The 57,671-nt window shown below is 49.4% G+C and carries 49 protein-coding genes and 3 pseudogenes (2 of these 52 cut by a window edge); 30 read left to right on the forward strand and 22 right to left on the reverse strand.

The features are described from left to right. From NNL38_RS23170 to NNL38_RS23185, 4 genes are all read left to right on the forward strand, one after another. Nucleotides 1–278, forward strand: partial view of a VOC family protein gene (locus tag NNL38_RS23170; protein WP_255391233.1) — the 3' portion only. It extends 91 nt beyond the left edge of the window; 278 of the gene's 369 nt are visible here — the last part of the coding sequence; the start codon falls outside the window, past its left edge; it ends in the stop codon at nt 276–278. Between the two features lie 66 nt (nt 279–344). Next, the gene (locus NNL38_RS23175) at nt 345–1,358 is read left to right on the forward strand and encodes a S66 family peptidase (protein ID WP_255391234.1); all 1,014 of its coding nucleotides are present in this window, start codon (nt 345–347) and stop codon (nt 1,356–1,358) included. Between the two features lie 70 nt (nt 1,359–1,428). Continuing rightward, nucleotides 1,429–1,644 carry a DUF6500 family protein gene (locus tag NNL38_RS23180; protein ID WP_255391235.1) on the forward strand — a complete coding sequence of 72 codons (216 nt, stop codon included), beginning with the start codon at nt 1,429–1,431 and terminating at the stop codon, nt 1,642–1,644. A 56-nt stretch (nt 1,645–1,700) separates the two neighbouring features. Continuing rightward, nucleotides 1,701–2,480: a phosphotransferase enzyme family protein gene (locus NNL38_RS23185; RefSeq protein ID WP_255391236.1), complete on the forward strand. Its 780-nt coding sequence runs from the start codon at nt 1,701–1,703 to the stop codon at nt 2,478–2,480. Between the two features lie 66 nt (nt 2,481–2,546). Here the strand turns inward: NNL38_RS23185 and NNL38_RS23190 are convergent, their stop codons facing one another. Together NNL38_RS23190 and NNL38_RS23195 are read right to left on the reverse strand one after the other, a co-directional pair. Continuing rightward, nucleotides 2,547–3,992: a methyl-accepting chemotaxis protein gene (locus tag NNL38_RS23190; RefSeq protein ID WP_255391237.1), complete on the reverse strand. Its 1,446-nt coding sequence runs from the start codon at nt 3,990–3,992 to the stop codon at nt 2,547–2,549. 237 nt (nt 3,993–4,229) lie between these two features. Then, nucleotides 4,230–4,547: pseudogene (locus NNL38_RS23195) on the reverse strand (IS110 family transposase); the annotation flags it as partial. Nucleotides 4,548–4,643: 96 nt separating this feature from the next. Here NNL38_RS23195 and NNL38_RS23200 point away from each other — a divergent pair. After that, nucleotides 4,644–5,300, forward strand: a complete 657-nt coding sequence (locus tag NNL38_RS23200) for a hypothetical protein (RefSeq protein WP_255391239.1) — start codon at nt 4,644–4,646, stop codon at nt 5,298–5,300. Between the two features lie 483 nt (nt 5,301–5,783). Here NNL38_RS23200 and NNL38_RS23210 read toward each other — a convergent pair. Then, nucleotides 5,784–5,897: pseudogene (locus NNL38_RS23210) on the reverse strand (IS110 family transposase); the annotation flags it as partial. Between the two features lie 222 nt (nt 5,898–6,119). Between NNL38_RS23210 and NNL38_RS23215 the strand changes: the two are divergent. Both NNL38_RS23215 and NNL38_RS23220 read left to right on the forward strand, forming a co-directional pair. After that, nucleotides 6,120–7,001 carry a helix-turn-helix domain-containing protein gene (locus NNL38_RS23215; RefSeq protein ID WP_255391241.1) on the forward strand — a complete coding sequence of 294 codons (882 nt, stop codon included), beginning with the start codon at nt 6,120–6,122 and terminating at the stop codon, nt 6,999–7,001. Between the two features lie 92 nt (nt 7,002–7,093). Next, nucleotides 7,094–7,384, forward strand: a complete 291-nt coding sequence (locus tag NNL38_RS23220) for a putative quinol monooxygenase (RefSeq protein WP_255391242.1) — start codon at nt 7,094–7,096, stop codon at nt 7,382–7,384. A gap of 34 nt (nt 7,385–7,418) precedes the next feature. Here the strand turns inward: NNL38_RS23220 and NNL38_RS23225 are convergent, their stop codons facing one another. The 3 genes from NNL38_RS23225 to NNL38_RS23235 form a co-directional block, all read right to left on the reverse strand. Then, entirely contained in the window at nt 7,419–8,627 is a 1,209-nt protein-coding gene (locus tag NNL38_RS23225) for an IS256 family transposase (RefSeq protein WP_255391243.1), read from the reverse strand. An 882-nt stretch (nt 8,628–9,509) separates the two neighbouring features. Then, nucleotides 9,510–10,340: a DUF4435 domain-containing protein gene (locus NNL38_RS23230; RefSeq protein ID WP_255391244.1), complete on the reverse strand. Its 831-nt coding sequence runs from the start codon at nt 10,338–10,340 to the stop codon at nt 9,510–9,512. A 7-nt stretch (nt 10,341–10,347) separates the two neighbouring features. After that, nucleotides 10,348–11,586, reverse strand: a complete 1,239-nt coding sequence (locus NNL38_RS23235) for an AAA family ATPase (protein ID WP_255391245.1) — start codon at nt 11,584–11,586, stop codon at nt 10,348–10,350. Between the two features lie 150 nt (nt 11,587–11,736). Between NNL38_RS23235 and NNL38_RS23240 the strand changes: the two genes are divergently transcribed. Next, nucleotides 11,737–12,887, forward strand: a protein-coding gene (locus tag NNL38_RS23240; RefSeq protein WP_255391246.1) for an IS3 family transposase whose coding sequence is annotated in 2 segments (ribosomal slippage) — nt 11,737–11,974 and nt 11,974–12,887 — 1,152 coding nt in all. Because the reading frame shifts where the segments join, the coding sequence is not laid out codon by codon here. Beyond that, nucleotides 12,877–13,290: a DUF4345 domain-containing protein gene (locus NNL38_RS23245; protein ID WP_255391247.1), complete on the forward strand. Its 414-nt coding sequence runs from the start codon at nt 12,877–12,879 to the stop codon at nt 13,288–13,290. The genes NNL38_RS23240 and NNL38_RS23245 overlap by 11 nt, the downstream gene beginning before the upstream one ends. Nucleotides 13,291–13,739: 449 nt before the next feature. On the opposite strand, the pseudogene NNL38_RS23250 reads toward NNL38_RS23245, so the two are convergent. After that, nucleotides 13,740–14,511 (reverse strand): annotated as a pseudogene (locus tag NNL38_RS23250) (IS110 family transposase). A gap of 740 nt (nt 14,512–15,251) precedes the next feature. Between NNL38_RS23250 and NNL38_RS23255 the strand changes: the two are divergent. Next, nucleotides 15,252–15,728: a DM13 domain-containing protein gene (locus NNL38_RS23255; RefSeq protein ID WP_255391249.1), complete on the forward strand. Its 477-nt coding sequence runs from the start codon at nt 15,252–15,254 to the stop codon at nt 15,726–15,728. Between the two features lie 159 nt (nt 15,729–15,887). On the opposite strand, the gene NNL38_RS23260 is transcribed toward NNL38_RS23255, so the two are convergent. From NNL38_RS23260 to NNL38_RS23280, 5 genes are all read right to left on the reverse strand, one after another. Further along, a complete protein-coding gene (locus NNL38_RS23260; protein ID WP_255391250.1) occupies nt 15,888–17,429 on the reverse strand; it encodes a hypothetical protein in 1,542 nt (513 codons plus the stop codon). A gap of 152 nt (nt 17,430–17,581) precedes the next feature. Further along, entirely contained in the window at nt 17,582–17,875 is a 294-nt protein-coding gene (locus NNL38_RS23265) for a hypothetical protein (protein ID WP_255391251.1), read from the reverse strand. A 397-nt stretch (nt 17,876–18,272) separates the two neighbouring features. Further along, the gene (gcvP, locus tag NNL38_RS23270; protein WP_255391252.1) at nt 18,273–21,152 is read right to left on the reverse strand and encodes an aminomethyl-transferring glycine dehydrogenase; all 2,880 of its coding nucleotides are present in this window, start codon (nt 21,150–21,152) and stop codon (nt 18,273–18,275) included. A gap of 120 nt (nt 21,153–21,272) precedes the next feature. Next, nucleotides 21,273–21,650: a glycine cleavage system protein GcvH gene (gcvH, locus tag NNL38_RS23275; protein ID WP_255391253.1), complete on the reverse strand. Its 378-nt coding sequence runs from the start codon at nt 21,648–21,650 to the stop codon at nt 21,273–21,275. 124 nt (nt 21,651–21,774) lie between these two features. Further along, nucleotides 21,775–23,070: a serine hydroxymethyltransferase gene (locus tag NNL38_RS23280; RefSeq protein ID WP_255391254.1), complete on the reverse strand. Its 1,296-nt coding sequence runs from the start codon at nt 23,068–23,070 to the stop codon at nt 21,775–21,777. A 569-nt stretch (nt 23,071–23,639) separates the two neighbouring features. Between NNL38_RS23280 and NNL38_RS23285 the strand changes: the two genes are divergently transcribed. The 4 genes from NNL38_RS23285 to NNL38_RS23300 all read left to right on the forward strand — a co-directional run bounded on the left by NNL38_RS23285 (nt 23,640) and on the right by NNL38_RS23300 (nt 27,854). Next, nucleotides 23,640–24,275: a helix-turn-helix domain-containing protein gene (locus NNL38_RS23285; protein WP_255391256.1), complete on the forward strand. Its 636-nt coding sequence runs from the start codon at nt 23,640–23,642 to the stop codon at nt 24,273–24,275. Between the two features lie 166 nt (nt 24,276–24,441). Then, complete coding sequence (gene gcvT, locus NNL38_RS23290; protein ID WP_255391257.1) at nt 24,442–25,560, forward strand: glycine cleavage system aminomethyltransferase GcvT; 1,119 nt, start codon at nt 24,442–24,444, stop codon at nt 25,558–25,560. 615 nt (nt 25,561–26,175) lie between these two features. Next, nucleotides 26,176–27,468, forward strand: a complete 1,293-nt coding sequence (ltrA, locus tag NNL38_RS23295; protein ID WP_369414613.1) for a group II intron reverse transcriptase/maturase — start codon at nt 26,176–26,178, stop codon at nt 27,466–27,468. Nucleotides 27,469–27,578: 110 nt separating this feature from the next. Continuing rightward, nucleotides 27,579–27,854: a hypothetical protein gene (locus tag NNL38_RS23300; RefSeq protein ID WP_439651405.1), complete on the forward strand. Its 276-nt coding sequence runs from the start codon at nt 27,579–27,581 to the stop codon at nt 27,852–27,854. Between the two features lie 382 nt (nt 27,855–28,236). Here the strand turns inward: NNL38_RS23300 and pdsS are convergent, their stop codons facing one another. Together pdsS and pdsR are read right to left on the reverse strand one after the other, a co-directional pair. Continuing rightward, complete coding sequence (gene pdsS, locus NNL38_RS23305) at nt 28,237–30,468, reverse strand: proteobacterial dedicated sortase system histidine kinase (RefSeq protein ID WP_255391258.1); 2,232 nt, start codon at nt 30,466–30,468, stop codon at nt 28,237–28,239. Further along, entirely contained in the window at nt 30,456–31,142 is a 687-nt protein-coding gene (gene pdsR, locus NNL38_RS23310; protein WP_255391260.1) for a proteobacterial dedicated sortase system response regulator, read from the reverse strand. Before pdsR ends, pdsS begins: the two co-directional genes overlap by 13 nt. A gap of 248 nt (nt 31,143–31,390) precedes the next feature. On the opposite strand from pdsR, the gene pdsO reads away from it, so the two are divergent. Together pdsO and NNL38_RS23320 are read left to right on the forward strand one after the other, a co-directional pair. Further along, nucleotides 31,391–32,173: a sortase-associated OmpA-like protein PdsO gene (gene pdsO / locus NNL38_RS23315; protein ID WP_255391261.1), complete on the forward strand. Its 783-nt coding sequence runs from the start codon at nt 31,391–31,393 to the stop codon at nt 32,171–32,173. 24 nt (nt 32,174–32,197) lie between these two features. Beyond that, nucleotides 32,198–32,407: a hypothetical protein gene (locus NNL38_RS23320; protein ID WP_255391262.1), complete on the forward strand. Its 210-nt coding sequence runs from the start codon at nt 32,198–32,200 to the stop codon at nt 32,405–32,407. 185 nt (nt 32,408–32,592) lie between these two features. Here NNL38_RS23320 and NNL38_RS23325 read toward each other — a convergent pair whose 3' ends face one another. Beyond that, complete coding sequence (locus tag NNL38_RS23325) at nt 32,593–33,543, reverse strand: chemotaxis protein CheV (protein WP_255391263.1); 951 nt, start codon at nt 33,541–33,543, stop codon at nt 32,593–32,595. 584 nt (nt 33,544–34,127) lie between these two features. On the opposite strand from NNL38_RS23325, the gene NNL38_RS23330 reads away from it, so the two are divergent. After that, complete coding sequence (locus NNL38_RS23330; protein ID WP_255392321.1) at nt 34,128–34,514, forward strand: NADH:ubiquinone oxidoreductase; 387 nt, start codon at nt 34,128–34,130, stop codon at nt 34,512–34,514. A gap of 652 nt (nt 34,515–35,166) precedes the next feature. Further along, entirely contained in the window at nt 35,167–36,459 is a 1,293-nt protein-coding gene (gene ltrA / locus NNL38_RS23335) for a group II intron reverse transcriptase/maturase (protein WP_369414611.1), read from the forward strand. Nucleotides 36,460–36,557: 98 nt separating this feature from the next. Here ltrA (NNL38_RS23335) and nagA read toward each other — a convergent pair whose 3' ends face one another. Next, entirely contained in the window at nt 36,558–37,682 is a 1,125-nt protein-coding gene (gene nagA, locus NNL38_RS23340; RefSeq protein WP_255391264.1) for an N-acetylglucosamine-6-phosphate deacetylase, read from the reverse strand. A 1,001-nt stretch (nt 37,683–38,683) separates the two neighbouring features. Between nagA and ltrA (NNL38_RS23345) the strand changes: the two genes are divergently transcribed. Then, entirely contained in the window at nt 38,684–39,976 is a 1,293-nt protein-coding gene (gene ltrA, locus NNL38_RS23345; protein ID WP_369414622.1) for a group II intron reverse transcriptase/maturase, read from the forward strand. 41 nt (nt 39,977–40,017) lie between these two features. On the opposite strand, the gene NNL38_RS23350 is transcribed toward ltrA (NNL38_RS23345), so the two are convergent. After that, entirely contained in the window at nt 40,018–40,557 is a 540-nt protein-coding gene (locus NNL38_RS23350) for a hydrolase (RefSeq protein WP_255391265.1), read from the reverse strand. Between the two features lie 108 nt (nt 40,558–40,665). Continuing rightward, nucleotides 40,666–42,210 carry a glutamate synthase-related protein gene (locus NNL38_RS23355; RefSeq protein WP_255391266.1) on the reverse strand — a complete coding sequence of 515 codons (1,545 nt, stop codon included), beginning with the start codon at nt 42,208–42,210 and terminating at the stop codon, nt 40,666–40,668. A gap of 162 nt (nt 42,211–42,372) precedes the next feature. Here NNL38_RS23355 and NNL38_RS23360 point away from each other — a divergent pair, with 162 nt between their 5' ends. Both NNL38_RS23360 and ppiC read left to right on the forward strand, forming a co-directional pair. Then, on the forward strand, nt 42,373–43,059 hold the full coding sequence (locus NNL38_RS23360) for a VC0807 family protein (protein ID WP_255391267.1): 687 nt from the start codon (nt 42,373–42,375) through the stop codon (nt 43,057–43,059). A gap of 136 nt (nt 43,060–43,195) precedes the next feature. Then, the gene (ppiC, locus tag NNL38_RS23365; protein WP_007465584.1) at nt 43,196–43,477 is read left to right on the forward strand and encodes a peptidylprolyl isomerase PpiC; all 282 of its coding nucleotides are present in this window, start codon (nt 43,196–43,198) and stop codon (nt 43,475–43,477) included. A 538-nt stretch (nt 43,478–44,015) separates the two neighbouring features. On the opposite strand, the gene NNL38_RS23370 is transcribed toward ppiC, so the two are convergent. After that, the gene (locus tag NNL38_RS23370; RefSeq protein ID WP_255391268.1) at nt 44,016–44,405 is read right to left on the reverse strand and encodes a VOC family protein; all 390 of its coding nucleotides are present in this window, start codon (nt 44,403–44,405) and stop codon (nt 44,016–44,018) included. A 187-nt stretch (nt 44,406–44,592) separates the two neighbouring features. Continuing rightward, complete coding sequence (locus NNL38_RS23375; protein ID WP_255391269.1) at nt 44,593–45,405, reverse strand: helix-turn-helix domain-containing protein; 813 nt, start codon at nt 45,403–45,405, stop codon at nt 44,593–44,595. A 348-nt stretch (nt 45,406–45,753) separates the two neighbouring features. Here NNL38_RS23375 and NNL38_RS23380 point away from each other — a divergent pair, with 348 nt between their 5' ends. From NNL38_RS23380 to NNL38_RS23400, 5 genes are all read left to right on the forward strand, one after another. Then, a complete protein-coding gene (locus tag NNL38_RS23380) occupies nt 45,754–46,701 on the forward strand; it encodes an HlyD family secretion protein (RefSeq protein ID WP_255391270.1) in 948 nt (315 codons plus the stop codon). Further along, entirely contained in the window at nt 46,698–47,624 is a 927-nt protein-coding gene (locus NNL38_RS23385) for an ABC transporter ATP-binding protein (RefSeq protein ID WP_255391271.1), read from the forward strand. The genes NNL38_RS23380 and NNL38_RS23385 overlap by 4 nt, the downstream gene beginning before the upstream one ends. Further along, on the forward strand, nt 47,621–48,715 hold the full coding sequence (locus NNL38_RS23390) for an ABC transporter permease (RefSeq protein ID WP_255391272.1): 1,095 nt from the start codon (nt 47,621–47,623) through the stop codon (nt 48,713–48,715). Before NNL38_RS23385 ends, NNL38_RS23390 begins: the two co-directional genes overlap by 4 nt. 295 nt (nt 48,716–49,010) lie before the next feature. Beyond that, nucleotides 49,011–50,705 (forward strand): HTH-type transcriptional regulator SgrR, encoded by a 1,695-nt coding sequence (gene sgrR, locus NNL38_RS23395; protein ID WP_255391273.1) that lies wholly within the window; start codon nt 49,011–49,013, stop codon nt 50,703–50,705. Nucleotides 50,706–50,845: 140 nt separating this feature from the next. Further along, nucleotides 50,846–50,974, forward strand: a complete 129-nt coding sequence (locus NNL38_RS23400) for a hypothetical protein (protein WP_255391274.1) — start codon at nt 50,846–50,848, stop codon at nt 50,972–50,974. Between the two features lie 66 nt (nt 50,975–51,040). Here the strand turns inward: NNL38_RS23400 and NNL38_RS23405 are convergent, their stop codons facing one another. Then, nucleotides 51,041–52,234: a D-alanyl-D-alanine carboxypeptidase family protein gene (locus NNL38_RS23405; RefSeq protein WP_255391275.1), complete on the reverse strand. Its 1,194-nt coding sequence runs from the start codon at nt 52,232–52,234 to the stop codon at nt 51,041–51,043. A 292-nt stretch (nt 52,235–52,526) separates the two neighbouring features. On the opposite strand from NNL38_RS23405, the gene nhaD reads away from it, so the two are divergent. The 4 genes from nhaD (at nt 52,527) to NNL38_RS23425 (ending at nt 56,980) form a co-directional block, all read left to right on the forward strand. Then, entirely contained in the window at nt 52,527–53,957 is a 1,431-nt protein-coding gene (gene nhaD / locus NNL38_RS23410) for a sodium:proton antiporter NhaD (protein ID WP_255391276.1), read from the forward strand. A gap of 210 nt (nt 53,958–54,167) precedes the next feature. Then, nucleotides 54,168–54,470: a hypothetical protein gene (locus NNL38_RS23415; RefSeq protein WP_255391277.1), complete on the forward strand. Its 303-nt coding sequence runs from the start codon at nt 54,168–54,170 to the stop codon at nt 54,468–54,470. Between the two features lie 229 nt (nt 54,471–54,699). Continuing rightward, nucleotides 54,700–56,649, forward strand: coding sequence for a HAMP domain-containing methyl-accepting chemotaxis protein (locus NNL38_RS23420; protein ID WP_255391278.1), 1,950 nt, complete (start codon nt 54,700–54,702; stop codon nt 56,647–56,649). 88 nt (nt 56,650–56,737) lie between these two features. Next, the gene (locus tag NNL38_RS23425) at nt 56,738–56,980 is read left to right on the forward strand and encodes a hypothetical protein (RefSeq protein WP_255391280.1); all 243 of its coding nucleotides are present in this window, start codon (nt 56,738–56,740) and stop codon (nt 56,978–56,980) included. 77 nt (nt 56,981–57,057) lie between these two features. Here the strand turns inward: NNL38_RS23425 and NNL38_RS23430 are convergent, their stop codons facing one another. Next, nucleotides 57,058–57,671 carry the 3' portion of a methyl-accepting chemotaxis protein gene (locus NNL38_RS23430; RefSeq protein WP_255391281.1) on the reverse strand. The gene runs 1,264 nt beyond the window's last position, so 614 of the gene's 1,878 nt are visible here — the last part of the coding sequence; the start codon falls outside the window, past its right edge; its stop codon occupies nt 57,058–57,060.

Here is a 57,671-nt window from a genome sequence, read left to right on the forward strand (position 1 = left end):
TGACATTCGCCAACGGGCGCAAAGCGATGAAGTTCGGGGATCAAAAAATCAACTTGCAGCTGTTAGGGCAAGAGAGAAGAAATAAAGCCGGGGTTGGTTCCGGTGATTTATGCCTGATTTCATCGTGGCCGCTCGAAGATGTGGTTGCGCACCTGTCGAAAGAGCACGTTGATATTGTGGAAGGGCCTGTGACCAAATCTGGCGCCCTAGGAGCGATTCAATCTGTTTATTTCAACGATCCCGACCAGAACTTAATTGAAGTCAGTGTGTATGAATAATCGAGAAAATAACAATGCAGTACGAAGTTTACAGCCTCAAAGACAGAGCTGAATGAAGGGAGCTAAATGTCAGTTATTTTACCTAAGCCGTTAAAACCGGGAGATAAGATAGGATTCTTTTCTCCGTCATCCCCTGCAACAGTGTTTGCGCCGACCCGATTCAATCGGGCGGAAATGTTTCTGCGCAGCAAAGGCTTTGAACTACAGCCCGGTTTATTGACCGGACAACATGATCACTACCGTTCAGGCTCTATTCAACAGCGGGCGGAAGAATTCAATGCCCTGATCCGAAACCCCGAGGTTCGGTGTGTGATGTCCACCATCGGCGGCAGTAACAGTAACGCGCTTCTGCCGTATATTGATTATGACGCCTTGATTCGGGATCCCAAGATCATTATCGGCTATTCAGATGTCACCGCGCTGTTGCTGGGGATATATGCCAAGATCGGGTTGATCACGTTTTACGGCCCTGCGCTGGTTGCCTCTTTTGGGGAGTTGCCCCCTTTAGTTGAGGAGACTTACCAGTCTTTTGAAGCGATGTTGTGCCAACACAGCCCACTTCCTTTTCAATATTTGATGCCGCAGCGATGGACAGATACGAAGATTGACTGGGAAACACAGACTGAGCCGAAACCCACCCAGGACAATGCCTGGCGATACCGGGGGAGCGGCATTGTTACAGGTTGTTTAATCGGGGGGAATCTTAATACCATGGCAGGTATCTGGGGGAGCCCGTATATGCCGGAGATAATCGACGGTGATATTTTATTACTGGAAGATTCACTGAAAGGGATCGAAACCGTCGAGCGCGCATTTTGCCATTTAAAAGCATGTGGCGTTTTCGACAGAGTCTCGGCGGTCGTGCTGGGCAAGCATGAACTGTTTGACGATAAAGGCACGGGGCGAACCCCTTTGGATGTCCTGATTGAAGTGCTGAATGGCCAGGCACTGCCAATATTGTATGGCTTTGATAGTTGTCATACCCACCCGATGCTCGTCACTCCGCTTGGCGTCGAGGCTGAAATCGATTTTGATGCCGAGCGCATTTGTTTGAAGGGGCCGTGGTTGGAACCGGCATAAACGAGAGATATTCTCGGTACAACAATGAACTGAACCCGAAACAGAATACAGAAATAAGTAAAGGAAGCTGATGCGCCAGTCGTTACGAGAGAAAGTCATTCAAGTTTGTAGTAAGAAAATCAGCCAGAAAGGCGAGAGTGTCGGCGTGTCGTTTTATGCGTTTTTTGCCAACAAAAACGATGATCCTGAGCTGCTGATGGAAGCGGCGACGTGGTGGATCCAAACCCACCAGTTGGACCACTTCGAAAAAGCGACAAAAATTATGGCGATGGTCGAGTCAGGTTAATAGGGCTGCAGCTTGTTAGGGGGCTGACGCTAGGAAATGGAAGGAAAAGCTGATTCATGGAAAAACAGATTGGGAGCCCGGAAAGAGCAATTTATCACGACAAAGATCGGGTCATCCGGCCATTGAATCCGTGGTCTGAAACTATTCACCGACTGTTGGATCATTTACATACTCATGGTGTGGCGGGTTGTCCCAGATTCATTGGCGTTGACGGTGAACAGGAGGTGTTGAGCTATATCGACGGTGAGACGTACAACTATCCGCTTTCGGGGGCCATTGCCAGCCACCATGCGTTAACTTCTGCGGCCAGTTTGCTGCGGCAGCTACATGACGCCTCTGCCAGCTTTTTATCATCGAACTCAGAACATCAACATCAATGGATGCTGCCTGCCCAAGCGCCGCAGGAAGTGATCTGCCACGGCGACTTCGCGCCCTATAATGTTGCCCTGAAGGGGGAAGTGGTGAGCGGGGTGTTTGATTTCGATACGGCGCATCCCGGCCCTCGAGTTTGGGATTTGGCGTATGCCGTTTATTGTTGGGCACCGTTCAAAACCGACCCGATGGATGCGCTTGGCACCCTGTCAGCACAAATTGAGCGGGCCAAGGCATTTTGTGATGCCTACGGGGCGAGTGCTGCGCAGTGTCAGATGTTGGTTGAGATGATGATCAAGCGGTTAGCGGCCTTGGTGGCGTTCATGCAGGCTGAAGCGGACGCCGGCAATGAACAGTTCAAAGCAGATATCGCCCAGGGGCATCATTTGAGTTACCTGGCTGACATCGACTATCTCAAACAGCATCAGCAGATTATTACGTTGGGGTTATTGACGGGAAAATAAGGTCTTGAAAAGAGATAATTGCCCTTTGCCGCGCAAAATGCTTCGCAGCAAAGGGCTGTTTTCAGATTAGTTTGAAGTACGGTATTTCTTCAGCACTTCATTGAGGGATTGTGATGCCTGTGTGAGCAGCTGGATATTCCCTGCCGATTCTTGCGACGCGTTCAGTAGCTGGCTGGATTGATCCCGAATATCATTCAGTTCCGATGCAATTTCATTAACCACCGCTGTCTGCTCTTCAGCTGCCGTAGCAATCTGGGCGCTCATGTCCATCAGAGATTTTGCAGAATCAGCAATCTCGCTGATATCAGCACCAATTTCACCAATGACCTGGCTGCTTTGTTCCGCTTGCTCCAGGGTTTGATTGGTTTTCAGCGAGATCCCCTGAGTTTCGGATTGAAGCTGGTCAATCATGCCCTGAATTTCAATCGTGGCTTTTTGCGTCCGGCTGGCCAGCGTTCGGACTTCATCAGCGACCACGGCAAATCCGCGTCCTTGTTCGCCGGCCCGGGCGGCTTCGATGGCCGCGTTGAGTGCCAACAGGTTGGTTTGTTCTGAGATGGCATTGATGGTGGTGATCACATCATTAATGGCAGTAGCCTTTTCATTCAGGCTCACAACATTGTCTGCCGCACCGCGGGTATGCTCCGACAGAGTGGACATCATCGCAATGGCTTCTTGAACGCGCTCGTTGCTTTGCATGATCCGGGTAGTGTCCCGATCGGATTGATCAGAGGCTTGTACACCGTAGTTGGAAATTTCTGTGGCGGTTGCCGACATCTCTTCCATTGCGGTTGCAACTGAATCGACGGAAGCGTACTGCTTGTTCACGCTGGCTTCAGACACTTTGGCGTCCTGTGAAAAAGCGGTGGCCGTTTCATACAGCGTCGCCGAGCTGGATTTCACCGTCTTGACCATGTCACTGATGGTATCCATGGTGCGGTCCAGCTCGTGACCGATCACCCCGAATTCGTCCCGGCCAATGTGAAAACCCAGCCGTGAGGTTAAATCGCCGTCAGCAAGCCGACGGGTGGTTTGATGGATCACCCAAAGAGCGCCCATCAAATGCGTTGAGACCCAGTAAAATATGAGTGCCAGCGGCAACAAAGGCAGAAAAGAGAATGCAAACTGGGTCAGAGTGTCGCGCTTGGCTGTTTCGTCAACTGGTGGGACGTTCAGAACGGCGTATTGACCATGGATGGTGCTGGCAGCGGCGACTTGTTGACTTGAGGAAGCTGGGGAGGAAGAAAGAAGTTGAATGCCTTGTGACTGAAGGACTTGTTGGATATGGGCTTCATCAGCTTTCATTGCCAACAGTGTAGCAACAGCAGTATCGACCTGTGCTTGTGCCGTTATCTGGTTAGAGGTGTTGAGGTTCTCCAGCGTTGAGAAGTAGTGTTTTCCTGAAAAGCCGATCAGCACTACGGCAAACAAGCAGAACAGTATCCAGAATTTATCCGTCACATTGGTTTTTATTAGTAGCCGGTCTATCGGCCTGAAATCAACTTCTCTCATCGTGTCCCTCAAAGTTAACCAAAGTATTATTCAATGTAATTGCGGTCTAACGATGATTATTTTCACATAATTTTTCAATGGCGATCAGTTGTTGCTCAGTGTTTGGTGATTCCTGTCACGTATTTTTATGCTGGGCCATCACGGTATCGAGTGAGCAAGTGTTCAAAACAATCAGAAATGATTGCTCTGGCAAGATCAGGCACTTGGTTTTGGGTATCTTCAAGTGCATCAAGGATTGCGCGTTGAAGGACGGGTGACAGCCACGCAAATCGCGACGGCGTCATTGAAATCGTTTTTGGCCCCCGCTCTGAAAGGCGCCACATATTTTGATGCCGTGATCTTTGGCGTATGGCCGAGCTTAGTCAACTCTCGGGACCAGTAATGAGAAGCGCTGCAGGCTTCCATCCCGATGAGCGCGGGTGGGATATTGGCAAAAGTCGAGAGAACTTTCGATCGTGATATTGTTTTGTGGATCAACAGCTTGCCTTGGTGATCCTCACAGTGGATACTGAAGCTATGTTTGGCTAAATCAATGCCATAGACAGATGGTGACATAGTGGCCTCCGGCGATTTTGCAATCAGACATACCAAGTGTGGCAAAGTCTGACCATGTCATTCGTTATGCATCTAGGAAGAAGTAAGGATAATTAAGTGAAGAAACTTATATTTATAGTTTTATTAATTTTGTCGGATACCGCTTTGTCTGAATCGAGCGTAAAGCCATTATCTGAAAAACTAGAAAAAGAAATAAGTGAAAATATGAGTGAGAGCTCTTATTTCCCAATATTAAAACCAGGTGATTGGGTGGGTATTACCCATGGTGCAGTGCGTCAAACGTTGATTGGAGAACCCGAAAATCCTGATTTGGTTATTGGTTTTGGAATGGATACTCCTGAAAACTTCGTTTTTCTAATGCACAGCGACGAAGATAAGCTCGATATACAAAACGTTGTAAATAATGCTTACTCTAATCTAGAGAACATGGATGTTGTGTTTACACCTTCTCAGGTTCTTGATAACAAAGTTCTTACTGCTAGCGGTAAACTATTCAGTAGTGAAGCAATCCTGTCAAAAAAGCATATGTTAAAGGCTCATAAAATTTTAAACGCGAAACAGATGCTCGTGTCTATCCCGAGGCGAACAGGCCTAATGGCCATATCACGCGACGCACCAAAAGAAATATTGAACAAATTCATTTATCTTCATTCTCATGCATGGAACGATGCAAGCTACGGCAATGCTCCAATAGCAAATGTTCTTTTTGTGCTTGAAGGAGGAGATATTGTCGGAATTATCCCAATGGATTAAGACAACTAAACTGGCAATTTTTTAAATCTAAGTTTATTAAATTTTGTTGGTAAAATTTCACGGTTGTTGTGTATTCGCAGTCAAGTTGGTGCTGCGCAAATATGCATAACAACCTGTACAAGAGTGATTCGCAACGCATGGCATTTTCACTATGCGTTGATTTTAGTGTTTAGGGTGTTATGCGGCGGCATCGGTATTGCGTTGCTCACATCTTAACAGGGCTACATGGACTCCCCGGTTGTCAACAAAAGCATCAGGTAATGCAAGGTTTGGGACTGCCGCTCTACATTCGGTCTGTTTATTGGCTTTCATGCCATGACCTTGATGACACTACGCGGTTGCGGTTCCTCATTCGTTAGAAGGCATCAAGTGTGCCCGCCGCATTCTCAGGTTTTCCCGCAAAAGGTCAGAACCTTACATCATCTTGGCTATTGTAATGACCCGGTGAAGCAAGTCACTCCGTTGACGAAAAACACTTGGTTTTTATATCAATTGATATTCCGTATCGTTTCTTAACAGTGACCAGATAATTCGGGCGTTTTTTGCCGCGAGTGCAACAATGGACCGTTTAAACCCCCGGCGTTCGACCAGACTTTTGACCGTGTTATTGTTTTGTGGATCAAGAGCTTGCTTTGGTGATCTTCTCCGTGAATACTGAAGCTATGTTTGGCTAAAGCAATGCCATAGACAGAGGGGGATAGGATGGCCTCCGGTAATTTCGTAATCAGTCATACCAAGTGTGGCAAACCTGATGAGGGGAATCCATGTCATTCGTTATGTTTTAGAACTTACCCAAAAAAGTAGACACCTTCTATAAAAATGAAAACGATTTTTGAACATACTCAATCAAGTGTCTTGGTGATTCCGCAAGCTCTGTTTGCCATCAAAGATGTGACAGTGCTCTGTCATCATCAAAACTCTGTCATTTTTTATAAAAATCTTGAACAGGACTTGGTAGACATTGAGTTTTATATCAACACTCCTTGTTTTATATATATTGAAAGCGGACGTGAGGTAATTACAAATAGCCACAACGACACGATTGAGTTGACAGCTGGATCTTCTATCTTTCTCCCTCAGGGATTAAAGCTTCAATCTGACTTTGTTAAAGAAACAGAGTCTCTTAAAGCTTATCTAGTATTTTTTGATGACGATGTCATCGTTGATTATTTAAGCAAGCTTAAAAGGCCCTTAGATTGCCTCAATAGCACGAAAGCCTTTTGTCTGTTGGAGGGTGGCGACGAATTCACAGCTTTCTTTGACTCAATTAGAGGTGACATAAAAGCTCCCTCCTACTTAAACATTAAACTTCAAGAGCTGCTCCACCTTATTGCTTGGAGAGAAAGCCAAGGTATTTTTCACTCGTTACTATCCTCAAAGAAAAGGGTTCCTCCGCAACAAAATTTTGCTCGCTTATTAGAAACGCTTGATGTACTTCACCTAACCGTTGGTGATTTAGCGCATCTCTCGGGAAGAAGCCTGTCAAGTTTTAATCGTGACTTCAAAGAAACTTACAAGGTAACACCAAAAAAGTGGTTGCGAGAGAAAAAGCTATCCAGGGCTAAAGAGCTGCTGGCAGGCAATGAGCTTTCAGTTACAGAAGTGGCTTTGACGGTGGGTTATGAAAATGTGTCGGCTTTTATCAAGGCGTTCAAACTTAAGTATGGTGTGACACCAAAACAAATAAAACTGTATAAATGACAGAAAATCGTTACTTTTGACAGTCTTTCGGTAGTTTGCCTTTGACTGGTTAGATAGTCTGAATCTCGATATTTAACCCAAAGGAGTCAAAAATGAGTGTTAGAGTTACCCTAAACTGTCAGTTAAAGCCTGGTCGGTTTCAAACCCTGCTGTCATTTCTGGAAGACAATTTACCCAATGTAAGAAGCTTTAAAGGAAATCTTCAGGTTAGCGTCTTATTTGACGAAGGAAATAATGAAATGCTTTTGGACGAAGAGTGGCTAACTGTAGAGAGTCATCAGGCGTATCTGAGTTTTATTAATAGTAATGGCGTATTGGAAGAGCTGAGCTCATTTCTCAGTTCACCGCCAATAATTAAATACTTTGACAAGGCCGAAATTTAAGACCCTGTAAATAATTCTGTGTAACTGCTCTGGGTTACAAGTATTCAGTTAATCGGTCTTCGAACATAATCATAAAGCGGTTCAGGGCTTGCCGCCAGTTTCTAATTGGCATCGTCCATTTCTTGGAGGCATCCTGGATCGCCAGATAGATAACTTTTCTCGCTGATTCATCGGTCGGGAACAACTTGCGCTTTTTAATCGCTTTCCTGATGACGCTGTTGAGTGATTCAATCGCGTTGGTCGTATAAATCGCTTTTCGTATGTCCTGTGGATAGTTGAACAGAGTATGCAGGTTATCCCAATGAGCTGTCCAAGAACGGCTGATTTGAGGGTATTTGGCGTCCCATTTATCAGAGAAACGCTCAAACGCTAATAAGGCTTCATCCTCGGTTGCTGACTGGTAGATTTGCTTAAGGTTAGCCGTCACTGCTTTGTAGTCCTTCCACGGTACGTATTTAACCGAATTTCGTACTATGTGTACGATGCATAGCTGGATTTGGGTTTCAGGGAACACGGAGTTGATGGCATCGGGAAAGCCCTTCAAGCCATCGACACAAGCGATAAGGATGTCTTTGACTCCGCGGTTTTGCAGCTCAGTCAGGACATTGAGCCAGAATTTGGCACCTTCAGTTTCGGAGAGCCACATCCCCAGCAACTCTTTCTGGCCCTTTAAATTGACGCCTAGAGCGAGGTACACGGACTTGTTTATTACCTGCTTATCCTGGCGAACTTTGACCACGATATAGTCCAGATAAACGATAGGAGAAACCTCATCGAGAGGGCGAGATTGCCACTCGACAACTTGTTCTAAGACCGCATCAGTGACCTTGGAAATGAGTGTTGGCGAGGCGTCGGCGTCATACATTTCTTTGAAAGTGGCGACAATTTCGCGTGTCGTCATCCCCTTGGCGTACAGGCTTAAAATCTTGTCATCCATTGACTGAAAGCGGGTTTGATGCTTTTTAACGAGCTTGGGTTCAAAGCTGGCGTGACGGTCACGTGGCGTATCGATTGAGACCTGGCCGTCATCAGTAATGAGCGTTTTGCTGGAGTAGCCATTACGACAGTTTGTCGACGGGTGTTCAGCGTTTTTTTCATAACCAAGGTGCTCGTCTAATTCAGCATTGAGCGCAGTTTCAACGGTCACCTTGGTTAGCATTTGGCGAAAGTCGTTGAGGTCACTTTCCGTCTTGATGGACTTCGCTGCTTCACGAGCAAGCGCTTCGAGTTGTTTTTTATCCATGAGCCTATCCTTAGCCATTACTGGCTTTAATAATAGGCAATTACACGAAGTTATTTACAGTCTCTTCTAAATAAGCCATCTGGAATACTTCTCAAAAATAATCAAGTTGTAAACTCCCACCGCTTAATGGCAAATTAAGCCATCAGGTTTGGTTAACTAAGTTGAAAACTCTCTCTTCAATAGAACTCTTTCATTAAGAGTGATTGTTCAGTTCGTAAAACCCGAACAGTACTTTGCGAACCGCGAATTTGTAGTGGATCAGCCGCTTGTTTGTGTAAACAACTCAATATGCGCAGGGCTCACTTACCTAAAGCTTTATCATCTTTGTTCTGTATAAGTCCAGGAACTAGGGCTCGAATAGAGTCAACATGCTCTAGCTCGTGTCTATTCATCAACTGCAAGTTGAAGGCATGCGGCGGCAAAGAAGCATCAGGAGTGCAGCCTACGTGAAGATAATTGAGCAACAGCCTGCTAACACCTCGTCGGTTGTAATATTTCGCTCGTACTGACCTTCCATACCAAGATCAATAGCTAAGTCATTTCTATTTTCATTTAATGACCAAAGAAAAAAAGGAACCGAGTGGTTCCCTTTTGTTTATCTAAAACCTTCTGTTCACAGGTTGCTAATATAGAAAATTTCCAGTTTTCGAACCTAATAACCTGAAATACTATTCAAAAGCAACAGGAGGAAAATCCTAGGTTTCAGGATGAGCGAAGGTAATAAGCATAGCTAGCTTACTTGGAAACTTAAGCCTCTCAAATCGAAACAGGTTGGATGTTTTTCCTACGTATGACTTACTGTCGAATGTACCCTAGACGGTTAGTCATAATGACCGACCAGATATGGTCGGTCATTATGACGTGTAGGACTAAGACGTCAAGCTATGCTGCACAAACAAAATCACAAGCAGCACGAACATTCGTGAAGTCTGTTAGGGAGTCATAATCTAACGCCAGGAATAGCTGACTTTCCACTTGATCAGAAGGTATATCGAATAGCTCACCAAGGAAAAATAACCAGTCTTTACCTTGTATAATTTTTCTTACTTCAAATGTTTCAAAGGTTTTGGTTAGATCGTCGAGGGTGCCCAAAATCCTGTCGCATTCTTTAACACTAACTTTAGCATTTTGAAGAAGAGTCGTTACTAGTTTGCTGCGATCTATAATAGGTTGCTTCCTATCCATGAATTTTCTTCGACCGTTTTTATCGAAACTTTTTTGGAATGGGAGCTTTAAATCTTCGTGCTCTGATACATATCTTAAAAAACCTATGGGTAATGAAAGGGATACGAGGTTCTCTTTGATTTTCTGAACATCTATGTTGGATTTAGCAAGTCCCGTTTCAAAGAACTCATTTAAACATGCATCTTGGAAGCAATATGCTTCTAGATCACGAAAATCGGTCAATAAGACAGACTCAGTATATTCTTTACTGGAAATATAATCATTATCTGCATCGACAAATACTCGGATTCTTTCTGATAATCCATGCTCTTGAAATAGATTACTTAATAATATTAGTCTTCCTTTCTCACCACCCTCTACAGCGTCTAGATCTGATAGTGATCTAATCTGGATTATCTGAGTGTTGTTTCTTTCTGTTATTGGTATTACTTTCCGCCAGAATGATAAATCGCGGTCTCCTTCAACAAACATAAATGAAACGTCATTGTCTAAACTCTTTTGAGTTACTATTTCTTGAAATGTATACATTGACGCTTTATCCCAACTGTACCCATTGATCTTGATGCTCTGACGCAATTGAAGCTGAATGCGTTGCAAGTATAAACAGTGGTGATGCGCCAGATGAGCACTCAATTAAGGCTGAAACGAGTTTTCTTTGCCATGAAACATGCAACGATAATTCTGGTTCATCAATAGCTATAGCAGTTCCATTTCTGGTACTAACTAAGGCAGTAACAAGCATATATAGAAGATGATATTCGCCAGAGCTTAACATTAGCTCATCAATTTCATCGCCTATAGCGCTATATATTGTCAGACCTTTCTGGTAATCTACTGCGACTACTTTATCTGTCAAAAATTCACCAACGAGCTTTTCAAATTTGATTAGACGGTCTGAAATAAGTAGTCTTTCTGCATGTTTACTTTCAAGAGTTTCTACGTAAGCTTCGAGAGCAGATATCGCAGCAGTACTTTGTTTTGTGGAGTCTTTATCACTAAGTAAAGATGTAAGCTGCTCTATGTCACTCATGTTCAATGACAAACCAAATCGTGACATAGATGGTTCTGAGTCTTTAATAACATTTAAACGATCAATAAGTTGCTCAATGGTAACATCATTTACCTCTCCGCCTTGTAATCGTTTAATTATCTTAGGGAAAAGTTCAGGCCCTTCTGAAGTAAAGTACTTTCTGTAATCGACCTGAGCCTCTCTAACAAACCTGTGAACTTTTTGGGTTAGCTTTGAATTACGTTTATTTCCTCGAATTAGTTTACCTGATTTAGTACGTAGGTAATCTATATCTTCGTCTGATTTGAGGTTAGTTCTATCACGCAGCGCACTTGAACGGTGTATATCTAAAGCCTCGAAGGATACTTGGGTAAACTTGGGTAGCGCAGCTTGTCGTAGCTTCTCTACATCGCTTTCACATAATTCGTTTGCAGGCCCTGGTTCTTTGAGACTCAAAGAGCAGGATAAGTCATTAAACGATACTTCTAAGGTTGAACTCGAAAGATCACTAGTAACGGTAAGTCTGTCTTCAGAGCTCAAGGTTAGCTCGGCAGAGCTAAATGGTACTTCTCGGAAAATAGAAAAATCTAATTTGAGTATGCCTTCAATCATGTTTAGGGCAGTAGTTTTGCCCACACCATTTTTTCCAACGATTACGCAAAGTCTTGCTTTGGAGCGAGAATCTACGTCGTTCTTCCTGAAGTCAATGGAGTGGTCATATTGTCCAAAGAGCTCACATACTCTAAAAGTTGTTATTTCGTACATTTTTTAACCCTAGCAAGCTAATCAATAAGCTAATGGCATTGTATCATTATGCTACAAGTTTAAATAATTAATTTTAAAGTAATGTTCTGAATAGCCACCGACTTGATAGACACCTTTTAGTTAGACAAAATGACTAGCAGAGAGGTGCTTATGAGCAGCAAGCGATACCCAGAAGAATTCAAAGTTGAAGCCGTCAAACAGGTTACTGAAAAAGGTCATAGTGTAGCCGATGTGGCAAATCGTTTAGGGACTACCACGCATAGCCTTTATGCGTGGATTAAACGCTACGGCTCAGATTCCTCCCAATATCAAGCCAAGTCCGATGAAAGTGCCGAAATTCGTCGGCTCAAAAAGGAGCTGCAAAGAGTCACCGAAGAAAGGGACATATTAAAAAAAGCCGCGGTGTACTTCGCAAGCCAGTCCGACTGAGGTACGCCTTTATCAAAGCCAATCAAGCTGTTTGGCCTGTTCGACGTATGTGTAAAGTCCTTAGCATCCACCCAAGTGGTTATTATGCCTGGCTTAAGCAACCCGACAGCAGACAGGAGAAACGGCGTAAATACCTTCTCGGACTCATCAAGCAGTTCTGGCTGGAATCTGGTGGCGTTTATGGCTATCGAAAGATATACAGCGATTTACGTGATGAAGGTGAATGTTGCGGTATCAACCAAGTTCACCGCTTGATGAAACGAGAAGGCTTACAGTCGCAAAGAGGATATCGAAAACCCAGGTCCAAAGTGGGCACAGAGAATGTCGTTGTTGCGAATAAGTTGGCCAGGGAGTTCAACCCGACTGCTCCAAATCAGTCTTGGGTGACCGATATCACGTATATAAAAACTCACGAAGGTTGGCTATACCTCGCAGTCGTCGTTGACCTGTTCTCTCGGAGAGTGATTGGTTGGTCGATGAAAAGCAGAATAACGAAAGAGCTGGTGTTGGACGCGCTCCTGATGGCGATATGGCGACGCTCACCGTCAGAGAAGGTACTCGTGCATTCCGATCAAGGAAGCCAGTATACAAGTCATGACTGGGATAAATTCTTAAAGCAGCACGGTCTGGAATCAAGCATGAGCCGTCGGGGCAACTGCCATGACAATGCGGTAGCTGAAAGTTTTTTCCAGTTACTGAAAAGAGAAAGAGTAAAGCGAAAGATCTATTCCACTCGGGAAGAAGCGCGGATGGATATCTTCGAATATGTCGAGATGTTCTACAACGTCAAACGCAGACACGGTTCCAATAATCAGTTGTCACCAGTAGAGTATGAAAAGCGGTATGAAGAAAGGTTAATTAGTGTCTACTGAGTCGGTGGCTATTCAGTCGAAATTATTAGTTTACTTAACTGCGCTATTCTTTTTGTTCTACGGAGCTATTTTTGCTGTGTTCCCGGTAGAAATGGCAAACTTAATTACAGGCTCAAGCCCCAATTCTACGTCAGCAACTATTGATTTTAGGGCTACGTATGGTGGAGCCCAGTTTGCAATCGGTCTTGCTTTGATACTCGTCCTCAAGATTAAGCAAGATGTCACTTTGGCTTTAATCATTGTAGCTATTACATTGTTATCTATGGCGTTTGGTCGTCTAATAGGCATCTTGCTTGACGGTCAACCTAATACACTAATGTATGTTTATTTAGTTGCAGAGTTAGTTTTTGGGTTATTGGCTCTATACCTGAGAAAGTCAGAGGCACCGGTAGCCAATGCCTAACACATATGAGCCTTCTCGGTGTCAAGGGGTAAAGCGAACCCGTTGGCTGCGTAGCAGCCAATATTTCTGAACAACAAAGTTGTCTACTTCGCTTTGTCATTTTCGCCATTCATCATTGCTTACGGCAAACACATATTGAGGGTCTCTTACTGCGGTCTCACCGCTGCCTGCCCGCTTTGCGGCAGGGCCACTAGACATGATTTCGTTAACCCGGACTGGCACTATTCAAAGAGATGGTATTTTGAGGCCAGTTATTTTCAGGCTCAGCCTGGGTGTAAGCAACTTTGCTGTTTATTTTAATGCGCAACAATGGGCGGCTAATCAAAGCGAGGGGCTAGAATAACGCCTTGGCACAGCAAGCCCTGTGACAGTTTTTCGCTACGGTGCCGGGATTGCAGCGTGCTCATCTTCTGCACCAGTTAGACGATCAGCTCAGCCCATTGTGCGACTTACCCGGGTAAGAACCGTTTTTCATCGAACACGGTTTTGTTCCTTAACATGAAGTAAACGCAGCGGCCTAGTTTGTGAGCAAGAACCGATAGGGCTTTGGCTTTACTCATCGGTTGATATACTGCCTGGCTTTGTCATTACCGCGTAAATAGAGCACAGCTGCTTCGGAGAAAGCCCATTTCAGGTGGGCGTTCCCGATCTTATTACCGCTGGTGCCATAGGTTTTTCCTGCAGATTCGGCTTTGCATTTTACCAACCGGGAATAGGACGCGAACTGCTGTACTGTTGGGAACCGCTCGATGTGCCCGATCTCATACAAGGTGGTGAGTGCAAGGATGCGGCCGATACCGGGAATGGTTTTTAACAGTTGATAATCCTGCGCACTGTGCTGTTTGGCATGCTGTTCAATAAAGTACTCCACGCTGGCGAGTTCCTGAGTATAAAAGGCGATAATGTTGAAAATGCATCAATCCGGTCATTTTTCGTCTTGCCGCCATGGATAGCCTTCATGTAAAGCGCATGACCAAGCACGAAATAATAGGCGTAGTCGAGGCAAAGATCGCTGACCCAATACCAGCAGTGCATGCACTCGACGCCAACCACAATATTGTCGTGATAAGGTGCGAGGATCGCCAACAGTTCATCTCGGCTGGCACCAATCTTCTGGTGGATGACTTTATTGCCGCAGTTATCGAGGATGCAAACGTAGAGAATGCGCGCATGCAGATCAATACCACAGTAATAGTCGTGCTGTTGGTTATAAAATCTCATTGAGTCTTCTCCGTGTTGGGTTTAGTCGCCTTCCAGCATAGTCAGCGATGGCTATGCTGTCGGAGAAGGCTCAATAAGTATCAGAGCAATCAAGGTGACCCGTTACACTCGGCATTATTGGTTTGGATCTCGGTGCGCTTTGCAGGTTTAGCGTGGGGCACCTTATTGCAGGCTACATGGACTCCCCCGGTTGTCAACAACAGCGTCAGGTAATGCAAGGTTTGGGACTGCCGCTCTACATTCGGTCTGTTTATTGGCCTTCATGCCATGCCCCTGATGACAGGATGCGGTTGCGGTTCCTCATTCGTTAGCAGGTATCGAAAGTGCCCACCGCATGATCAGGTTTTTGCGTAAAAGGTCTGAACCTTATAGCATCATTGGCTATTGCTATGTTCAGTTTCTATATCGGTTGGTGCTCTGTATTGTCGTTCGCTCTTGGACCCAATGATCACGCGCCCGGTGCAGGAGCAAAATGGCTTGCTGCTCTGCCGATGACCGCGGGTGGGATATTGGCAAACATCGAGAAAATCTTTGACCGTATTGTTGTTTTCTTGAGCTATTCCTTGTCTTGGCGATCTTCTCCGTAGATACTGACGCAATGTTTAGTTAAATCAATGCCAAAGACAGATTGTGATAGGGTCGTATCCGGCTTGTATGGAATCAGACTTACCCAGTGTGGCAAGACCTGATGAGGGAATGTCTATGTCATTCGTTAGGCGTTTATTATAATTGGTATGATTATGAAGCGAAGAAAAATAATAACACTTATTGTGTCTCACTTATCCGTGGGAGGGGTTGGCGTTGCGTTAGGGATGTATCTACTTCCTATTCTCATTGCACCACCATCACCAACCGAGTCTGAAATCACTAAAATATCTTCTCAAGCACTATATTCAGCGACTTTTAAAAAAGACCTCAAAGATAGCGATACCTTTCACTGGGGTGAAGGCCAAGTTTCCATTACCTCTGATTTTATTACATTAGCGGGTAGTCTTGCACCTGGCCCTGATTACAAGCTTTATCTGTCACCAGAATTTGTTGAAACTGAAGTTGATTTTAATCGATTGAAAACTGAGATGGCGTTCGTGGGGGATGTTGAGACTTTTGAAAACTTTGTAGTCAGCGTACCACAAGATATTGACTTGTCGCGATATAATACTGTCGTAGTGTGGTGTGAGACATTTGGTGAATTTATTACATCAGCGAAGTACCAATAGTATCGATTGACCTAAAAATCGCGCTACAAGATTTATATCCAAGGTGAGGGCAGGTCATCGTAATTAGTCTGGCGCTGAATGTGTGTTGAAAATAACAAAAAGTAAAAAGCGGAACTTGATAAAGGCTCTCTGTTCCGCTTCTAAGTCCTGTGTTTGTGATTACTTAAAACGGACTAATAAAATAATGCCGTTATTATATCCTACGAATACTTCGTTCTCGTTTACGGGGTACAATAAGTCTATATAAGCATCATTGATCCCTTCAATATCTAAGGTTAACCGTGCTGTGACAGCAGCGCTCTCTAATTCAACAACCTGTAGGTATTGCGGCTGCGACGGCGAGGTTTTTTCTTTTTTTCTCATCGCGAGTACGGCGCGTTTGTCGTCAGCAAAGATGTGCGCGCAGGTGATGAGATCATCGAACCGCAGTTGAGGGATCATTAAGCGGTCATTGTTTACATCAGTTGCCGTGAAAATACAGCAACGATTTTGCGATTCGGGCAGATCGGGTTCTGCGCCGTATTCTATATAAACTTGGTGTAACGGCGTTGCAGTGCGGATTGGGTTGTGGTTAATATATAAGCCACCGTGACTGAGCCGCGAAGCATAATCTGTCACCCGCGTGTAGCTGTAATCACTGACATCAAATCGATATTGCGGGCCACTTTTGGCGGATAAGTAAAAGTTGTTCCCTTCGCGTACTGCATCGAAGAACATCATCTCGATCCGTTCTCGATGGAGGACTTCGCCATTGTCGCGGGAGACGACCAATAAATGACCCAGGTTACGTCGACCTCCTTCGCTCACAAAGAGCAGTCGCCGATCATCAATAATGCGGAGTACGCGGCACGGGGTCGGATAATGGTTGACAAAATTAGACAGCAGCTTTCCCGAGTTCAGGCAATAGCATTGAAGTTTGCTGCCGGCGACCCAGAGCTGCTCTCGTTCATCGTCGATCACAAACGTATTAAAGCTGATGCTCGACGGGTAGATGGTCTTGTATGGCTGGTGATGGTGTTTGTTCCAAAAGAGTATCTGATCATTGTGCGCGCTCACCCAGCGTTCGCTGTCAATGATATACAATTGCTTGATCTCTCCGTCAGGGTTGTTAGCCGGAGTGATTTCGGCGTTGTCCAGCGACCAATGATTGATGCGGTGGCCATGACCACTTAGGCTAAGACGGTCGGCCCGGTGGTTGAGCGCAATATTGCTGACAAACGGAGCGCAGGTCGTTTTTTGGATGAGATCACCTCGCTCGCTGTCGAGTATGAGCAGTTCACCCCGGTAGTCTATCGCGAGACGATTCTGACGCATGCACACCATCGAATAGGTGATTAAGGGATGTTGCCACCGTTCTTCGCCGTTGTGGCGATCAATGGCGGAGAGCATTTTATCGCTTTGCTTGATCACTAATATGCTGTTATGCAGCCCAACCAACTGACTGTTGTGGTCACATTGAAATAATGCCGCTGCTTTTCCGCCTGTGCGTGGCCAAGCCAGGATTGATTTTCCCCCCGCGGCGTACACGCTGTTACCCGTGGCAAAAACCTGGCTGATTTTGGCTCGCGCCCCTTTCAGCTCTAACATTGAATAGTCAGACAAGTGAAGCAGGAACAAACGATGGGTTCGGTTGGTGCTAGCAGAAATGGCGAGCTGCGCCGGCGCGTCGGAACTTTGATCTAAAAAATACAACGCGTTCACGGAGTGCTCAATTCGGAGCTCGGCCAGAATTGTTAGTGCGGAGTCGAGGAGGATGAAGCTGTTATCGTGAAAGGCGACGGCCAGTGTTTGGGCATCATTGCTCAGGGCAATGGCGACAATGTCCTTATCGAATTCCTGACTGATGGTGCTTTTCAGATCATCATAGGCTGCGGGTAGAGGTGGGCTGTATCGGCCAGCAGTAACTTATTTTGAGCTGTGGCGAAGTGCCGCGCGTTAATGGATGTCAGCTCGTGAATCGCCTGGCCCGTATCGGCATTGAAGATTTCAATCCTGCTCTGGACGTTGGTGTAGTTGCTGCGGTAATAGCTGAGTAAGAAACGGTCATCACTGCTGTAGGTGAGCTGGGTGGCGGTGTTGCTACAGATCCACCGAGGGTGGCCGTAACGTTGAACGATCTTGGGTTCGGATATAGTTGGCGTGTCCATCACCATCTTCCTTGCTAGTATGAAATCGGACGAATATATCCAGTTCAGTTGCTGTCTGCAAATTTTCGTTTGGATCTTGGGAGCACAGTAACCAAAGCTATCATTGTAGTTATCGCCGTCAGCTGCTTTATTGCTCGATACATCGGGGTTATTGTTTATGGCATCGATTTTGATTGGGATTGGTGCTGGCCTCGTCATATCCCAGCTTGTTGTAAAAAATGATGAAGAAAGCTGAATGGGTCGTGAGCTGAAGGATAGGCTGAGTCTGAGTTATCGATTACGCGCTGATAGCCGTTGAGATAGTCATCCCCTGAAACGAACAGCAACAAAAAGGCGAACCGAGTAGTTCGCCTTTTTATTTCAAGTGACCCCGCTGCGTGAGCAGGGCTTAACCCGATTAGTCTTCCATGTAGTTCTCGATGCCTGGGCATGAGCAGACCAGGTTCCGATCACCAAACACGTTGTCGACGCGGTTGACGGTCGGCCAGTACTTGGCTGCTTTGGTCTGCGCTGACGGGAAGCAACCCAGCTCGCGGCTGTAGCTGCGATTCCACTCGGCTTCCATCAGATCCGCCTGGGTGTGCGGTGCGTTGACCAGCGGGTTGTCTTTCAGATCCCACTCGCCGTCCTGGACGCGGGCGATTTCATGGCGGATGGCAATCATCGCGTCACAGAAGCGATCCAGCTCGGCCAGATCTTCTGACTCGGTTGGTTCGATCATCAGAGTACCGGCAACCGGGAAGGACATGGTCGGTGCGTGGAAACCGTAGTCCATCAGACGCTTGGCAACATCTTCTTCGCTGATGCCGGACGCTTCTTTGATTGGGCGAATGTCGATAATACACTCGTGGGCGACGCGGCCATGGGTACCACGGTACAGAACCGGGTAGTGCGGACGCAGACGCTCCATGATGTAGTTGGCGTTCAGGATCGCCAGCTTGGTCGCTTCGGTCAGGCCGCTTTCACCCATCATCGCGATGTAGGCGTAAGAGATTGGCAGAATCGACGCGGAGCCGAAGTTTGCAGCAGAGACGGCAAACTGCTTGTTGTCGTTTTCTGAGCTCTCAACGTGGCCCGGCAGGAATGGTGCCAGGTGAGATTTCACACCAATCGGACCCATGCCCGGACCGCCACCACCGTGCGGGATGCAGAAGGTCTTGTGCAGGTTCAGGTGCGAAACGTCAGAGCCGATGAAGCCAGGGTTGGTCAGGCCAACCTGGGCGTTCATGTTGGCGCCGTCCAGATAGACCTGACCGCCGGCTTCATGAACCAGTTCACAGACTTCCTGAACTGTTTCTTCGTACACGCCGTGCGTCGACGGGTAGGTGATCATGATGCACGACAGGTTATCACGGTGTTTTTCGATCTTCGCTTTCAGATCGTCAACATCGATGTTGCCTTGCTCATCACAGCCAACGACTACAACTTTCATTGAGACCATGGCCGCAGAAGCCGGGTTCGTCCCGTGAGCTGAGCTTGGGATCAGGCACACGTTGCGGTGGCTGTCGCCGTTGGCTTCATGGTAACGCTGAATCGCGATCAGACCGGCGTATTCACCTTGTGCACCAGAGTTCGGCTGCAAGGAGAAAGCATCGTAGCCGGTTACGGAGCACAGCATTTCAGACAGCTTGTCAGTCAGCTCAGCGTAGCCTTTGGCCTGGTCGGCCGGCGCGAACGGGTGCAGGGCTCCAAATTCCGGCCAGGTGATTGGGATCATCTCGGCCGCAGCATTGAGCTTCATGGTACAGCTGCCCAGCGGAATCATGCCGTGGGTCAGTGAGTAGTCTTTGTTTTCCAGCTTTTTCATGTAACGCATCATCAGGCTTTCGCTGTGATACGCGCTGAAAACAGGGTGGGTCAGGTACTTGCTGGTACGACGGCAGCTTTCCGGAATGGCTGCGAACTCATCCGCGGCGATATCTGCGGTGAACATCGACGCCTTCAGCTCGTCACCGCTGAACAGGGCCAGCAGTTCTTCGACATCTTCAACCTTAGTGGTCTCATCCAGGCTGATGCCCAGCTGATTGTCGTATTTACGCAGGTTGATGCCCGCATCCAGCGCTTTTTTGTAGAATTCGTTTGTTTTCTTACCTGTGTTCAGCGTCAGGGTATCGAAGAAGCTGTCGTTCGCCAGTTCAATGCCTGAGTTACGCAGGCCGGCGGCCAGGATCGCGGTCAGGTGGTGAACGCGACGGCCGATCTTACGCAGACCTTCAGGACCGTGGTACAGGGCGTAGAACGCAGCCATGTTGGCCAGCAGTGCCTGCGCAGTACAGATATTTGAGGTCGCTTTCTCACGACGGATATGCTGCTCACGGGTTTGCATCGCCATGCGCAGGGCCGGGTTGTCTTTGCTGTCTTTGGAAACACCAATCACACGACCTGGCATGGTTCGCTTGTGCTTGTCTTTGGTCGCCATGAAGCCGGCGTGTGGACCGCCAAAGCCCATCGGTACGCCGAAGCGCTGGGCTGAACCGATCACGACATCCGCGCCCATTTCACCTGGCGACTTCAGCACCGTCAGAGCCAGCAGATCAGAGGCAACTGCAACCAGGGTTTTCTTCGCATGGGCTTTTTCAATCACGTCGCTCAGGTCAACGACCCGGCCGGTTGTGCCCGGGTATTGTAGCAGGGCACCAAACACGTCGTGGCTGTCCAGCTCGTCGATTGAACCGCTGATGATCTCAATGCCGATGTAGCCGGCACGGGTGCGAACCACGTCAATGGTTTGTGGGTGCAGGTCGTCAGAAACGAAGAAGGCTTTGCTCTTGCTCTTACCGGCACGCTGACACAGGGTCATGGCTTCGGCTGCAGCGGTCGCTTCATCCAGCAGGGAGGCATTCGCCAGTTCCATACCGGTCAGATCCATGATCATCTGCTGGTAGTTCAGCAGAGACTCCAAGCGGCCCTGGGAGATTTCCGGCTGATAAGGAGTATAAGCGGTGTACCAGCCCGGGTTTTCCAGGACATTGCGCAGAATGACGTTCGGTGTGAAAGTGTTGTAGTAACCCTGACCGATATAACTACGGTTAATCACGTTCTTGCTTGCAATCGCTTTCAGAGAAGCCAGCAGATCAGCTTCGCTGAGCGGCTGATCCAGCTTCATCGGCTCTGGCAGGCGGATGGCTGCCGGGACGGTTTCCTCAATAAGCTGATCGACGCTGGCAACACCAATTGTTTCCAGCATAGTTTTTTGTTGTGCTGAATCCGGGCCATTGTGGCGGCCAGCGAATTCCTTATCATCGCTTAATGCATTTAGAAGAGTCATGTCGGTCATGGTTCTTTCCTGAACGGTTGCTGCTAGTCGTGCCTGAGCAATTGCACGCTAGCGGGAAGTCATCGAGAGTGGATTGAAAAACGGCTTTTAAGGGGTTAGGTCTTAAAAGCCGGTGTTTCATTAATCTTCTTCGATAGACGCCAGATATTTCTCGCCGTCGATAAGCTTGCTTAGCTCTTCAACATCTTCAACTTTGATTTTAGCAATCCAGCCACCTTCATACGGTTCTTCGTTGATCAGCTCAGGGCTATCTTCCAGCTCTTCGTTGATTTCAACAATTTCACCGGTCACAGGCGCATAAATGTCAGAGGCAGCTTTTACAGACTCGACCAGAGAGAAAGACTCACCGGCTTCTGTTGAATCACCAACTTCCGGAAGGTCGACGAATACGACATCGCCCAGCAGGCCTTGCGCGTGATCAGAGATCCCCATCGTCACGGTACCGTCACCATTGTCACGCACCCACTCGTGGCTTTCAGCGAACTTCAAATTTTCCATTTATAACTCCTTGCGCAATGCTTATGCATTTTCTTGTCAATTTTCAGGCCCGGTCACTGCCCGGGCCAGGATTTCCATTACAGGGACCAGGGACCGTAGGGATCCATGGTCTTGTCCTTGTTGATCAATGATACAGCGGGAAACGGCCGCACAGTTTCTGTACCTGCTGCTTCACTCGTTGTTCAACGTCACTGTTGTCTTCAGGATTGGCAGCCAGTCCGTCCAGGACATCGCCGATCCATTCGCCAATTTGTTTGAATTCTTCAACACCGAAACCGCGGCTGGTACCGGCAGGGGTGCCCAAGCGGATCCCAGAGGTGACCATCGGCTTTTCCGGGTCAAATGGAATGCCATTCTTGTTACAGGTAATACCGGCCCGCTCCAGCGCTTCTTCAACCTGGTTGCCTTTCAGGCCTTTCGGACGCAGGTCAACCAGCATCAGGTGCGTGTCAGTGCCGCCTGTGACAATATCGCAACCGCGAGCTTGCAGCACTTCGGCCAAAACTTTCGCGTTATTAATCACATTTTTGATATAGATTTTAAATTCCGGCTCCAGGGCTTCACCCAGGGCAACGGCTTTACCGGCAATCACATGCATCAGTGGACCGCCTTGCAGGCCAGGGAAGACTGCTGAGTTGATCTTCTTGTTGATGTCTTCGTGGTTGGTCAGGATCATGCCACCGCGCGGACCGCGCAGCGTTTTGTGTGTTGTTGTCGTGACCACATGAGCATGCGGTAGTGGGCTTGGATGCTCACCGGCAGCAATCAGGCCGGCAATGTGCGCCATGTCCACCATCAGGTAGGCGCCTACTTCATCGGCGATGGCACGGAATTTTGCGAAATCGATTTGGCGCGGAATGGCGGAGCCCCCGGCAATAATCATTTTCGGTTGGCTTTCAATCGCCAGCTCGCGAACCTGCTCGTAATCAATCTCGCAGTTATCCTGGCTGACACCGTATTGAACGGCGTTGAACCATTTGCCGGACAGGGCAGGGCGAGCACCGTGCGTCAGGTGACCACCGGCATCCAGCGACATCCCTAAAATGGTATCGCCCGGCTGAAGCAGCGCCAGCATCACGGCACCGTTGGCTTGTGCCCCCGAGTGCGGCTGAACATTGACATACTCACACTGGAAAAGTTGTTTGGCACGGCTGATCGCGATGCGCTCGACTTCATCGACATGCTCGCAACCACCGTAGTAACGGCGACCGGCGTAGCCTTCGGCATATTTGTTGGTCAGGCAGCTGCCTTGTGCCTGCATCACTGCTTTGGAGACAATGTTTTCAGAGGCGATCAGTTCAATTTGCTGGTTCTGGCGATCCAGTTCCGCGTTGATACCGGCATTGACGGCCCCATCCACCTGAGCCAGGTTGGTGGAAAAGAACATCTCTAAATCGTGGTTTTGGTATGAAGCTTTCATTTCACGTTATCCTCAAATGCGCCCTAGTGGGTGTTCCATTTTGTGACAGCGCCGTTGGCTGATTCGTTGTTTTGGATAATGTTGGCAGCTAAGTGCTTCAATCAGAAGAAACAAACTTTATCGACTGACCCTAACAACTGCGTAACATACCTTTCTATAGATAGCCGATCAAACGGAAATTTCCAATAGTGTAACCTTGTTCACTTTAGTGCTCGCCATTTTAAGCAAACGTTTGCGTCTTGTCATGCAAAAATCTATGATGTCGGCAAATTTTAGCAAAGAAAGTTTCCTGGACCGGATGATTTTGCGAACAGTTGTCAGCGATAAGCCCTTTTACCAAAAGGGGTTTGAGCAATCTTCAGGTTTGAGAATGAATTGTGTGCATATTCTGGCGATCAGATGATTTCCAGTTGACTCTTGTTGAAAAAGCCATCAATACCACCCAAGTTTCCTTTAGGAAACTTTGTTTCAAATGTGTCGAGTCGGTCAAACTTTTTTACTTGGTGCGCTTTTGAGTTTCAGATCGGCTATGCCAGAATGAAATGAAAGCAGTACCAAGGAGAGGTGAAATGAGTGATGAACACCAGGTGGATGTGTATCCATCGATGACAGTAGCGAAAGAGCAAGGGGCTGAGAAAGAGGAAAAGATTGAACCGTTGCAACTCGGCAAACGGTTGAAGGATATCCGGATGTCGCTGGGTCTGACGCTGGAGGAAGCCAGCAAAAGAACCGGTCTGGCACGTTCGACGCTGTCGAAAATTGAAAATGAGCAGATCTCTCCGACCTTTCAGGCAATGCAGAAGCTGGCAATCGGGCTTAATATTGATATTCCGCAGCTGTTTGCGCCGCCGAAACAGATTGTCGCTACGGGCCGGCGGGACATTACCCGGCGGGATGAAGGGAAGCCGCATCCGACTTCGACTTACGAGCATGAGCTGCTGGCGACTCAGCTGACTAAGAAAAAGATGATGCCGTTCAAGTCGCGGATCCGGGCACGTCAGTTTGAAGACTATTCGGATTGGATCCGCCATGACGGGGAAGAGTTTCTTCTGGTGCTGTCGGGGGAAATTACGTTCTTTTCCGAGTTCTATGAGCCGGTCAGCCTGAGTGAAGGCGACTCTGTCTACTATGATGCCACCATGGGGCACATGCTGGTCTCGGTCAGTGAAGAAGATGCGCTGATCCTCTGGGTGACCGCCTCTTAAATTGCGGTTCCGGTGTCAGGTTTTTCACTGTCATTGTGAAATTCTGTGATGTGGCACAATTTGTTCATCAGGAAACTTTGTTTACTATAAGAAAACTGGTTTAACATCACCGCAACAAACGATAAGGATAATAGCCGCACAGCTCGCGGTTAACGGAGTAAAACGTATGTCTCAAGAATTACTGGTAACACCGCTACATGCACTACATATCGAAATGGGTGCAAAAATGGTTCCTTTTGCTGGCTATGATATGCCTGTGCAGTATGCGTTGGGCGTTCGGAAAGAGCATATCCACTGTCGTGAAGCGGCCGGGCTGTTTGATGTGTCTCACATGGGCCAATTGCGTTTGCATGGTGAAAATGCAGCCAAGGCCCTGGAAGCGCTGGTGCCGGTGGATATTATCGACCTGCCGGCCGGGAAACAACGTTATGCGTTCTTTACCAACGAGCAAGGCGGTATCCTGGATGATCTGATGGTCACCAACTTTGGCGATCATCTGTTTGTTGTGGTCAATGCGGCATGCAAAGCGCAGGATATCGCCCACCTGAAAGCGAATATGCCTGCCGACGTCGAGCTGGAGCTGATTGAAGATCGTGCGCTGCTGGCGCTTCAGGGGCCGAAAGCGGCAGAAGTGCTGGCGCGACTGAACCCGGCTGTCAGCGATATGGTCTTCATGGATGCGGCCAAGGTTGAGCTCATGGGCGTTGAGTGTCTGGTCAGCCGTTCAGGCTACACCGGTGAAGACGGCTATGAAATCTCGGTGCCGGCGGACAAATCGGAAGCGCTGGCGCGTGAGCTGTTGTCGCAAGCGGAAGTTGAGTGGATTGGTCTGGGCGCGCGTGACTCACTGCGTCTGGAGTGTGGTTTGTGCCTGTATGGCCACGATATCGACACCACAACTACGCCGGTTGAAGCGAGTCTGCTGTGGGGGATCAGCAAACCACGTCGCGCTGACGGTGAGCGTGCAGGAGGCTTCCCGGGTGCTGACTTGATCCTGGAGCAGATTAAAACCAAAGATGTGTCGCGCAAGCGTGTTGGCCTGATTGGTCAGTCGAAAGCGCCGGTGCGTGAAGGCAGCAAGCTGTTTGATGCTGATGAAAACGAAATCGGCATCGTCACCAGCGGTACCTTTGGTCCGACGAAAGGTGCTCCGGTAGCCATGGCTTACGTGAAAACTGAGCTGGCAGCGATTGGTACCGAAGTCTTCGCTGAAGTGCGCGGCAAAAAACTACCAATGACAGTAGAAAAAATGCCATTCGTACCGCAAAACTACTACCGCGGTTAACTATCTTGTTGAATTAAAGACGAAAAAGGAGCCTTGTGCTCCTTTTTCTTTATTGTGCGCCGAGCATGGCGTTGTTCTAGGAGGTGAAAGTCCTCTACGGGCTCAGTCGAGCGAGAACCGTTAGCCTATGCAAGGGTGCCCACCGTGAGGTGGGATCTGAAGGAAGCAAACGGCAAAACTTGGGTGTGACGAACAGAAACCTGATAGTAGGCCAGTACAACTTGGGTAACCTAGCAATATATAGAACAGCCCAATGCCTCGACGGGAAGTGTGTACGGGTAAATCAGGCACAGCCAAGGGAAAGAACAACGTCTTACCTCGGGAGATCTTACGACCTGTCTCGGATGAGACTAATACAACAGTGATGTTGTGTGACGGGTAATAAGAAGTCAGCAGAAGGCATAGTACCTTGGGGAAGTACAACCCAAGGGAAGGCCGGAACTGAATATATCAAGAAGCAGTCACTAGACACTCAATCATGTGGGGTCATAGCAAGATGAGCAACATCTCTACGTACTACTGGGCAACACCGCAAGTGACGCTCATGGCCACGAAGAATGACAAGCATGATCGGCGTAGACAGGAGGACGAGTCTTGGTGATCTCAACTCAGTTGATGGAGCGGATCTGCTCCTCAACAAATCTGAACCAAGCCCTGAGAAGAGTGAAGAAGAACAAGGGATGTGCTGGGGTTGATAAACTCGACATAACAGCGACTATCTCGATGCTTCGGCAGTCTTCTAATGGGCAAGCGCTCCGCCAGAGCCTTCTGGACGGGAGCTACCAACCGCAACCCGTTCTGGGTGTAGAAATTCCCAAACCTAGCGGGGGAGTGAGGCAGCTAAGTATCCCAACTGTACTTGATAGGGTAGTCCAACAGGCCATTACCTCAGTACTGACAGATATCTACGAACCTCAGTTCTCAAGCAACAGTTATGGGTTCAGGCCTAACCGCAGTGCCCACCATGCATTGGTGGCAGCAAGCCACTACATCAGGGAGGGGCGGGGTTATGTAGTCGACATAGACCTGGCGAAATACTTCGATACTGTGAACCACGATAAACTGATGCACAGGCTATCGGAGGACATCACAGATAAACGGGTCCTGAAGCTGGTCAGGTCATACCTACAGGCAGGCATAATGCGAAACGGGTTAGTTGAGCAGAGGCAACGAGGGACGCCACAGGGTGGACCATTATCTCCGCTGCTATCAAATATCGTATTAGATGAGTTGGATAAAGAGCTTGAGCGAAGAGGGCATAAGTTCTGCCGATATGCAGACGACTGCCAAATCTACGTGCACAGTGAGGAAGCCGCCAATCGAGTAAAAGCCTCAATCACGGAGTTCTTGGAGCAGAAACTGAAACTCAGGGTTAACCGTGAGAAAAGTGCGGCAACGAGAGTGACAGAGCGGACTTACCTAGGCCATCGCTTTCAACGAGATGGAAGCATCCATATCTCGAAGACAGCACAAACTCAGATGAAGAAGCGAGTGCGTCAAATAACGAAGCGGAATCGAGGGCGAGAGTTGAAGACAGTCCTAGTCGAACTCACTCAATACCTAAGAGGTTGGCAACACTATTTCAAGCTTGCCATACGGAAAAGCGCGATGCAGCGCTTGGATGAATGGATAAGGCGGCGCTTACGGTGCTATCGCCTCAAGCAGCGCAAGCGCAGATACAGCATAGCGACATGGTTACGCCAAGAGAGTGTAAGCGAACGCAATGCGTGGAAGCTGGCGATGTCAGATAAAGGGTGGTGGCACTTGGCTTTATCGCCCCAGCTCAATCAGGCCATGCCAATGAAATGGTTCAAGGAGATGGGTCAGTACTCGTTGCGAGATGGGTACGAGTCACTGAAAATATATTCGGAACCGCCGTATGCGACCCACGCTTGTACGGTGGTGTGAGAGGACGGAGGCCGTGAGGCCTCCTCCTACTCGATGTGATTTTGTCTCATAATTAAACAAGCGTCTTGTTCGAGGATCAGCTTCACTTAAAGAGGTTGAATGACCTTGGTGTGAAGACGATGAAATTGTTTGCATTTTTAACGGTAGGGTGTGCCATATTGATGGCGGTGACCGCGCAGTCAGAAAGCCTGTTGATGTCTTACGAAGAGTACATGGAACGTTGCACAGACACTTATGGACAGGACAGAACGACAACAAGTGTGTGTGACGCTCAGTATCAGGCCATCGAAAAAAAAGAACAGGAACTAATGGCCCAGGTTGATGATCAAGATGACGCAAGCCGTTCGTTGCAGTGGCAAGATCAGCCGGCATCAGCCGCAGATTGATGACGTTCCGGGACGATACCTGGGTTTGTCGACGTCATGAGTTGCCATTTGTTCAGGTGAGATTTAGTCGCAGCCGTTAGTATTTCTGAACAGCGGGCTCGATAAGGATGATCGAGGCTGACAAGGTTCGTAGATTGAAATGCAGGAGTGCAGATGAAAAATGTCTTCTTTGAAGTGTTGATGGGTATCGCAGCGATTACCGCTGCGATCGGGTTGTTTAACCTGGCTTGCACGGCAACGGCTTAATGGGTGCTCGCGTTTGAGCGCATCCAGAATCGTCCTCCCGACACGGCCGGGACAGCGCTGAATATGAAAAGCACCCATTTCGGGTGCTTTTTTCGTCTCTGGGCTGTCCGTTTGCCGGTGATGTCTTGCCGCCGCGTTAGGCTTCACGGGTTGCCATATCGGTGTTGCTCACGGCTGGTGCCTTGGGCAGGCAAATGACGGCTTCGACACCTTGGAGATCGTCCCGGTTCCTCAGCGCGATGGTGCCCTGATGAAAATCGGTAATCAGCCGGGCGATAAAGAGTCCCAGTCCCAAATGCGGTTTGGTCTGTTTGTCCTGGGGCCGGACTGAAACCATGGAGTTGAACAGCTGATCGGACATATTTTTCGGTAGCAGCGGCCCGCGGTTGCTGACCGTCAACAGCGCCATTGTCGTGGACTCCGTGAGACTTACCTCAATTGCGTCCTCATCAGTACTGAAGTCTTCGGCATTGGCGACCAGTTTATCCAGCAGCTGCGCCAGATAATCCGGCGCGCCGATCACCTCAATCTCCGCTTGCTTGATATCAAGTGAAAAACGTTGATTCGGGAAAGCCATCTGATAGCCGTGCACACAGCCCGTGACCAGTTCATTAAACGGAAATCGCTCTTTCTCTGCCCCTTGCAGGCTTTGCTCAATCCGGGTGGCTTCCGTCATGCTCGACAGAATAGTGCTCAGACGTTGAATGCCATCCTGAGCCCGGTCGATATAGCGCTGTGAGCGCTCATCCGTTGCCTGCAACGATAGGTTTTCAATCGAAGAGCGCACCACAGCCACCGGGGTGCGCAGCTCGTGTGAGAGCCGTGACGAGAGGTTTTCCAGATAATGATTATATTGACCCAGGCGGCCGACCATCCCAGCCAGACTGCGGGATAAATCGCCGATCTCATCGGTTTCTCGGGTTGGTGAAATGGGCTGTTGGATCCGGCCCTGGCTGTCAATAGCTTGCTCGGCTTCGTCGCGCAGGCGGCGGATCCGTGATGAGATTTTTGAGGCGAACAGAAACAGTGTCAGCGTGCCGATGAGGATAATGGCAATAATAGAATTGAACAGTTGCTCCAGCGCCCGGTTGCGCAGGGTCTGAATGCCGATGGTGGTTTCTTCGGCCACCACCGCGCCCATCACATTGTTATCGAGCCAGATCGGGTAGGCGGCGGCCAGGATCATCGTTTTGCCGTCGGCAGACGGACGCCAGTGGGAATAACCGCGTCCGGTAAGAGCTTGCGAGATATGTACCCCGCGGATCAGACTGGCATCATTGCCGGTGTCGATGAAGGGTTTCGGTTCAGAGAGCAGAAAACGGTAATAAAGCGGACGAAGAAAGCGTGCTTCAAAGGCGGACCACCAGGAATTGTCCTGACTGGCGTATTTGACCGAGGTAGACCAGACCCCGTTGGATTTCTGGATGTCGCCGGTTTGTGCCAGCACCCGCTGGTGGCGATCAATCACCCATAGCCGGGTACTGGTATGACCCATGCCCTGGAGGATTTGCTCTATTTCCGGGGAAGGCACCAGGACCGCTCCGAGTCGGTGTTGATGAGAGGTGTTGGAAGTGCCGATAATGGCATCAATTTCGCGGTTTTGTCTGTTGTTCACATCGTACAGGGCAAAACCGAGTTTGTTGCCGATAAAGGAGAGCGGTAGGCGGAGCTCAATGTTGTAGCCTTCCGGGGTGGTTTTCCAGTAGCCCTGGATTTGCGTTTGGATGCTCAGGTTGGCCGAATCGGTAATATCGTCCCGGATTTGCCAGGCATTGACCCAGCCGTCTTCGTACGCGGCGATCACGTAGCGGTAGAATTCGCCATCGGGCGAAGTCATCGCCAGGATTAGGTGGTCGTTGCGATCAACCCGGGTCGCGTTTTTACGTCGCAGGATTGGATGCTCGTCACTGACGGCAAAGCTAGCGTACAGGTAACCATCATACTTTCCAATCATATGGCGAAAGTGGATGCTGTTATCCATATACGGACGGCGGCTGAACTGTACATACTCACGACCGTAGTGCAGCATTTTGTCGTCATAGTCGGTCCAGTCGTTGAGTTTGCCATCGAGCTGGATCGGATTATTAAGATCAAAGGCATACAGATCCCGCCCGACTTTGACCGATTCCAGGAAGCTGGCCTGATCGCTGAACAGCTTAGGTCGTTCGTTTAGTGCGGTGGCGACCGCACGCGTGGTACCAATCAAGGTCTGTTCCTGGCCCTGCCGCAGCAGTTGCTCCATTTCCTGAATGTACTTGTAGCCGATCCAGGGCAGGACCAGCAGAAAGCTGGCAATCAGGATCACTTTGGTCCGCAGGCCGAAGGTTGGCTTTGGCAGGGCACTGAGCCATGTATTTATTCGCCCCATCGGTAACCCATGCCGTAAACCGTGCTGATGCGATCAAAGCTGCTGTCAATTTGAAGGAATTTTTTCCGGATCCGCTTGATATGCGAGGTGATGGTGCTGTCATCAACCACCACTTGCGCTTCATCCATTAAATCATGGCGGCTTTTAACATGGCCCGGTCGTTTGGCCAGGGCGTACACCATCCAGAACTCGGTGACGGTCAACTCGATTGCTTGCTGATCCCAGAACACCTGCATCTTGTTTTGGTCGATAGTCAGGGAGCCACGCTCTATCAGGGTTTCTTGTTCCGAGGGCGTGGCGAGTAGATCACTGCGCCGGAACAGAGCGGCGATGCGGGCAATCAGGTGAGGCAGGCTGATGTCTTTGGTCAAGTAATCATCTGCGCCCATCCGCAGGCCGCATACGGTATCAAAATCACTGTCCCGGGCTGTCAGGAAAATAATCGGGATGGTCGGCGACATCGCGCGCAGTGCCTGGCACAGGGTAAAGCCACCATCGATTTCATTTTGCAGACCGATGTCGATGATCGCCAGATCCGGCAAGCATTGTTCAAACGCGGCCTGGGCATCCGGGCGGTTATCGAATCCCTGAACCTGGTAGCCGTGTTTTTCCAGGACATCCATGTAGTTTTCGCGGATCGCGGTTTCATCTTCGATAATGGCAATTTTCTTCATAAGGCATTTTCGCTGCTTGAGTACGGATCGTTGTGCTCGATCCGGTGGCAAATTGTGGCAATGTGCTGACTATACATCAAAAAAAACACGATAAAAGGTAAGGGCTGCGATTGCCCTTTTTTTGCCACAATTGATCAGCAGATTGCCTTTTTTTGTCCCCAGGATAGCCAGATCGGCTTGGTTAAATGAACTCATCAACAGCAGCGAAGCACGAACTTCGCCACTTATTTACCGATGAGGAAGACACCATGAAAAAGCAGCTTATTTCTACCCTAATCGCCACCACACTGATGGCCTCGACTTTCACGACGTCTGTTCATGCGGACAGTGTGCAGTCATCTGATCACCAGCAACAAAGCAGCTATAGCGTTGCAGAAGATGAACAGCTGATTGGCCTCGGCTCAGGCGCAGCAATGGGCGCGGTGATCGGTGGCCCGGCAGGGTTTGTGGTGGGGGCTATTGTTGGTGGGATTATCGGTACTGCCGTTGGGCAGGACAGCTACATTCAGGCGCAGGATGAAGAAATGTCATCCCTGACTTCGCGCAATGCTGAACTTGAGCGTATCAGCGCAGAATATAACGACTCGCAAATGGAACTGGCGCGTTTACAACAGGAAGTGATTCAGGCCCGAATCGCCGAGCGGGAGCAGGAAGCCCGTCAGATTGACCTGGGTCTGGAAATGAACGTGCATTTCCGGACCGGATCGGCAGTGATTGAGCCGCTGTTTATGGCGCAACTGGATGAGTTGGCAGAACTGATGAAGCAGGCCCCTGAAGTGAGCTGGGAGCTATCCGGCTATGCTGATCGCCGGGGCGATAGCATGAAGAACTATGAGCTGTCCAAGCGCCGTGTTGAAGCTGTTCGCACTTACCTGGAGCAGCACGGTGTTGATCCCGAGCAGGTACTGGCTTCTGCATTCGGTGATCAGGAGCCTTTGAAAGCAGAGCAGAGCTTTGAAGGGGACTTCTTCGATCGACGCGTGACCCTCCGCAGTACTCAAATGGCTGTTCAGACGGCGAATGCAAACTGACAGAACTTGAGAAAAAGGTGAGCAATGAACCATGAAATAACAAAGGGAGCACCGGGTTGGGTGCTTCCACTCTTTATTCTGGCATTACTGGTTTTACAACTGGCGGTGAAGTCAGGGGATGTGCGTGCGCAGCAGATTGATATTTTGCATGGTGAAACCTTAAAAGCCTGGCAATCGCTGGATCTGCCGGCACGCAAGGTTGCGGTAGAGGAGCATGCAGATGTTCTTGGATGAGCAACAATGGATCATGGTGCTACTGAAGATTTCCGTGCTCCACTTGAGTCTGATTTATTGCTAGAAACCGCTGGCTATGAACGGGAATACAAGTGGAGGAGAACAACAGGCCGGGGAGTCTTCGGAGAATTTCACGAGCGGCCAAAGCGAAGCACCATGTGCCGCGCGTGAATTGTTCGAAGCTGTTATGACTGACCCGACAACACAGTTCTCAGACGCTCCTGAACCACTTCGACCAGCAGATCCGGTTGGAACTTGGAAATAAAGCGATCACAACCCACTTTTTTCACCATAGCTTCATTGAAGCTGCCGCTGAGTGAGGTATTCAGGGCAATATGCAGGTCTTTCATCCGCGCATCACTCCGGATTTCATGGGTGAGCTTATAGCCATCCATCTCCGGCATTTCGGCATCGGTAAACATCATCAGCAGTTCGTCATTGATGTGTTTGCCTTCGTCGCACCATTGCTTCAGCAAGTTCAGGGCTATCAGGCCGTTACTGGCTTCAATGATCTGCAAGCCTAATTGAGACAAGGTATCGCGGATCTGAGCCCGGGCAGTTGAAGAGTCATCAACAATCAGGACCTTCTGGCCGTGGAAATGGTTGGCGATTTCGTCATCCAGCACACCTTGTGAAATCTGGACGTCATAATCGATGATCTCCGCCAGCACCTTCTCGACATCAATAATACTGACCAGCCGATCAACCCCGTCACGCTGCAATTTGGTAATAGCGGTCAGGTAGTTGTTGCGGCCGACCTGGCTGGGTGGTGGCTGAATGTCTTTCCAGGTCATATTCTCAATATTCATCACCTGGCCGACCAGAAAGGCTTGAACGGTGCGGTTATATTCGGTGATGATCATGTTTTGCTCGCCGCCGTTGTCTCCCGGACGCATCCCAATCGCCTGGCGTAAGTCGATCACCGGAATTGACTGACCGCGGGTACAGGCGACACCGGTAATACTCGGGTGAGAGCCGGGAAGGCTGTTGAGCTTGGGCAGCTTCACGACTTCTTTGACTTTGAATACATTGATCGCAAAGAGTTGGGCAGTATTGAGTTGGAAGATAAGTAATTCCAGGCGGTTTTCACCGACAAGCTGCGTACGCTGATCAACGGAATCGAGAATATTGGCCATAATGTGCCCGACTGCTCTTAGAATTGTTAATTACTTCATCGGATTATACGGGCCTCATTCCAGTATTGTCACCCCTTTCTTGGAACCGGATCGGCACTTCGCGATGTCGGCAGCGGTTCTGTCTCACTCAATATGAGCCCGATCACACATGCGATTGGATTTCCTTAATTCAGGGCCGTACGACAGTCCGCAAAGCCTGTGTAGGGTCACTTTTTTTGGTTGCCAAAACCTGAATCTTAAATTCCATATTTAATAAATGAATTTATCGATTTGGTAATGATTCATGCTGATTTTGTCAGATAAATTTGTCTCGAATCGAAATAATTTTAGGTTAAATTTGTATCTGAAAAGATAACTTACAAGCTGAAACAACGTTAACACTGTTTTAACTTAAATTTGTTGAAGGTAATTGATTCATGTGGTTAGGGTGTTACAAAATGTAAACTGATGAAAGTGAAGTTATTTTTGAGCACTGCCACCTGAATCAGGTAGTATGAAAAATGTACAAGTCATGGGAAAATACCCCGGAAAAGATAATTTCTCTCGAAAGTTCTGTTATTCGTAAATTTGACTGGGGTGGGTTCATGAAGTTCGTGCTGATTTTTTTACTGTCTACTGCAGGTGGTGTTCTTTCCGGCGAACATTTTCATTCTTTTATGGCAGGTTTCGGTGTGGCCGCAATGGCGGTTGGCACGGGATACTGGCTGGCATTTCGCTGTTCAACCCGCTATCCGCAACTCGCGTTGCTGATGCTTCTGATGGGAATGATGGCGAAAATGGGTGTGACCGTTGCCGGGGTGATGTGGGGCCTGGAAGCGAAGCTGATAAACTCGCCGATCGTCTTTGCGCTTTCCTATCTGTTCTTCTCGATTGTGGTGACTTACTTGTATTCAAGACTGCGGGAATTCCAGATGACTCGGGTAAGCGCTGCGGCTGAGACTCGTCCTGGCGAGTTTGCGACCCAGAGTTAAGGCGTAGCAGAACTACTCACCAGAGATGGTGTTTTGCGCAGGCAGTGAGCGCGTAAAGAGAAAGCGAGCTTCAGGGCTCGCTTTCTTGTTTGTGCGCCGAGCATGGCGTTGTTCTAGGAGGTGAAAGTCCTCTACGGGCTCAGTCGAGCGAGAACCGTTAGCCTATGCAAGGGTGCCCACCGTGAGGTGGGATCTGAAGGAAGCAAACGGCAAAACTTGGGTGTGACGAACAGAAACCTGATAGTAGGCCAGTACAACTTGGGTAACCTAGCAATATATAGAACAGCCCAATGCCTCGACGGGAAGTGTGTACGGGTAAATCAGGCACAGCCAAGGGAAAGAACAACGTCTTACCTCGGGAGATCTTACGACCTGTCTCGGATGAGACTAATACAACAGTGATGTTGTGTGACGGGTAATAAGAAGTCAGCAGAAGGCATAGTACCTTGGGGAAGTACAACCCAAGGGAAGGCCGGAACTGAATATATCAAGAAGCAGTCACTAGACACTCAATCATGTGGGGTCATAGCAAGATGAACAACATCTCTACGTACTACTGGGCAACACCGCAAGTGACGCTCATGGCCACGAAGAATGACAAGCATGATCGGCGTAGACAGGAGGACGAGTCTTGGTGACCTCAACTCAGTTGATGGAGCGGATCTGCTCCTCAACAAATCTGAACCAAGCCCTGAGAAGAGTGAAGAAGAACAAGGGATGTGCTGGGGTTGATAAACTCGACATAACAGCGACTATCTCGATGCTTCGGCAGTCTTCTAATGGGCAAGCGCTCCGCCAGAGCCTTCTGGACGGGAGCTACCAACCGCAACCCGTTCTGGGTGTAGAAATTCCCAAACCTAGCGGGGGAGTGAGGCAGCTAGGTATCCCAACTGTACTTGATAGGGTAGTCCAACAGGCCATTACCTCAGTACTGACAGATATCTACGAACCTCAGTTTTCAAGCAACAGTTATGGGTTCAGGCCTAACCGCAGTGCCCACCATGCATTGGTGGCAGCAAGCCACTACATCAGGGAGGGGCGGGGTTATGTAGTCGACATAGACCTGGCGAAATACTTCGATACTGTGAACCACGATAGACTGATGCACAGGCTATCGGAGGACATCACAGATAAACGGGTCCTGAAGCTGGTCAGGTCATACCTACAGGCAGGCATAATGCGAAACGGGTTAGTTGAGCAGAGGCAACGAGGGACGCCACAGGGTGGACCATTATCTCCGCTGCTATCAAATATCGTATTAGATGAGTTGGATAAAGAGCTTGAGCGAAGAGGGCATAAGTTCTGCCGATATGCAGACGACTGCCAAATCTACGTGCACAGTGAGGAAGCCGCCAATCGAGTAAAAGCCTCAATCACGGAGTTCTTGGAGCAGAAACTGAAACTCAGGGTTAACCGTGAGAAAAGTGCGGCAACGAGAGTGACAGAGCGGACTTACCTAGGCCATCGCTTTCAACGAGATGGAAGCATCCATATCTCGAAGACAGCACAAACTCAGATGAAGAAGCGAGTGCGTCAAATAACGAAGCGGAATCGAGGGCGAGAGTTGAAGACAGTCCTAGTCGAACTCACTCAATACCTAAGAGGTTGGCAACACTATTTCAAGCTTGCCATACGGAAAAGCGCGATGCAGCGCTTGGATGAATGGATAAGGCGGCGCTTACGGTGCTATCGCCTCAAGCAGCGCAAGCGCAGATACAGCATAGCGACATGGTTACGCCAAGAGGGTGTAAGCGAACGCAATGCGTGGAAGCTGGCGATGTCAGATAAAGGGTGGTGGCACTTGGCTTTATCGCCCCAGCTCAATCAGGCCATGCCAATGAAATGGTTCAAGGAGATGGGTCTGTACTCGTTGCGAGATGGGTACGAGTCACTGAAAATATATTCGGAACCGCCGTATGCGACCCACGCTTGTACGGTGGTGTGAGAGGACGGAGGCCGTGAGGCCTCCTCCTACTCGATTATCATCCGGCAATCATTGATGGTTCCGCGCTGCAGCGTTGTGGCCCATGTGACAGCAAGTGATCAGACTTTCTGAATCCCCATCTGAAACACATGATGTACGTCGTTATTCGGGGTGAGCAGGGTGATATTGGCTTTATAGCCTGCGGCGATTTTTCCGTACTGATCGTCGATATTCAGGGCACGAGCCGGGTAGAGACTCGCCATGCGGAAAGCTTCTTCCCGGCTGAGGCCGACTTCATGGATCAGGTTGTTCACCCCTTCAATCATGGTGATTGCTGCGCCGGCAATGGTGCCGTCTGCATAGTGACATTTCCCACCCGTTACATAAGCTTTGGTTCCGGCCATATCATACTCTGTCATGTCCGTGCCTGCCGGGGTCACCGCATCGGTGACCATAAACAGGCGATTGCCCAGGACTTGGTGGGCAATGCGTACCGAAGCGAAATCTGAGTGAATCCCGTCTACGATAATCCCGGTATATGGCTTCTTGTCAAAGATGTAGCCCACGGCACCCGGCTCACGTGAGCCAAACGGGCTCATCGCGTTGTAGAGATGAGTCGCCATGGTCACGCCATGCTTGGTGAGCAACACATCGTAGCTGGCATTGGTGTGGCCCATGGAGACAGTGATTCCGGCTTCGGTCAGGATGTCGATAACGGACTGATCGCAGTTTTCCGGCGCCAGGGTGATCACTTTGATTTTATCGGCATGATCAGCCAGATAATAGGCGGTCATCTCATCGAGGTGGCGGATATGGATGGGATCATGTGCGCCTTTTTTCTCTGTATTAATAAAAGGGCCTTCCAGGTGCAGGCCAAGGATGCCCTGAGCCTCCCTGTTTTCAACATCGCCAATCAAATCAATGACCTTGCGCATCGGCTCTCTGTCACTGGTGATGAACGTTGGTAAATACTGGGTGGTGCCGTGCCGCAGGTTGGTCTGGTTCATGATATCCAGAGTCGACTGCCGGATATCGGTATTGAGCAGGACGCCCCCACAGCCGTTTAGTTGAATATCAATAAATCCTGCTGTTGCCGTCAGGCCGCTGGCATCAATGGTTGTTTCAGGCAACGGGGTATCTTGCATGGGACCTACGGTCTGAATCGTATCGCCTTTGACGATGATCGCTTGGTCGCTCATGGTGCGACTACCATCAAAAACGTCAACGTGGGTTATGGCAAACATAGGCATCTCGTTCATTAAGCCGGACTCACCTCGAAGCTTGTGGCGCTTGATTGCGCCGAGCGGATGTACCTCGAGGACCAATTAACTTATTTTTCCCTTTGAAATAAGATAAGGCGCACGGAAAGCAGAGTCAATACTGAGGCGAGAAAACTGTTTTGTATGTCAAATTATATGCAACGTTCAGGGACCTGTTAACAAAGTTGTTGGGCGGGTTCCACTCCTGTGGGTATTGATATCGTCAATCAAGGCCGGGCCGCGCTCGGATAACAGCTTGCGTGGCGGTTGGAGAAGCACCAGACCCGTGCCTTCAATCTGCCGGGTTATCTCGCCTGTGTCTTGCTGATTTTTGTGTTTTTGCGTTGGCGATGATCTACTGGTTTGCTGCTGGCATCGGGCGGCGTCTGGTTGATGCCGGTGAAGCAATTCACCGGCTTTTAGTTGTGCGCCGAGCATGGCGTTGTTCTAGGAGGTGAAAGTCCTCTACGGGCTCAGTCGAGCGAGAACCGTTAGCCTATGCAAGGGTGCCCACCGTGAGGTGGGATCTGAAGGAAGCAAACGGCAAAACTTGGGTGTGACGAACAGAAACCTGATAGTAGGCCAGTACAACTTGGGTAACCTAGCAATATATAGAACAGCCCAATGCCTCGACGGGAAGTGTGTACGGGTAAATCAGGCACAGCCAAGGGAAAGAACAACGTCTTACCTCGGGAGATCTTACGACCTGTCTCGGATGAGACTAATACAACAGTGATGTTGTGTGACGGGTAATAAGAAGTCAGCAGAAGGCATAGTACCTTGGGGAAGTACAACCCAAGGGAAGGCCGGAACTGAATATATCAAGAAGCAGTCACTAGACACTCAATCATGTGGGGTCATAGCAAGATGAACAACATCTCTACGTACTACTGGGCAACACCGCAAGTGACGCTCATGGCCACGAAGAATGACAAGCATGATCGGCGTAGACAGGAGGACGAGTCTTGGTGACCTCAACTCAGTTGATGGAGCGGATCTGCTCCTCAACAAATCTGAACCAAGCCCTGAGAAGAGTGAAGAAGAACAAGGGATGTGCTGGGGTTGATAAACTCGACATAACAGCGACTATCTCGATGCTTCGGCAGTCTTCTAATGGGCAAGCGCTCCGCCAGAGCCTTCTGGACGGGAGCTACCAACCGCAACCCGTTCTGGGTGTAGAAATTCCCAAACCTAGCGGGGGAGTGAGGCAGCTAGGTATCCCAACTGTACTTGATAGGGTAGTCCAACAGGCCATTACCTCAGTACTGACAGATATCTACGAACCTCAGTTCTCAAGCAACAGTTATGGGTTCAGGCCTAACCGCAGTGCCCACCATGCATTGGTGGCAGCAAGCCACTACATCAGGGAGGGGCGGGGTTATGTAGTCGACATAGACCTGGCGAAATACTTCGATACTGTGAACCACGATAAACTGATGCACAGGCTATCGGAGGACATCACAGATAAACGGGTCCTGAAGCTGGTCAGGTCATACCTACAGGCAGGCATAATGCGAAACGGGTTAGTTGAGCAGAGGCAACGAGGGACGCCACAGGGTGGACCATTATCTCCGCTGCTATCAAATATCGTATTAGATGAGTTGGATAAAGAGCTTGAGCGAAGAGGGCATAAGTTCTGCCGATATGCAGACGACTGCCAAATCTACGTGCACAGTGAGGAAGCCGCCAATCGAGTAAAAGCCTCAATCACGGAGTTCTTGGAGCAGAAACTGAAACTCAGGGTTAACCGTGAGAAAAGTGCGGCAACGAGAGTGACAGAGCGGACTTACCTAGGCCATCGCTTTCACCGAGATGGAAGCATCCATATCTCGAAGACAGCACAAACTCAGATGAAGAAGCGAGTGCGTCAAATAACGAAGCGGAATCGAGGGCGAGAGTTGAAGACAGTCCTAGTCGAACTCACTCAATACCTAAGAGGTTGGCAACACTATTTCAAGCTTGCCATACGGAAAAGCGCGATGCAGCGCTTGGATGAATGGATAAGGCGGCGCTTACGGTGCTATCGCCTCAAGCAGCGCAAGCGCAGATACAGCATAGCGACATGGTTACGCCAAGAGGGTGTAAGCGAACGCAATGCGTGGAAGCTGGCGATGTCAGATAAAGGGTGGTGGCACTTGGCTTTATCGCCCCAGCTCAATCAGGCCATGCCAATGAAATGGTTCAAGGAGATGGGTCTGTACTCGTTGCGAGATGGGTACGAGTCACTGAAAATATATTCGGAACCGCCGTATGCGACCCACGCTTGTACGGTGGTGTGAGAGGACGGAGGCCGTGAGGCCTCCTCCTACTCGATTGTGGGCTATTTAATCAGGCTGAGGATTTCTTTGAATTGTCCCCCTTCGGCAACGGCTTGCAACTCAAACAGGACCATCTCGGTACAGGTGAGGCTGGCACCGGCCTGTTGCAGCTTGTTGAGGGCAATTCGTTTGTTGTTGGCCTGACGTGAGGAGACCGCATCGGCTACAACCTCAACATGGTATCCGGCATCGAGCAGCTCCCGGACTGTCTGATAAACACAGATATGCGCCTCAATCCCGGCCACAATCACACTCTTGCGCCTGGTTGCCTCTAATGCACTGACAAATTCCGGTGACTTGTAACAGCTGAAACTGTTTTTGGCGATTGGCTCCTGATGTGGCAGGTTGTCGGCGATCTGCGGAATTGTCGGTCCGAGTTTATTCGGAAGCTGCTCGACCCAGACGACGGGAAGTTCTAGTACCTTGGCCCCCTTAACCAGGACTTCTAAGTTGCTGAACAGGGTATCCCGCTCATCCATGAGTTGTGCCAGCTTGCCCTGAACATCGACAATGACAAGCGTGGTCTCGTTCGCATGAAGCATGATCATGTCCTTTTGTTAGCTTTACAAACAGTTAGCATAGCGGGTTTTGCCGGCTTCTCTATGCGATGATCGTCTAACTGTGAGCCGGACCCGGCTATCATCACACAATTAATCCCGTTGCTTGAAACCAGAAAACTCGATACCCGCCAGGCGGGCCATCTCATAGTCCCAGGTTGCCAGGTCATCTTTATCGAACTGATTGAGATGACAATGTCCACAGGCGCGTGCCATCACTTGCATCAATTCTGTCGAAGCGGTGAGAAAGTTAGTTAACTGATGCGCCGCTTTCTCTGGATTCAGCTTCTGGCGCAGATCGGCGTTTTGGGTTGCGATTCCGGCCGGACAGTTGTTGGTGTTACAGATCCTTGCGGCGACGCAGCCGATCGACTGCATCGCACTGTTGGCGATCGCAATCCCATCGGCGCCCAGGGCCAGCGCTTTGACAAAATCCACCGGCGTTCTGAGGCCGCCGGTTATGATCAGCGTGACTTGATCCGACATGCCCTGTTTATCGAGAAAATACCGCGCCCGGGCCAGGGCAGGGATGGTCGGGACGCTGATATGATCGCGAAAAATTTGCGGAGCCGCCCCGGTTCCGCCGCCCCGGCCGTCGAGAATGATGTAATCAGCACCAGCTTCCAGGGCAAAGCCCATATCCCGTTCAATATGATTGGCGCTGAGCTTAAACCCGATCGGGATTCCGCCGGTGAGATCGCGGACATGATTGGCAAACTCGGCAAAATCAGCCGCAGTTTTCAAATCGGTGAATGTGGCAGGCGAGATCGCTTCGGTGCCGGGCTCCAGGCAACGGGTTTTGGCGATTTTATCAATGTTCTTGGCTGCGGGAAGATGGCCACCGGTGCCGGTTTTTGCCCCCTGGCCGCCTTTGAAGTGGAAGGCCTGTACTTTGGGGAGCAGGCCTTCATGGTAGCCAAATTTGGCGCTGGCCAGCTCGTAGAAATAACGGCTGTTCGCTTGCTGCTCTTCAGCCAGCATCCCGCCTTCGCCTGAGCAGATCCCGGTGCCCGCCTGCTCAGCCCCCATTGCCAGAGCGGTTTTGGCCTCTTCGGATAGGGCGCCAAAGCTCATATCGGAGATCAGCAGTGGAATATCCAGCACCAGCGGACGCTTGGCTTTGGGGCCGATGACCAGTTCTGTGCCGACTTTAGCCTCATCCAGCAACGGCTTGGTGGCCATTTGCGCTACCATGATTTGAATATCATTCCAGTCGGGCAATTGGTAACGGGGTACGCCCATGGCGGTCATCGGGCCGTGTTTTCCCATCGCGGAAAGGCCTTCCCGGGCCAGTTGGTGAATCAAGGCGACGGTCGGCTCTTCTTTGGTCGCTTTGGCTTCTGGCATGGCATGCGCGTCGGTAGAAGGCCCCGGTCCTTCTTTCCCGATGTCATCGGCAATGAATTGTCGATGGGTGCCGTCACAGAAGGGGGCATTCGCGGTGTGTTTGCAGGCACACAGGTATTCGTCGCTGCTTTTCTCGGCTTTGAACTGCATCGGGGTGAAATCCGTCCCTGAATGAGAGCCGTCGCAGAAGGGTTGGTTGGCTGAACGGCCGCAGCGGCAGAAGTAATATTCTTTCCCTTCAACTAAACTAACTTTAACAGGGCGGTTATTGGCAACGACAGGCTTGCTCATGAGTCTCCCTCCATCCAACTGCTGATATGGACGCACTTTTTATGAGTTTGTTGATAGAGTATGGGGGAGAGCGGGAGAATTTGCAGACACGCGCTCTTTACAGTCGCACCGATTCGGGGAACAATGGGCGCGCATTAACTATTAGGTAACGTTTGTAGAATTATGGCTGAGAAAAAAGCAAACCCTTTGACCGATTTGATTTTTAACGTCATTGTCCCGTCAGTTGTTCTGATGAAGCTCAGTGGTGAAGAGCACCTGGGTTCATTAGTGGCACTGCTGGTGGCACTGGCATTTCCCGTGGTCCTGGGTGGCTATGAGCTGATTAAGTACAAAAAGTTTAACTTTATCTCGTTACTGGGGTTTGTCAGCGTCCTGCTGACCGGTGGTATCGGCTTACTGAAGTTGGATGCCCAGTGGCTGGCTGTGAAAGAAGCGTTGATCCCGGGATTGATTGGGGCCGCTGTGTTTATCTCCACTTTTACTAAGTATCCGGTTGTCAGCAAAATGTTGTTCAACGACACGGTACTGAATCTGGATGTGATCAAGCGAAAGCTGGCAGAAAACGGTAAAGTGAAAGATTTTGATCGCTGCCTGATGAAATCCAATTACCTGTTCTCAGGAACGTTCGTGTTTTCCTCTGTCATGAACTACGTTCTGGCGACCACGATTGTCACCAGCCCTTCCGGCACACAGGCCTTCAATGAAGAGTTGGGTAAGATGACACTGCTGAGTTATCCGATGATCGCGATTCCATCTATGGTGATGATGATGGGGATCTTCTACTTCATGTGGCGTCAAATCCGCCAGATGACGCAGCTGGAAACCGCACAGATTTTCAAGACCCAGTAAACTCGCCATCCGTCGATTGCCCAAACCGAATTTGAAACCAGCCTTCGCGGCTGGTTTTTTATCGTCTGGCGCTTGCCTGTCGCCGTGATTTAGCGCACACTTTGCCCGTTTCTGATATAACATTAGGTTTGCGATTATGGCTTCAACAGCAGCAGCGCTTCATATTCTGGTTAAACACAAAGAACAAGCCGACGACATCCTGAAGCAATTGAAAAAAGGCGCGAAATTTCAGACGCTGGCAAAGAAATACTCTACTTGCCCATCAGGCAAACGGGGCGGCGATCTGGGTGAATTTCGCAAAGGTGCAATGGTTCCGGCGTTCGATAAAGCCGTTTTCACCGGTAAAGTACTGGAGCCAATCGGCCCGGTGAAAACCAAGTTTGGGTATCATATTATTAAGGTGTTGTACCGGACGTAGTTCGCATTCGGGTATCTGTGCTGACTAGGGCACAAATTGACACAGAATCATGGACCCATTTGATGGCAGGGACAATTTAAGCTGCTCTCGCTTTGACCTGCCATATCTGACTCGCTTCTGCCCCCATTATGGGTTACGCCTCGAAGTTCGAACAAATATGTTCAGGTAACTTCGATATGCAAAAACTAATAAGTGGCAAAAGCAAGATCTGACCCCACTGGCGATACTTGCCAGACTGCGAACACAGCCGCAAGGCAAGATTCAAAATTAGTCGAAAGGCAATTTAAAGAAGGCAGAGTCAAGAGCTCTGCCTTCTTTACTAATAAACTAAACCCACGCGGATAACCTTCTCTCTCTGGTATACAATGTAAAAACTCTAGTAACCTCCTCAAAGAACATAATCTGAAACCAAGTATGAGTCGCAGAGGAAACTGTCGTGACAATGCCGTAGCGGAAAGCTTCTTCCTGCTTCTAAAACGTGAGCGGTGAATGGACAACCTCATCTGAGCCTGAAAGTATTTTCCAGAGAGGCTCTGAATCAATTTGGAGAATGTAACCCTATTCTGTTTCCTTCTGAATCAAGGAAAATGGCAAAAAATCCACTTTCGTCAGCATGAGCTGTTTTAGGGATAATGATTTCACCGCGATTCTTCACCACTTCATCAAGAATGACCTGAAGGTTGTCTCCCCCGTTTAGGTATATAGTCACGCCACTTGACGAAGGCTGAAAACCTTCTTCTTTTAAAATAACACCAGTCACTAACTGATCTTCATAAGGGAATATGCCCATTTCCATACCCGGCATTTCCATTCTTTCTATATTGATGCCCAGAATCGCCTGGTAGAATTCGATTGCTCTTGAAATATCTAATGCTGGAATTTCAAAAATAGAAATATAACTGTTCATACCTTCTCCACTTTTATTCATGCTGAATCGCCTTTTTTCTGGTTCCATCCGGTCTGTACTGTAACTAACAGTGTAGCCAAAAGCTAACATTACAACGCTAAGACCCAATATTGTTTACTCTTGTAGCCTCACATCTACTCATTGAAATACTAAGGAAAGGTTATGTAGTCAATGGAAAAAGAAATTGTAAAAATGCGACAGATTAAATTCACTTATAGAAAATAGAAGAAAGAGTCATGTTTTCATTCCCTAGAAATTCTTTTGGGCTGACTCCGGTAAATTCTTTGAAATCTTTGATAAAGTGCGATTGGTCGTAGTAATCATTCTGATAAGCGATGTGGGTAAGGCTTTCTTCTTCGTTAAGCATCGCTTTTAAGGCACTTTGAAGCCGAATCAATTTACCTAATTGTTTCGGACTGACGCCAATTTTTTTTACGAACATCCTCTCAAGTTGTCTTCTTTTGGATAAGTCTTCTTTGAGGATCTTGCTAATCGACGTACTTCCCTTTGTTGCGAATAGAGTATCTATTGTTGTTTTGAGGATATTATCAACCGTCGTCTGTTCATTGAGCTTATTCAGAAGAAATGACTCGATTATCTTTATTCTTTGTTTCGTATCTGCTGCGTTAATGATATTTTGTTCTAATTTTTTAGCCGTTTTTTCCTCGAACAACTGAGCTAAGGGTGTCTCGGTATTTGCCAATGTCTTGATAGGTACAGTCACAAAGTTAGCAAAGCCATAAGGGTAAAAACGGATGGCGAATGTGTCGACATACCCCGTCGGCTCAATATAAAAAGGGGCGATGGTATGACCCAGCACCATGGCTCTGGGCTGTATAATAAAGCTATCTTCAGAGGTATATCTTTTTATATCGTCCCCAAGAATGAATGCCATTTCAATGGTGCCGTCTGGAATGATTCGTTGTCTTTGGACGTCATCCGTTTTAGGGACTTCCAAAGTCCAGTAGCAACTGATTAGCGACTCTAGATCTGGGTGTGGCTGAAAGGTCTGATAATTCATAAGTGCTTTAATTCCCTATGTTATGCCGCCACCAAGGAGGCTTCCATCAATCATCAAATAATATTTCAAAAGAAACAGAGCCGTCTACTTCGCTCTCCACAAACTCAACTTATCAGAAGGAAATACTTTCGAATTCATACCCTAACACATTTTTGTCCAGAAGCTTGCTATGACACAACCCACAACATCTCACGATGATCGTAAGTTATGGCTGCTGGCGGGTTTGGGTCGCAGTGGTTGACTGATGCCTATTCATCAAAGCCTGCATTTTCGCGAATTAAATCAATTGTCTGTTTGCTGTGAGGGCGTACACTTTGAATGAAAGGTAATCGAAATGCGGTGAATAGAATGAAACGGATATCAGTCTTCGGCTTCGCGCTCCTGGCTTTGCTTGGATGCGGTGAACAGGTGCCGAGTGAGGCGCTGGGAACACTGGAACGTGACCGCGTCACGTTAACGGCGACATCCAGTGAAATTGTTCGTGAGCAGCCCATCAAGGAAGGTGAGTTTGTCACGCAGGGGCAAGTGCTGGTGAAACTCGATGATAAACAGCAGTTGGCTGTGCTTGCCAAAGTGAAAGCGGAGGAAGCGAAAGCAGCAGCGTACCTTTTGCGGCTGACCAACGGGGAGCGCCCGGAAGATATTGCTGCGGCTCAGGCCAGTCTGGTTCGTGCTGAAGCGACCTTGCGCGAGGCCAACAGCAACTACCGTCGGATTGCTCGTTTAGTTGAACAACGGCTGGTGAGTTATTCCGAACGGGACAAAGCGGTGGCGGAGCGGGATTCGGCGCAGGCCGACTATCAGTCGGCGCGGGAGAACCTGGCGAAATTAACCAGTGGCGAACGGCCGGAAGATATCACCCAGGCCAAAGCCGCGCTGGACGCTGCCCAGGCGGAAGTTGTGTTGCAGCAGCAAATTCTGGATGATTTAACTGTGGTGGCGACACGGGACGGAGTACTGGACAGCCTACCATACAATGTTGGGGAGCGGGTCAGCAGCGGGAGTATTGTCGCCGGGATCCAGGCCGATACCGTGCCATATGCCCGGGTGTATGTGCCGGAGCCTTACCGGGTCAAACTGCAAGCCGGAGATGAGCTGACAGTTCATATCGATGGCTTAGCGCAAAGCTATACCGGCACGTTGCGCTGGATTGCCACCGAGCCTGCGTTTACGCCGTATTTTGCGCTCAACGAGCAGGATCGGGCCCGCCTGGTTTATCTGGCGGAAGTAGATCTGCCGCAGGAAGCCAAGAGCTTGCCGGCCGGGGTGCCGGTGCAGGTGGAGATGCCGCGATGACCGATTATGCCATTGTTGCCAACCAGTTGACGCGTAAATTTGGTGATTTCACCGCCGTCGACAGCCTGGATCTCAAGGTGCCGAAGGGCAGTATATATGGCTTTTTAGGCCCGAATGGCTGCGGAAAGTCGACCACCATTCGCATGCTGACCGGGCTGCTTAGCCCGACGGCCGGCACGGTTGAAGTGCTGGGGCTGGATATTCCCCGTGAGGCTGAGGCCCTGCGGTTGCGTATCGGCTACATGACACAAAAATTCTCCCTTTATGAAGATTTGACGGTGCGGGAAAATCTCGATTTTATCGGCCAGATTTTCGGCATGACACGTAAAGAACAGAAAGCCCGAATCGAAGAGCAGCTCTCGACCTACGGCCTGAATCGACTGGCCCGGCAGCGTGCGGGCAGCATGAGTGGCGGGCAAAAGCAGCGTTTGGGATTGGCGGCAGCGACCATGCATCGGCCCAGCTTGCTGTTCTTAGATGAGCCGACTTCTGCGGTCGATCCGGAAAATCGCCGTGATTTCTGGGAAAAGCTGTTTGATCTGAGCGATCAGGGCACCACGATTCTGGTGACCAGCCACTACATGGATGAAGCTGAGCGCTGCCATGGCCTGGCGATTATGGAAGCCGGTATGGTCCGGGCTGACGGCGCGCCGGAAACTCTGATGAACAGCATGGGCGTCAATGTGGTGGAGGTGCTGACTGATCAATTGCGTTCGCTGAAAACGGATTTGTTGCAAAAACCGGAAGTCCGTTCTGCCGCGCAGTTGGGAATCCGACTACGGGTGCTGATTGATGAACGTGTTGCTGAGCCGCTGGCCTGGTTAGCGGCTGAGTTTCCCCATTTAGCAGATTGTGAAATGACCGTTGCCCGGCCCAGTCTGGAAGATGTGTTTGTCACCAGTACCGGGGAGGGACGGGAATGAAGAGCGTGTTTCGGATCAGTGCCATTATGGTCAAAGAGTTCAGGCAACTGTCCCGTGATCGGATCACGTTTGGGATGGTGGTGATGATCCCGCTGATCCAGTTGTTATTGTTTGGCTATGCCATCAATACCGATGTGCGAAATATTCCCGTCGCCGTGGTGGATCAAAGCCACACAGCGGTGGGGCGGGTGATCACCGAAGCGGTGAAAGCGACCCAGGTGGTGACCGTGACCCACCACTTTCCGACGGTAGTGGAAGCGGAGCAGGCCATTAACGCCGGGCAGGTCAGGGCCGCGTTGGTGCTACCGTCCGATTTGACGCAGCGTATTGTCCAGCGCAAAACCGTGGGTCAGTGGCTGGTGGACGGTTCCGATACTATGGTCAGCTCGGCGCTGTTGCAGCTGCAGCGGATGCCGTTGCAGGATTTAGCGAATTATCAGCCGCCCCGCGCATCAACCTTTGAAGTAGCGCTGTACTTCAACCCGTCCCGGCGTTCAGCCGTGAATATTGTGCCGGGACTTCTTGGGGTGATCCTGACCATGACCATGGTGCTGTTTACCTCGGCGGCGATTGTCCGCGAGCGGGAGCGGGGGAATTTAGAGTTGTTGATCACCACGCCGGTTCGGCCGCTGGAGTTGATGATTGCCAAAATCATTCCGTATATTTTCGTCGGCCTGATCCAGGTGGGGATCATTCTCGGGCTGGGACACCTGATTTTTGATGTCCCGCTCAATGGCGCATTGTCTCAATTGCTGCTTGGCACCTTGCTGTTTATCGCGGCCAGTTTAACCTTGGGGTTGATGATCTCCACCGTGGCGCAGACCCAGTTGCAGGCAATGCAAATGACGGTGTTTATCCTGTTGCCGTCGATCTTGCTGTCCGGGTTTATTTTCCCTTATGAGGCGATGCCGGATGTGGCGCAGTGGATTGCCGAAGTGCTGCCAGCCACACACTTTATGCGCATGATCCGGGGCATTGTGCTGCGTGGCGCTGATCTGATGCTGTTGTGGCGAGACGCTCTGTGGATGGTCGGGTTTACCATGCTCGGCTTGCTGCTGGCATCACTTCGGTTTAAAAAATCACTGGATTAGTCTGCGGGCAGTACTTGCCATAGGTTGGACATCCGGTTGTCATGCCGGTGTGGTGAGATGACAGGGTGAACTAACCGGTGAGGGAAAAAGGTGGCCAGTCAATATCGATGAAGTTCACAATTGAATGGGGGTAAAATTGCGTGTTTTCAGCACTGGCCACCAAAGAGCAACAAAGTACAATCGCTGTCGGCAAGTTGATTGCCGTCACAATCGGGTTACGTGTTGTACCTGGTGATTGTTACGTTAAAATAGGAAGTTAAAAACAGAACAAATAAAATATTAAGGTTCCTCTTTTATGAGCAGTCAGCGGCTGAAAGCCCAGTTCCAGCGTCTCTACAATCACTTTTCCGGCGAAGATTGCGAGACGAATTTGCAGGATATTGCCGAGGTCCTGTTCTGTACCCGCCGTAATGTACGGATGGTGATCAATAAAATGGTGGAGAAGGGCTGGATTGAATGGCAACCCGCGGTCGGTCGGGGGAAGCAGTCCAAGCTGGTTTTCCATAGTTCGGACACTGAGCTGCAATACATGCATGCGCGTAAGCTGGTGGCCGAAGGCAAACTGGAGCCGGCGCTGGAAACGCTGGGCAACAATGCTGATAAACTGGCGCAGCTGATCCAGGAGCAGCTTGGTCATACCACGGCGCAAGGGCGGCAAATCCTCCGACTGCCTTACTATCGACCCTTCAGTAATTTGAACCCACTGCACCCGTTGCGTCGCTCTGAGCAGCATCTTGTACGCCAAATTTTTAACGGTCTGACCCGGATTAATGAGGAAAAAGAGGAAGTCGAAGGGGATTTAGCCCACCACTGGGAAGCCCTGTCCCCGCGGCACTGGCGCTTTTATATCCGCCCGGCGGTGAAGTTTCATGATGGTCGGCTGCTCGATAGCCAGGATATTATTGTGACCCTGGAGCAGGTGCGAAAACACCGCTTGTTCAGGCACCTCAGCCAGATCGATTCGCCGTTCAGTAACACCATTGATATTCACCTGAGCCGGGATGATCATCGTTTACCTGATTTAATGGCCAACTTGCTGGCGGTGATCCAACCGGCGGATACGGATCATGACAAAGAAAATGAGCTGTTTCCGATCGGGACCGGCCCGTACCGGGTGATCCAGAATGACAAGCAGCGCTTTAAGCTCGAGGCCTTTGATCAGTATTTTGGCCTGCGGGCTTTGATTGATGTGGTGGATATCTGGATGCTGTCGGAAGTGGCGTCCTGTTTTCTTCAGCCGATGACCGAAGGCAGTCAACTGCAGGAAATGACGGTATCGGCCCGACTCAAGCTGGATGAAGGGTGTAACTATCTGTTGCTCAACCGGATCGACGGGTTGGCCAGTCAGCAGGGATGGCTGGATTATTTGCGGACCCACCTGACCCCGCTGAACATTATGCAACGTCTGCAACAGGACAAGATCGGCGATTTTCGCCTGATCAATGCTTACGGCCTGCTGCCGGGCTGGGCCCATATCCCGCTGAATCAGACAATTGCACCGCCGCCGTCAAAGCGCATGGTGACCCTGGCTTATCCGCAGCAGCATCCGGTGTATCCGCATGTTGCGGAGGCTATTCGGGATATCCTTTCAGCCGATGGGATTAAACTGAAAGAGCTGGAGCTTTCGACAGGGGAGATCTTATCGGGCAAACATGCCGATAAAATCGATCTCTGGCTCGGTGGCATGAGCCTGAGTAATTATCGCGATGATGCCATTTTGTCCTGGTTCTACAGCTTTGATCATATTGCCCGGGTGATGCCGGAAGCTGAATTTGAAGCCTTGGATCAGGCAGTGGTGCGCTGGCGCGCTGACAAGCAGCAGCCGTCGCCTTGTCAGCAAATTGGGGCGAGCCTGGTGGAAAGCGGGCAGATCCTGCCGCTGTTCCATAACTGGCTCGGCGTCGATAACAATGGTTCAATCCAGGGAATGCAATCCAATTCAATGGGCTGGTTTGACTTCAAATCGGTGTGGGTCAAACCGAGTCAATAAGGGCTATCCGGGCTCTGTTTCTGTGGGTATTGATTGTCATAATGCTGGCATCAATCGGTCATTGTTTTGTCATCCTGAGTGATTACAAAGAGAGGGTTAAAGCGAACCCATGCTATGGAAACCTATGCGACGGAGAAGAAATGATGCTTGACTTTGAACCGAAAGATGTTGATTTGGCGGAAGAGAACGGTTGGGATGATTACCAGGAAGATATTGATCTGGATGTCGAAGACTGGCTGGATAATGAAGATCTGAATGATGTCGAGTAATGACTGTAGCTGGTGGTCATCGCATGCACCAGGGCAGAGTTGATCTGCCCTGATTTGTGATCCCTTCTATTGGTTGGCTGTCAGCTCCGGTTTCCAGTCCTGACGACTGAACCACTGTCCAATCGGACGCCATACCACATCGATCATGGATTTGTACCACGGTGCTTCGATAGCAGCTTCAGCAGCGAGCACGGGTTGCTCGGTCAGCAGCTCATCATTGAGGTACCATTCAACTTTCCCCACTTGCTGACCTTTCTCAACCGGCGCTTCAAGATCGTTATTGTAGAAAATCTTGTATTCGATATTTTTCCGCTGCCGCCGTGGCACGGTGATCGTCCCGCCATCGGCCACTTCCAGGCTGATATGAGACGGACTGCCATACCAGACTTTCAGCGTATCCAGCTCTGAAGGGCTGAACTCTGGTGTGACATCCTGGAAGAAACGAAATCCCCAGGTCAGGAGTTTTTTGCTCTCGTTACTGCGGGCACTGACGCTTTCGGTTCCCATCACGACTGCGATGAGGCGCTGGCCACTTTGCTCAGCAGAAGAAACCAGGCTGTAGCCGGCCTGTTTGGTATAACCGGTTTTGACCCCGTCCACATTGAGAGAGCTATCCCATAACAGCGCGTTGCGGTTTCCCTGTTTAATCTTATGAAAGGTAAATGACTTTTCTTTAAATAGCGGATAGATCTCAGGGAGTTCCTGAATAAAAGCACGGGTCAGCAGGGCCATGTCATAGGCCGTTGTGGCCTGTCCGTCGGCATCGAGTCCGTGTGGGTTCGCGAAGTAGGTATTCTCCATGCCCAGCTTTTCTGCGTAGCGGTTCATCATTTCAATAAATGCGGCTTGATGGCCGGCGACATGTTCGGCCAGGGCGACAGTGGCGTCATTGCCGGAAGAAATGATCACCCCCCGGTTCAAATCATCCACGCTGACTTCGTCGCCGACATCAAGAAACATTTTTGATGAGCCGGGAAATTTCTGGCTCCAGGCGTTTTCACTGATCACCACCCGATCATTTTCGGCGATATGGCCGGATTTTAACTCTTGCCCGACCACGTAGCTGGTCATGATTTTGGCCAGGCTGGCCGGGGCTAACGGAATATGAGCATTCTCGCTGGCAATCACCTGGCCGGACTGGTAGCTCATCAGTACCCAGGCTTTTGCCGCAATTTCAGGTGGAGTCGGCACCGCAGCATTGGAGGCCGAAAAGGCCGGCTGGCTTAGCCATAATGCAGATAGCAGAGGAAGGCCATTCAAGAATTGGCTCAGCAATCTGTTCAGGAATCTTTTCATGAGTCTCATCAAGGTCATAGCTATCAGCCCTTCATTGCATCGAATAACTCTTTATTGAGCTTAGTAAAAACTTGCAATAAGCAGGACTAATTTTACTTGCTAGCTCCGTGGGAGACAGGGTGAGGTACAATCCATGTTACATCGGCGTTAATGCTTTGTTGTTGTCTTTCATGAACTTGTCGCGTTGTTCACGGTAATATCACTGGGGGATGTGTACACTGGCCCAAGGACAATGACTCAAGGAGTTGGGACAGAAATGAAAGCAAGATATCTCATGATGATACTCGCTGGCTGCCTGCTGGCCTCGCCGGCGGCCCTGGCCGTTGAAGCGGGAGCAGACTTGACACAATCGACAGTCGGCTATGTCGCGCTGTTGGTTTTCGGTTTCGCGTATTGCCTGGTCATGGGGGAGGAGTATTTACAACTGCGAAAATCCAAACCTGTGTTACTGGCTGCCGGGATCATCTGGCTGATGATAGGCGTGGTGTATCAGCAGATGGGCCAGGCAGAAGCTGCGAAAGCAGCCCTGGAGCATAACTTGCTGGAATATGCCGAATTACTCTTGTTCCTTTTAGTGGCAATGACATACATCAATGCGATGGAAGAGCGGCGGCTGTTTGATGTGCTGCAATCCTGGATGGTCAGTAAAGGCTTTAATTTTAGGGTGCTGTTCTGGCTCACCGGTATTTTGTCATTCTTTATTTCTCCTGTTGCCGATAACCTGACCACGGCATTACTGATGTGTGCGGTGGTGATGAAAGTGGGTGGCGATAATCACCGGTTTATCAACCTGGCCTGTATCAACATTGTTATTGCTGCCAATGCGGGTGGGGCATTCAGTCCGTTCGGCGATATCACCACCTTGATGGTTTGGCAGGCTGGCTTGGTTTCTTTTGTTGAATTCCTGGATTTGTTTGTGCCATCAATGGTCAATTACCTGATCCCGGCATTTATTATGTCTCTGTTCGTGCCAAAGACGCAGCCGGAGGCTGTGAGTGAGTACATTGAGCTCAAACGCGGCGCACGACGCATTGTCGTGTTGTTTATCCTGACCATTGCCACAGCTGTTGCATTCCATGGCCTGGTTCATTTTCCGCCGGTGATCGGGATGATGATGGGCTTGGGGTACCTGCAGTTTTTCGGCTATTTTCTTCGAAAAACATTGCCGGGCTCCCTGGCTCGTAAGCGAGCTGTGGCCTTGGCGAACCACGATGAGGCGGCGCTGAAAAGGCTCGGTTCAGTCGTGCCGTTTGATGTCTTTAAGCGGGTTTCTCATGCCGAGTGGGACACGCTGTTATTTTTCTACGGGGTGGTGATGTGTGTCGGTGGACTGAGTTTGCTGGGCTACCTCGGTATGGCATCGGAAGTCATGTATACCCAATGGAACCCGGTTTGGGCCAATGTCATGGTGGGTGTGCTTTCTGCGATTGTTGATAACATTCCGGTGATGTTCGCCGTTCTGAGCATGCAGCCTGATCTCTCTTTGGGGAACTGGCTTCTGGTGACGTTGACAGCCGGAGTCGGCGGCAGCTTGTTGTCGATTGGTTCCGCTGCCGGAGTGGCACTGATGGGGGCCGCACATGGTAAATATACTTTCTTTGGCCACCTGAAATGGATGCCGGTGATTGCGTTGGGCTACATCGGGAGTATCGTCTGCCATTTGCTGATGAATCAGCATCTGTTTTGATGACTGGCTAAACGACATGACTTGAGCGGCGGTCAATTTAAGCGTGCAGCGTATCAGCGACTGGCTGAGCGCTGCACGCTTTTTTAATCCTTTCCATGATCTTCCTCATAAATCATGTTGAATATTTGTGTTGTTTTTGTGAATTCTTATCCCGTTCATGATGGGTTGGCTAAACTTTAAATGGTTGGGGATATCGTGGAGGCAGCGATTATGTTAGCTGAACATCGGCAGTTTATCCTGCCAGGGCAAAAAGAATTACATGCCAATATCAAAGTGATTCCAACGGGTGAGCTTGAAGTCAATATTCAGGAAGAAGCCCATCAATTTCAAGCTGAGTTTGAAGAGCTGTATTTTTATACGGCAGGCAACAGTACGGAACTTGTTTGTAGGGAGCAACTTGGCTCTGATGCGGTGCGTTGGCAATTGTACTTGGCGAATGAAGATGCCAGAGAGTTGGCGAAATTGATTGAATTGGCAGAAGAAGAGTTTGAAATTCTGATGCGGGATCTCTGAGTTTCGCAATAATATTGAACCTAAAGAATAATAAGGCCTTGATTTTTATCAAGGCCTTATTTTTAGCTCATTGAATCTGTTATTCAGATTATTATGCACCTTGTTTTGTACTATAACTCATTATGAGCTTGAGGGATAAACTGTGATAGAAACCCATAATAAAAATGTCAGAGTCATGTCAGCGAATCACGAATAGGTCATCAATAACATAAACAGTCAGGGGACGGCTATGGTTAAGAATTTAAGTCTGGGTGTGAAGATCGGGATAAGTTTTTCTGTCGTTCTGGGTCTGTTATCGATTGTGCTGACGATTAGTATTATGGCCTTCAAAGAGACAGAACAAGGTATCGATAATTATCGAGAGTTAGCTCGCGATGCTAATTTAGCCGGCCGCCTCCAAGCCAATATGTTGATGATGAGAATGAATGTGAAAGATTTCTTGATTACTCATCAGGCGCGGGATCTGGCGCAATACCGGGATTATCAGGCGAAAACGAAGCTCTTTCTTGCTGAGGCCAAAACTGATATCCAAAATCCGGAACGGGCCGCCATGATCAACCAGGTGGAGGCGTCAATTCAAACCTATCATCAGGTGTTCCAGCAAGTCATCGATCGGGTCACCCGGCGTAATGATGTGCTTGAACAACAGTTGATTCCTGCCGGCGAGGTGATGGGGCGCACAATTTCAACGATGATTAATACATCATATGAAAATGGCGAGAGCCGTGCGGTGTTTCACGCTTCTAAAGTTCAGGAAAAACTGTTGCTTGGGGAGATGTATGTCAGTCATTTTCTGAACAGTAATCGTCAGGAAGATTATGAAAAGGCTGTCAACACACTTGGCAATGAGTTGACCACACAAAGTGAATTTCTGCGTGCTGCGCTGGAGAGTGATCGCCATCGTCAACTGCTGGCTCAATTTGAGCAAGCGCATCAGCAGTATCAAGCAGGTTTAGCGACTATTCATATGGTGATCGAAGAGCGTAATGCTTTCATTAACAACCAATTGAACCGGATTGGACCGGAAGTCGCTGACTTGGTTGAAGCGGTGAAGCTGTCCGTGATGCGGGATCAGGATCAGCTCGGTCCTTTGCTCAAAGCCAGGACGAAAGGCAGCATCAACTTGAATATGTTTTTATCATTTGCTGCGGTTGCAGCTGGTGTTTTGGCGGCCTATCTTCTGACAGTTTCAATTACCCGGCCGATTAAACAGGCTGTTGAAGCGGCGAAGCAGTTAGCTTCCGGGGATTTAACGCTTCATATTCCAAAAACCGGACAGGATGAAACAGGTCGCTTGCTGGTATCGATTCAACATACCAGTGATCAGCTGCGCAGTATGATCACGACCATCTCTGGCGCCAGTACCGAACTGGCTTCAGCAGCTGAAGAGCTAGCCGTTACTACAGAGCAGGCCAGTCGCGGTATTGTTGAGCAGGAGCGAGAGACGGAACTGGTTGCGACAGCGATGAATGAGATGGCAGCAACTGTGCACGATGTTGCGGATAATGCGGCAAAAGCAGCGGATGCCGCGAATAAGGCGGACACTCAGGCTGATGCAGGTAGTCAGGTGGTCAGCGAGACAATTGCATCCATTAACCTGCTCTCGGAGCGAGTGAGTGATTCGTCCGAGAAGTTGCATGAGGTGGAGCAGGAGGTACTGAATATTGGTCGTATCCTCGATGTGATTCGGGAGATCGCGGAGCAAACCAATTTGCTGGCGCTGAACGCAGCCATTGAGGCGGCACGAGCGGGGGAGCAGGGGCGCGGCTTTGCGGTGGTTGCCGATGAAGTTCGCGTGCTGGCGCAGCGGACGCAGGGCTCGACGGAAGAGATACAAACGCTGATAGAGCAATTACAATCAGGCATGCAAGATGCTGTTGCCGTGATGCACCAAGGAAAAGAACAAGCCGGGCGGAGTGTTGCCCAGGCTGGTGATACCGGTGCTGCGCTTCAGGCGATTACCCAAGCCGTTACCCAGATTAGTGATATGAATATGCAGATTGCCAGTGCAGCGGAACAGCAAAGTTCTGTAGCGGAGAGCATTATTGAAAATGTGGTGAATGTGAAGCGGATTGCTGAGGAGAATGCAGTGGCAGCCGGGCAGAGCAAGAATGCCAGCAGTGAGATCGCACAGCTCTCAGAACAGCTGAAAGCGCTGGTGGCACGTTTTCGTGTTTAGTGACTGCCTGTTCATGTTTCGTTCATGCTTCGTTGGTTACATTGGCAACATGATCAGGCGCGACAGGCGCTATAGCTATGAGGCAGTTATGAAGAAATATATTGCAAGTGCGGTTTCCCTGATGGTTGGACTGGTTGTTCTGGCGGTTGCAGGTGTGCTTGCCGTTGCCATGATGATCACTGGTTTGATTGCATTGCCTTTTGTCCGAATGAAATTGAAACGAGCGGCTGCGGCAGCGGCACAAGCGAACATGGCGACCTGGAAGCCGGGAGCAAACGGGACTGTAATTGAAGGTGAGTTTGACAATATCACAGGTAAAGCGACATCGTAACGCAGTACAGGTCAAAGCGAACATAAAAACGCCAGCAATGCTGGCGTTTTTGGTTCCGGCTTGCAGAAAACTAGTCCTTAAATTCGGAACTTGCTGACTTCAGAGTTCAGGTGCTGGGCAATGTCATTGAGTTCTTCCGAAAGTCTTTGTGCTTCGTTGGCTTCACCGGAGAGCTGATCGGAGACATCATTAACGGCCTGGGTATTTCGGCTGATTTCATCGGTGACCGCACGCTGCTCTTCCGCGGCGCTGGAAATTTGGGTCGCCATGTCTGAAATCTCCTGAATGGAGGTTGTGATCTGCTCCAGAGCGCGAGTAGCATTGTTGGCTTCATCCACGCTGTTAGTCGCCAGGTCCTGGCTTTGTGACATCGTCTCCACGGCATTGTGGGTATTGCGCTGCAGCGTTTCGATCATGCCGCGGATCTCTTCTGTAGAGCTATGGGTGCGCTGCGACAGCACGCGAACTTCATCGGCAACTACCGCAAACCCGCGTCCTTGTTCCCCGGCCCGCGCCGCCTCAATCGCTGCGTTCAGGGCCAATAAGTTGGTTTGCTCGGCGATATCCTGAATCGTCGACAAGATCGCATTAATTCCCTGGGCATTGTGTTCCAGCTCTTTGATGATCCCGGAAGCATTTTCGACCTGATCGGCAAGATCCGTAATGGATTGCTGATTGCGCAGAATCACTT

The sequence above is a fragment of the Photobacterium atrarenae genome (genome assembly GCF_024380015.1).
GTDB classification, from domain to species: domain Bacteria; phylum Pseudomonadota; class Gammaproteobacteria; order Enterobacterales; family Vibrionaceae; genus Photobacterium; species Photobacterium atrarenae.

Coding starts and splice junctions, on each gene's coding strand:
- gcvP (WP_255391252.1), bottom strand. CDS start 21,152: ATGACCGACATGACTCTTCTAAATGCATTAAGCGATGATAAGGAATTC.
- NNL38_RS23175 (WP_255391234.1), top strand. CDS start 345: ATGTCAGTTATTTTACCTAAGCCGTTAAAACCGGGAGATAAGATAGGA.
- nagA (WP_255391264.1), bottom strand. CDS start 37,682: ATGTTTGCCATAACCCACGTTGACGTTTTTGATGGTAGTCGCACCATG.
- ltrA (WP_369414611.1), top strand. CDS start 35,167: ATGGAGCGGATCTGCTCCTCAACAAATCTGAACCAAGCCCTGAGAAGA.
- NNL38_RS23230 (WP_255391244.1), bottom strand. CDS start 10,340: ATGTATACATTTCAAGAAATAGTAACTCAAAAGAGTTTAGACAATGAC.
- NNL38_RS23255 (WP_255391249.1), top strand. CDS start 15,252: ATGAAGCGAAGAAAAATAATAACACTTATTGTGTCTCACTTATCCGTG.
- pdsO (WP_255391261.1), top strand. CDS start 31,391: ATGAAAAAGCAGCTTATTTCTACCCTAATCGCCACCACACTGATGGCC.
- gcvH (WP_255391253.1), bottom strand. CDS start 21,650: ATGGAAAATTTGAAGTTCGCTGAAAGCCACGAGTGGGTGCGTGACAAT.
- NNL38_RS23285 (WP_255391256.1), top strand. CDS start 23,640: ATGAGTGATGAACACCAGGTGGATGTGTATCCATCGATGACAGTAGCG.
- NNL38_RS23425 (WP_255391280.1), top strand. CDS start 56,738: ATGAAGAAATATATTGCAAGTGCGGTTTCCCTGATGGTTGGACTGGTT.
- NNL38_RS23180 (WP_255391235.1), top strand. CDS start 1,429: ATGCGCCAGTCGTTACGAGAGAAAGTCATTCAAGTTTGTAGTAAGAAA.
- NNL38_RS23350 (WP_255391265.1), bottom strand. CDS start 40,557: ATGCTTCATGCGAACGAGACCACGCTTGTCATTGTCGATGTTCAGGGC.
- sgrR (WP_255391273.1), top strand. CDS start 49,011: ATGAGCAGTCAGCGGCTGAAAGCCCAGTTCCAGCGTCTCTACAATCAC.
- ltrA (WP_369414613.1), top strand. CDS start 26,176: ATGGAGCGGATCTGCTCCTCAACAAATCTGAACCAAGCCCTGAGAAGA.
- NNL38_RS23220 (WP_255391242.1), top strand. CDS start 7,094: ATGAGTGTTAGAGTTACCCTAAACTGTCAGTTAAAGCCTGGTCGGTTT.
- NNL38_RS23355 (WP_255391266.1), bottom strand. CDS start 42,210: ATGAGCAAGCCTGTCGTTGCCAATAACCGCCCTGTTAAAGTTAGTTTA.
- nhaD (WP_255391276.1), top strand. CDS start 52,527: ATGAAAGCAAGATATCTCATGATGATACTCGCTGGCTGCCTGCTGGCC.
- NNL38_RS23280 (WP_255391254.1), bottom strand. CDS start 23,070: ATGAAAGCTTCATACCAAAACCACGATTTAGAGATGTTCTTTTCCACC.
- NNL38_RS23390 (WP_255391272.1), top strand. CDS start 47,621: ATGAAGAGCGTGTTTCGGATCAGTGCCATTATGGTCAAAGAGTTCAGG.
- NNL38_RS23400 (WP_255391274.1), top strand. CDS start 50,846: ATGATGCTTGACTTTGAACCGAAAGATGTTGATTTGGCGGAAGAGAAC.
- NNL38_RS23225 (WP_255391243.1), bottom strand. CDS start 8,627: ATGGATAAAAAACAACTCGAAGCGCTTGCTCGTGAAGCAGCGAAGTCC.
- pdsR (WP_255391260.1), bottom strand. CDS start 31,142: ATGAAGAAAATTGCCATTATCGAAGATGAAACCGCGATCCGCGAAAAC.
- NNL38_RS23385 (WP_255391271.1), top strand. CDS start 46,698: ATGACCGATTATGCCATTGTTGCCAACCAGTTGACGCGTAAATTTGGT.
- NNL38_RS23190 (WP_255391237.1), bottom strand. CDS start 3,992: ATGAGAGAAGTTGATTTCAGGCCGATAGACCGGCTACTAATAAAAACC.
- ppiC (WP_007465584.1), top strand. CDS start 43,196: ATGGCTTCAACAGCAGCAGCGCTTCATATTCTGGTTAAACACAAAGAA.
- NNL38_RS23235 (WP_255391245.1), bottom strand. CDS start 11,586: ATGTACGAAATAACAACTTTTAGAGTATGTGAGCTCTTTGGACAATAT.
- NNL38_RS23320 (WP_255391262.1), top strand. CDS start 32,198: ATGAACCATGAAATAACAAAGGGAGCACCGGGTTGGGTGCTTCCACTC.
- pdsS (WP_255391258.1), bottom strand. CDS start 30,468: ATGGGGCGAATAAATACATGGCTCAGTGCCCTGCCAAAGCCAACCTTC.
- ltrA (WP_369414622.1), top strand. CDS start 38,684: ATGGAGCGGATCTGCTCCTCAACAAATCTGAACCAAGCCCTGAGAAGA.
- NNL38_RS23185 (WP_255391236.1), top strand. CDS start 1,701: ATGGAAAAACAGATTGGGAGCCCGGAAAGAGCAATTTATCACGACAAA.
- NNL38_RS23415 (WP_255391277.1), top strand. CDS start 54,168: ATGTTAGCTGAACATCGGCAGTTTATCCTGCCAGGGCAAAAAGAATTA.
- NNL38_RS23215 (WP_255391241.1), top strand. CDS start 6,120: ATGAAAACGATTTTTGAACATACTCAATCAAGTGTCTTGGTGATTCCG.
- NNL38_RS23360 (WP_255391267.1), top strand. CDS start 42,373: ATGGCTGAGAAAAAAGCAAACCCTTTGACCGATTTGATTTTTAACGTC.
- NNL38_RS23330 (WP_255392321.1), top strand. CDS start 34,128: ATGAAGTTCGTGCTGATTTTTTTACTGTCTACTGCAGGTGGTGTTCTT.
- NNL38_RS23370 (WP_255391268.1), bottom strand. CDS start 44,405: ATGAATAAAAGTGGAGAAGGTATGAACAGTTATATTTCTATTTTTGAA.
- NNL38_RS23380 (WP_255391270.1), top strand. CDS start 45,754: ATGAAACGGATATCAGTCTTCGGCTTCGCGCTCCTGGCTTTGCTTGGA.
- NNL38_RS23265 (WP_255391251.1), bottom strand. CDS start 17,875: ATGGACACGCCAACTATATCCGAACCCAAGATCGTTCAACGTTACGGC.
- gcvT (WP_255391257.1), top strand. CDS start 24,442: ATGTCTCAAGAATTACTGGTAACACCGCTACATGCACTACATATCGAA.
- NNL38_RS23420 (WP_255391278.1), top strand. CDS start 54,700: ATGGTTAAGAATTTAAGTCTGGGTGTGAAGATCGGGATAAGTTTTTCT.
- NNL38_RS23375 (WP_255391269.1), bottom strand. CDS start 45,405: ATGAATTATCAGACCTTTCAGCCACACCCAGATCTAGAGTCGCTAATC.
- NNL38_RS23325 (WP_255391263.1), bottom strand. CDS start 33,543: ATGGCCAATATTCTCGATTCCGTTGATCAGCGTACGCAGCTTGTCGGT.